Origin of the sequence: Streptomyces sp. NRRL F-2664, assembly GCF_000719345.1 — a bacterium.
GTDB lineage: Bacteria > Actinomycetota > Actinomycetes > Streptomycetales > Streptomycetaceae > Streptomyces.
In genome coordinates, this window is the sequence record NZ_JOFX01000015.1 from 1 (window position 1) to 57,671 (window position 57,671).

General features: G+C 72.4%; 46 protein-coding genes (1 of these 46 running past the window's edge). 13 read left to right on the plus strand and 33 right to left on the minus strand.

From position 1 onward, the window contains the following. Positions 1–420 precede the first annotated feature (420 nt). From IF89_RS0115620 to thyX, 3 genes are all read right to left on the minus strand, one after another. The gene (locus tag IF89_RS0115620; RefSeq protein ID WP_030767274.1) at positions 421–2,106 is read right to left on the minus strand and encodes a ribonuclease J; all 1,686 of its coding nucleotides are present in this window, start codon (positions 2,104–2,106) and stop codon (positions 421–423) included. A 122-nt stretch (positions 2,107–2,228) separates the two neighbouring features. Continuing rightward, positions 2,229–3,128 carry a 4-hydroxy-tetrahydrodipicolinate synthase gene (gene dapA / locus IF89_RS0115625; RefSeq protein ID WP_030767277.1) on the minus strand — a complete coding sequence of 300 codons (900 nt, stop codon included), beginning with the start codon at positions 3,126–3,128 and terminating at the stop codon, positions 2,229–2,231. 200 nt (positions 3,129–3,328) lie between these two features. Next, positions 3,329–4,069, minus strand: a complete 741-nt coding sequence (gene thyX / locus IF89_RS0115630; RefSeq protein ID WP_030767281.1) for an FAD-dependent thymidylate synthase — start codon at positions 4,067–4,069, stop codon at positions 3,329–3,331. A 224-nt stretch (positions 4,070–4,293) separates the two neighbouring features. On the opposite strand from thyX, the gene IF89_RS0115635 reads away from it, so the two are divergent. Next, positions 4,294–4,533, plus strand: coding sequence for a hypothetical protein (locus tag IF89_RS0115635; RefSeq protein WP_030767284.1), 240 nt, complete (start codon positions 4,294–4,296; stop codon positions 4,531–4,533). A 48-nt stretch (positions 4,534–4,581) separates the two neighbouring features. After that, positions 4,582–5,151 carry a PH domain-containing protein gene (locus IF89_RS0115640; protein ID WP_030767286.1) on the plus strand — a complete coding sequence of 190 codons (570 nt, stop codon included), beginning with the start codon at positions 4,582–4,584 and terminating at the stop codon, positions 5,149–5,151. Positions 5,152–5,201: 50 nt separating this feature from the next. Here IF89_RS0115640 and IF89_RS0115645 read toward each other — a convergent pair whose 3' ends face one another. The 6 genes from IF89_RS0115645 to eccD all read right to left on the minus strand — a co-directional run bounded on the left by IF89_RS0115645 (position 5,202) and on the right by eccD (position 12,342). Further along, complete coding sequence (locus IF89_RS0115645) at positions 5,202–5,654, minus strand: hypothetical protein (RefSeq protein WP_030767288.1); 453 nt, start codon at positions 5,652–5,654, stop codon at positions 5,202–5,204. Positions 5,655–5,669: 15 nt separating this feature from the next. After that, complete coding sequence (gene dapB / locus IF89_RS0115650) at positions 5,670–6,422, minus strand: 4-hydroxy-tetrahydrodipicolinate reductase (protein ID WP_030767291.1); 753 nt, start codon at positions 6,420–6,422, stop codon at positions 5,670–5,672. Between the two features lie 26 nt (positions 6,423–6,448). Next, positions 6,449–7,828 carry a M16 family metallopeptidase gene (locus IF89_RS0115655; protein ID WP_030767294.1) on the minus strand — a complete coding sequence of 460 codons (1,380 nt, stop codon included), beginning with the start codon at positions 7,826–7,828 and terminating at the stop codon, positions 6,449–6,451. Further along, entirely contained in the window at positions 7,825–10,047 is a 2,223-nt protein-coding gene (locus IF89_RS0115660; protein WP_030767296.1) for a polyribonucleotide nucleotidyltransferase, read from the minus strand. Before IF89_RS0115660 ends, IF89_RS0115655 begins: the two co-directional genes overlap by 4 nt. 307 nt (positions 10,048–10,354) lie before the next feature. Further along, on the minus strand, positions 10,355–10,642 hold the full coding sequence (gene rpsO / locus IF89_RS0115665) for a 30S ribosomal protein S15 (protein WP_007266917.1): 288 nt from the start codon (positions 10,640–10,642) through the stop codon (positions 10,355–10,357). Positions 10,643–10,824: 182 nt separating this feature from the next. Next, positions 10,825–12,342, minus strand: coding sequence for a type VII secretion integral membrane protein EccD (eccD, locus tag IF89_RS0115670; protein WP_030767299.1), 1,518 nt, complete (start codon positions 12,340–12,342; stop codon positions 10,825–10,827). 196 nt (positions 12,343–12,538) lie between these two features. Here eccD and IF89_RS0115675 point away from each other — a divergent pair, with 196 nt between their 5' ends. Then, on the plus strand, positions 12,539–16,498 hold the full coding sequence (locus IF89_RS0115675; RefSeq protein ID WP_030767302.1) for a type VII secretion protein EccC: 3,960 nt from the start codon (positions 12,539–12,541) through the stop codon (positions 16,496–16,498). An 85-nt stretch (positions 16,499–16,583) separates the two neighbouring features. Further along, on the plus strand, positions 16,584–16,829 hold the full coding sequence (locus tag IF89_RS0115680) for a DUF397 domain-containing protein (RefSeq protein ID WP_030767305.1): 246 nt from the start codon (positions 16,584–16,586) through the stop codon (positions 16,827–16,829). 150 nt (positions 16,830–16,979) lie between these two features. Here the strand turns inward: IF89_RS0115680 and IF89_RS0115685 are convergent, their stop codons facing one another. From IF89_RS0115685 to eccB, 4 genes are all read right to left on the minus strand, one after another. Beyond that, positions 16,980–17,285, minus strand: a complete 306-nt coding sequence (locus tag IF89_RS0115685; protein WP_030767308.1) for a WXG100 family type VII secretion target — start codon at positions 17,283–17,285, stop codon at positions 16,980–16,982. Between the two features lie 45 nt (positions 17,286–17,330). After that, positions 17,331–17,678: a WXG100 family type VII secretion target gene (locus IF89_RS0115690; RefSeq protein ID WP_030767311.1), complete on the minus strand. Its 348-nt coding sequence runs from the start codon at positions 17,676–17,678 to the stop codon at positions 17,331–17,333. Positions 17,679–17,891: 213 nt separating this feature from the next. Next, positions 17,892–19,151, minus strand: a complete 1,260-nt coding sequence (mycP, locus tag IF89_RS0115695; protein WP_030767314.1) for a type VII secretion-associated serine protease mycosin — start codon at positions 19,149–19,151, stop codon at positions 17,892–17,894. 11 nt (positions 19,152–19,162) lie between these two features. Further along, complete coding sequence (gene eccB, locus IF89_RS0115700) at positions 19,163–20,740, minus strand: type VII secretion protein EccB (RefSeq protein ID WP_030767316.1); 1,578 nt, start codon at positions 20,738–20,740, stop codon at positions 19,163–19,165. Between the two features lie 258 nt (positions 20,741–20,998). Between eccB and eccE the strand changes: the two genes are divergently transcribed. From eccE to IF89_RS47650, 3 genes are all read left to right on the plus strand, one after another. Continuing rightward, on the plus strand, positions 20,999–22,273 hold the full coding sequence (gene eccE, locus IF89_RS0115705; RefSeq protein WP_107047287.1) for a type VII secretion protein EccE: 1,275 nt from the start codon (positions 20,999–21,001) through the stop codon (positions 22,271–22,273). After that, on the plus strand, positions 22,270–22,968 hold the full coding sequence (locus IF89_RS0115710; protein ID WP_030767323.1) for a hypothetical protein: 699 nt from the start codon (positions 22,270–22,272) through the stop codon (positions 22,966–22,968). Before eccE ends, IF89_RS0115710 begins: the two co-directional genes overlap by 4 nt. Before the next feature lie 124 nt (positions 22,969–23,092). Continuing rightward, entirely contained in the window at positions 23,093–25,459 is a 2,367-nt protein-coding gene (locus IF89_RS47650) for an SCO5717 family growth-regulating ATPase (RefSeq protein WP_030767326.1), read from the plus strand. Between the two features lie 105 nt (positions 25,460–25,564). Here the strand turns inward: IF89_RS47650 and IF89_RS0115720 are convergent, their stop codons facing one another. From IF89_RS0115720 to rimP, 8 genes are all read right to left on the minus strand, one after another. Continuing rightward, complete coding sequence (locus IF89_RS0115720; protein WP_030767328.1) at positions 25,565–26,521, minus strand: bifunctional riboflavin kinase/FAD synthetase; 957 nt, start codon at positions 26,519–26,521, stop codon at positions 25,565–25,567. Between the two features lie 1,388 nt (positions 26,522–27,909). Next, positions 27,910–28,818, minus strand: a complete 909-nt coding sequence (gene truB, locus IF89_RS0115725) for a tRNA pseudouridine(55) synthase TruB (protein WP_030767331.1) — start codon at positions 28,816–28,818, stop codon at positions 27,910–27,912. Then, positions 28,815–29,276, minus strand: coding sequence for a 30S ribosome-binding factor RbfA (rbfA, locus tag IF89_RS0115730; RefSeq protein WP_030767334.1), 462 nt, complete (start codon positions 29,274–29,276; stop codon positions 28,815–28,817). The genes truB and rbfA overlap by 4 nt, the downstream gene beginning before the upstream one ends. A gap of 36 nt (positions 29,277–29,312) precedes the next feature. Further along, on the minus strand, positions 29,313–29,606 hold the full coding sequence (locus IF89_RS0115735; RefSeq protein ID WP_030011580.1) for a DUF503 domain-containing protein: 294 nt from the start codon (positions 29,604–29,606) through the stop codon (positions 29,313–29,315). Positions 29,607–29,792: 186 nt separating this feature from the next. Next, a complete protein-coding gene (infB, locus tag IF89_RS0115740; protein ID WP_030767337.1) occupies positions 29,793–32,885 on the minus strand; it encodes a translation initiation factor IF-2 in 3,093 nt (1,030 codons plus the stop codon). Positions 32,886–33,034: 149 nt separating this feature from the next. Then, a complete protein-coding gene (locus tag IF89_RS0115745) occupies positions 33,035–33,322 on the minus strand; it encodes a YlxR family protein (RefSeq protein WP_078628327.1) in 288 nt (95 codons plus the stop codon). A 147-nt stretch (positions 33,323–33,469) separates the two neighbouring features. Beyond that, on the minus strand, positions 33,470–34,480 hold the full coding sequence (nusA, locus tag IF89_RS0115750; protein ID WP_030767342.1) for a transcription termination factor NusA: 1,011 nt from the start codon (positions 34,478–34,480) through the stop codon (positions 33,470–33,472). A gap of 2 nt (positions 34,481–34,482) precedes the next feature. Beyond that, entirely contained in the window at positions 34,483–34,995 is a 513-nt protein-coding gene (gene rimP / locus IF89_RS0115755) for a ribosome maturation factor RimP (RefSeq protein ID WP_030767346.1), read from the minus strand. A 156-nt stretch (positions 34,996–35,151) separates the two neighbouring features. Between rimP and IF89_RS0115760 the strand changes: the two genes are divergently transcribed. The 4 genes from IF89_RS0115760 (at position 35,152) to IF89_RS0115775 (ending at position 38,145) form a co-directional block, all read left to right on the plus strand. Further along, positions 35,152–35,697: a hypothetical protein gene (locus IF89_RS0115760; RefSeq protein WP_030767351.1), complete on the plus strand. Its 546-nt coding sequence runs from the start codon at positions 35,152–35,154 to the stop codon at positions 35,695–35,697. Continuing rightward, positions 35,694–36,137, plus strand: coding sequence for a ferritin-like domain-containing protein (locus IF89_RS0115765; RefSeq protein ID WP_030767354.1), 444 nt, complete (start codon positions 35,694–35,696; stop codon positions 36,135–36,137). Before IF89_RS0115760 ends, IF89_RS0115765 begins: the two co-directional genes overlap by 4 nt. A 31-nt stretch (positions 36,138–36,168) precedes the next feature. Continuing rightward, on the plus strand, positions 36,169–37,071 hold the full coding sequence (locus IF89_RS0115770) for an aminoglycoside phosphotransferase family protein (protein WP_030767357.1): 903 nt from the start codon (positions 36,169–36,171) through the stop codon (positions 37,069–37,071). A gap of 75 nt (positions 37,072–37,146) precedes the next feature. Beyond that, positions 37,147–38,145, plus strand: a complete 999-nt coding sequence (locus tag IF89_RS0115775; protein WP_030767360.1) for a slipin family protein — start codon at positions 37,147–37,149, stop codon at positions 38,143–38,145. Positions 38,146–38,256: 111 nt separating this feature from the next. On the opposite strand, the gene IF89_RS0115780 is transcribed toward IF89_RS0115775, so the two are convergent. The 11 genes from IF89_RS0115780 to IF89_RS0115830 all read right to left on the minus strand — a co-directional run bounded on the left by IF89_RS0115780 (position 38,257) and on the right by IF89_RS0115830 (position 54,542). Then, positions 38,257–39,969: a proline--tRNA ligase gene (locus IF89_RS0115780; RefSeq protein WP_030767362.1), complete on the minus strand. Its 1,713-nt coding sequence runs from the start codon at positions 39,967–39,969 to the stop codon at positions 38,257–38,259. A 43-nt stretch (positions 39,970–40,012) separates the two neighbouring features. Beyond that, positions 40,013–40,555, minus strand: coding sequence for a GNAT family N-acetyltransferase (locus IF89_RS0115785; RefSeq protein ID WP_030767364.1), 543 nt, complete (start codon positions 40,553–40,555; stop codon positions 40,013–40,015). A 62-nt stretch (positions 40,556–40,617) separates the two neighbouring features. Beyond that, on the minus strand, positions 40,618–41,463 hold the full coding sequence (locus tag IF89_RS0115790) for a GNAT family N-acetyltransferase (protein ID WP_030767367.1): 846 nt from the start codon (positions 41,461–41,463) through the stop codon (positions 40,618–40,620). A 147-nt stretch (positions 41,464–41,610) separates the two neighbouring features. Further along, on the minus strand, positions 41,611–42,768 hold the full coding sequence (ispG, locus tag IF89_RS0115795) for a flavodoxin-dependent (E)-4-hydroxy-3-methylbut-2-enyl-diphosphate synthase (protein ID WP_030767370.1): 1,158 nt from the start codon (positions 42,766–42,768) through the stop codon (positions 41,611–41,613). Positions 42,769–42,944: 176 nt separating this feature from the next. Next, positions 42,945–44,246, minus strand: coding sequence for a M50 family metallopeptidase (locus tag IF89_RS0115800; protein ID WP_030767373.1), 1,302 nt, complete (start codon positions 44,244–44,246; stop codon positions 42,945–42,947). After that, positions 44,243–45,496, minus strand: a complete 1,254-nt coding sequence (gene dxr, locus IF89_RS0115805) for a 1-deoxy-D-xylulose-5-phosphate reductoisomerase (RefSeq protein ID WP_030767376.1) — start codon at positions 45,494–45,496, stop codon at positions 44,243–44,245. The genes IF89_RS0115800 and dxr overlap by 4 nt, the downstream gene beginning before the upstream one ends. Positions 45,497–45,517: 21 nt before the next feature. Further along, the gene (locus IF89_RS0115810) at positions 45,518–46,846 is read right to left on the minus strand and encodes a hypothetical protein (RefSeq protein WP_030767379.1); all 1,329 of its coding nucleotides are present in this window, start codon (positions 46,844–46,846) and stop codon (positions 45,518–45,520) included. Positions 46,847–46,941: 95 nt separating this feature from the next. Continuing rightward, entirely contained in the window at positions 46,942–48,900 is a 1,959-nt protein-coding gene (locus IF89_RS0115815; protein ID WP_030767383.1) for an acyl-CoA dehydrogenase family protein, read from the minus strand. Positions 48,901–49,120: 220 nt separating this feature from the next. Next, positions 49,121–50,566, minus strand: coding sequence for an aldehyde dehydrogenase family protein (locus tag IF89_RS0115820; RefSeq protein ID WP_030767385.1), 1,446 nt, complete (start codon positions 50,564–50,566; stop codon positions 49,121–49,123). Between the two features lie 153 nt (positions 50,567–50,719). After that, on the minus strand, positions 50,720–52,300 hold the full coding sequence (locus tag IF89_RS0115825) for a PucR family transcriptional regulator (protein WP_030767388.1): 1,581 nt from the start codon (positions 52,298–52,300) through the stop codon (positions 50,720–50,722). Positions 52,301–52,415: 115 nt separating this feature from the next. After that, a complete protein-coding gene (locus tag IF89_RS0115830; protein WP_030767390.1) occupies positions 52,416–54,542 on the minus strand; it encodes a hypothetical protein in 2,127 nt (708 codons plus the stop codon). 214 nt (positions 54,543–54,756) lie between these two features. Here IF89_RS0115830 and gabT point away from each other — a divergent pair, with 214 nt between their 5' ends. Together gabT and IF89_RS0115840 are read left to right on the plus strand one after the other, a co-directional pair. Further along, positions 54,757–56,103, plus strand: coding sequence for a 4-aminobutyrate--2-oxoglutarate transaminase (gene gabT / locus IF89_RS0115835; RefSeq protein WP_030767394.1), 1,347 nt, complete (start codon positions 54,757–54,759; stop codon positions 56,101–56,103). Positions 56,104–56,401: 298 nt separating this feature from the next. Continuing rightward, the gene (locus tag IF89_RS0115840) at positions 56,402–57,055 is read left to right on the plus strand and encodes a phosphatase PAP2 family protein (RefSeq protein ID WP_324605338.1); all 654 of its coding nucleotides are present in this window, start codon (positions 56,402–56,404) and stop codon (positions 57,053–57,055) included. Here IF89_RS0115840 and IF89_RS0115845 read toward each other — a convergent pair. Next, a protein-coding gene (locus tag IF89_RS0115845) for a chitinase (protein WP_078628328.1) crosses the window boundary here: on the minus strand, positions 57,015–57,671 show its 3' portion. 1,098 nt of this gene lie beyond the right edge of the window; 657 of the gene's 1,755 nt are visible here — the last part of the coding sequence; the start codon falls outside the window, past its right edge; the stop codon is at positions 57,015–57,017. The two genes, IF89_RS0115840 and IF89_RS0115845, sit on opposite strands and share 41 nt — an antisense overlap.

Here is a 57,671-nt window from a genome sequence, read left to right on the forward strand (position 1 = left end):
AGTTCTCAAGGAACGGACGCTTCCTTCGTACTCACCCTCTCGGGCTTTCCTCCGGGCTTCGTTCTGCTGTCCTGCGTTTCCGACTCTATCAGACTCTTTAGGGCCCGATTTCCTCGGTGCTTTCCAGGTTCTCGCTTTCGCGATTCCCTTTCCGGCGATTCCAACCGTACCAGACCATTTCCGCGCCGCTATCGACTCGGATTTGCATTCTGTGGCCGTTGGAGGGCCTTTCCCTTTCGGGCGGACCAGACTTTATCAGGTATCCCCGAGTCTGTTTGCCACCCGCCCGCACGGCTCGGCCCGGACACACGTGTGTGCCGGACGTTCTTGCGGGGTGGAGACGACAACGTACTGGAGCGGGGCCCCCGGATGCAAATCCGGTTGCCCCGCTCCGGTGACGGCGCTACGCGAGGGTCTGCATCAGACCTCGACGACGACCGGGAGGATCATCGGACGGCGGCGGTAGCTGTCCGAGACCCACTTGCCCATCGTGCGGCGGATGAGCTGCTGGATCTGGTGCGGCTCGGCGACGCCGTCGGCCGCGGCGCGGGCGATGGCCTCCTCGATCTTGGTGATGACCGCACCGAAGGCTCCGTCGTCGATGCCGGAACCGCGCGCCTGGATGTTCGGGCCGCTCACCACCTTGCCGGTGGTGCTGTCCACGACGACATAGACCGAGATGATGCCCTCGTCGCCGAGGATCCGGCGGTCCTTGAGCGAGGACTCCGTGACGTCGCCGACCGAGAGGCCGTCCACGTACACGTAGCCGGCCTGGACCTTGCCGGAGATGCGGGCCTTTCCGTCGACCAGGTCGACGACCACGCCGTCCTCGGCGATGACGATCCGGTCCTTGGGGACGCCCGTCAGGGCGCCCAGCTCGGCGTTGGCGCGCAGGTGCCGCCATTCGCCGTGGACCGGCATCAGGTTCCGGGGCTTGCAGATGTTGTAGAAGTACAGCAGCTCGCCGGCCGAGGCGTGGCCGGAGACGTGCACCTTGGCGTTGCCCTTGTGCACGACGTTGGCGCCCCAGCGGGTCAGGCCGTTGATCACGCGGTAGACCGCGTTCTCGTTGCCCGGGATCAGGGACGACGCCAGGATCACGGTGTCGCCGGGGACGATCCGGATCTGGTGGTCGCGGTTCGCCATGCGGGACAGGGCCGCCATCGGCTCGCCCTGGGAGCCGGTGCAGACCAGCACGACCTCCTCGGGCGGCAGGTCGTCGAGCGTCTTGACGTCCACGACGAGCCCGGCCGGGACGCGGAGGTAGCCCAGGTCGCGGGCGATGCCCATGTTGCGGACCATCGAACGTCCGACGAAGGCGACCCGGCGGCCGTACTCGTGGGCGGCGTCGAGGATCTGCTGGATGCGGTGCACGTGGCTGGCGAAGCTGGCCACGATGATCCGGTGGTGGGCGTTGGCGAAGACGTTCCGCAGGACCGAGGAGATCTCGCGCTCCGGCGGGACGAAGCCCGGGACCTCGGCGTTCGTCGAGTCCGACAGCAGGAGGTCGATGCCCTCCTCGCTGAGGCGCGCGAAGGCGTGCAGGTCCGTGAGGCGCCGGTCCAGCGGCAGCTGGTCCATCTTGAAGTCGCCGGTGGCGACGACCAGGCCGGCTCCGGTGCGGATCGCCACGGCCAGCGCGTCCGGGATGGAGTGGTTGACCGCGATGAACTCGCAGTCGAACGGGCCGAGGGCCTCGCGCTCGCCCTCCTTCACCTCGAGGGTGTAGGGGCGGATGCGGTGCTCCTGGAGCTTGGCCTCGATGAGGGCCAGCGTCAGCTTGGATCCGATCAGCGGGATGTCCGGCTTCTCCCGCAGGAGGTACGGGACGGCCCCGATGTGGTCCTCGTGGCCGTGCGTGAGGACGATGCCCTCGATGTCGTCGAGACGGTCCCGGATGGACGAGAAGTCCGGCAGGATCAGGTCGACGCCCGGCTGCTCCTCCTCGGGGAAGAGGACGCCGCAGTCGACGATCAGGAGGCGGCCGTCGTACTCGAAGACGGTCATGTTGCGGCCGATCTCGCCGAGGCCACCCAGGGGGGTGACTCTGAGGCCGCCCTTGGGCAGCTTCGGCGGCGGACCGAGTTCCGGATGCGGATGGCTCAAAAGTGTCTCCTCACCACGCACGCCACGTACCCGGAAGGCACGTGGCGCGCATGTCATTCGTGCACTTGCTGTGTCTGCTCTGTATTTGTTCGGTCGTGCTTATTGAGTTGTGAAGTCCGTTGTCAGAGCTGTACCCCGCCCGCGGCAAGATCGATCTTGAGCTGGGCCGTCTCTTCGTCGGTCAGTTCGATCAGCGGGAGCCGCAGCGGGCCGGCGGGCAGGCCCTGCAGGTGGAGTGCTGCCTTGGTGGTCATCACGCCCTGCGTGCGGAACATGCCGGTGTACACGGGCAGCAGCTTCTGGTGGATCTCGGCGGCCTTCTGGACGTCCCCGGCGAGGTGGGCGTCCAGCATGGCGCGCAGGTCGGGGCTGACCACGTGGCCGACGACGGAGACGAAGCCGACGGCGCCGACCGACAGGAGCGGCAGGTTCAGCATGTCGTCACCGGAGTACCAGGCCAGGCCGCTGCGCGCGATGGCCCAGCCGGCTCGGCCGAGGTCGCCCTTGGCGTCCTTGTTGGCGACGATGCGGGGGTGCTCCGCCAGCCGGACCAGGGTTTCGGTCTCGATGGGGACACCGCTGCGGCCGGGGATGTCGTAGAGCATGACCGGCAGCCCGGTGGCGTCGGCGATGGCCGTGAAGTGCCGGTAGAGGCCCTCCTGCGGCGGCTTGCTGTAGTACGGGGTGACGGCGAGCAGGCCGTGCGCGCCGGTGCGCTCGGCCTGGCGCGCGAGCTCCAGGGTGTGCCGGGTGTCGTTGGTGCCGATGCCGGCGACCACGTGGGCGCGGTCTCCGACCGCTTCGAGGACGGCTCGTACGAGGTCGTTTTTCTCCGCGTCGGTGGTGGTCGGCGACTCACCGGTGGTGCCGTTGACGATCAGGCCGTCGTTGCCTGCGTCCACCAGGTGGACGGCGAGCTGCTGCGCGCCATCGAGGTCGAGTGCGCCATCCGCCGTAAACGGCGTGATCATGGCGGTGAGGACCCGCCCGAAGGGGGTCTGCGGAGTCGAGATCGGAGCCATGGGTAACACGCTACTCGCTGCCATGCTCGCCGTGTCCCCTCGGGGGACGTCAACCGTGTGTTGGACGCCGGCACTGCCTGCTCGGGGGTTCAAGCAGTGCCGGGTCCGTTTGATCAGCCTAGATGAACTTTCCGAAACGCCGCAATACGGACACTTCGGACTTGACTCAGTACATCTGTACGCCAGGGGTGTAACGGCCCTTACGGGGCAACGCGACCGTTGGCGTTGTACGCCGCGTACGTCAGCGGCATGAGCTTCGCCCAGTGCTGCTCCATCTTCTCGCCGACCATCTCGATCTCCCGCTGCGGGAAGGAGGGCACGGTCGCGAGCTCGTGCTGGGTGCGCAGGCCCAGAAAGTGCATGAGCGAGCGGGCGTTGCAGGTGGCGTACATCGAGGAGAAGAGACCGACCGGCAGGACCGAACGGGCCACCTCGCGGGCCACTCCCGCGGCGAGCATCTCCTGGTAGGCCTCGTAGGCCTGCACGTACGAGTCCTCCATGACGCGGGCGGTCAGCTCCTGCTGGGCCGCAGTGCCCTCGACGAACACGTACTTGCCGGGGCGGCCCTCCTGGACGAGCTTGCGTTCGGCGTCGGGAACGTAGAAGACCGGTTCGAGCTCCCTGTAGCGGCCCGACTCCTCGTTGTAGGACCAGCCCACCCTGTGGCGCATGAACTCCCGGAAGACGAAGATCGGGGCACTGATGAAGAAGGTCATCGAGTTGTGCTCGAAGGGGCTGCCGTGGCGGTCCCGCATCAGGTAGTTGATCAACCCCTTGGAGCGCTCAGGGTCCTTCTGGAGCTCGTCCAGGGACTGCTCACCGGCCGTGGAGACGCGGGCCGCCCACAACACGTCGGAGTCGGCGGCGGAGTGCTTGACCAGCTCCACCGATACGTCGCTGCGGAAACTGGGTTTCAGATCTGAAGCGGCGGTCTCGCTCACCGGGGGTCCTTCCACACGTGCGTCCTGGGGCGCGCCCACTCTACGGCGCGCCCCGCCGGTCCCCGTGCAGGCCCACCTGCCGCCCGGGGGTGCGCACGGCGGTGGCACAGCTGACGCACAGCCACGAATTCCGAGCAATGTCCGTAATTGCGGCACCGATTGGACGGCCCGTTCGTCCTACGGAGAAGAACCCACCCCCATCGAGCCCGAGGAGAATCCCTCTCATGTTTCGCCGGCGCGAACCCGTCCCGTTCGCCTTCGTCGCCGAGGCCGACCGTTTCCGCAGCAATGTCACCCCTCCGCCGCGCGAGCGGCTGGGCCGGGCCCAGTTGGCCGCCCGTAGCCTGGTCGGACTGAGCGTGGTCGCGGGGCTGGCCGGGTCGCTGCTCTTCGGCATACCGGCGCTGCAGCCGAACACGTCACCGGAGAAGTCGCAGCAGTCCACTGCCTCCGAGGGACGGTAGCCTCACGGGCACAGCCCTACCGAACGTGCATGTGAGTGAGGTCCAGCCGTGCCCCTGCCCTTCCTGACGGCCGACGGCGTCTCCGATGCGGATGACGTCGGCGACGAGGTCCTGGCCCATGCCGACGACGACCACGACCGCTGGCGGCGGCCCTACCGGCCCGGCCCCTGGCGCGTGGCCATCGCCGCACTGCTGCTCCTCCTGTCCGCCTTCATGCTCCTGGCCACCATGATCGTCGCCTTCGCCGGCGGGGGCTGGGCCGGAGCGGGCTCGTGCCTGGCCGCCGCCCTCGCCGTCCTGGCCTCGGCGCTGCAGATGCTGCGCGTCGGCGTATGGGTCAGCCGTACGGGCCTGCGCCGGGTCGGATTCTTCGTGACCCGCACGATCCCGTGGAACGAGGTCACCGGGCTCCGTACGGTGCAGCAGCCGGTGCGCTGGCTCGGGCTGCCGCGGACCGTGCAGGGGCAGGCGCTCACGGTGTCCGCCCGGGGCGTCGAGGAGCCGCCGGTGCTGCTGACCGACCACAACGCCGATTTCCTGTCGCGGGCCGAGGCCTTCGACCGGGCCTCCGACGCGGTCGAGGCATGGGCGGAGGAGTACCGGGCCGTGCCCGCCTGACACCCGGTTCCCGGGGTACGACGGGACGCGCCGCGGGACGCCCGTACAGGTCAGGCCTGTACGGGCTTCTTGTCGTGCAGGGCGATCGCCCGCTGCATGGCCTTGCGCGCCCGCGGGGTGTCCCGGGCGTCGTGGTAGGCGACGGCGAGCCGGAACCAGGTGCGCCAGTCCCCCGGCGCGTCCTCGGTCTCGGCCCTGCGGCGTGCGAAGACCTCGTCGGCCGAGTCGCGCAGGATGCGGCCGTACTGGTCGCGCTCCAGCTCGTCCACAGGCAGGCCGCCCTCCGCCTCCAGCTCACCGGCGAGCTGGTGGGCCCTGGTCACGAACTGCGTGTTCTTCCACAGGAACCAGATGCCGATGAGAGGCAGGATCAGCACGGCCACCCCGAAGGTGACGGTGAGCCAGGTGCCCTGCCGGATCAGCAGCAGGCCCCGGCTGCCGACCAGGACGAAGTAGACGACCAGGACGGCGGCCGTGATGAGGTACGTGATCTTCGCGCGCATCGTGAATCAGTCCGGTCAGCCCAGGTCGAGGAAGTTTTCCAGGCCGAAGGTGAGGCCCGGGGCCTGCGCCACGCGGCGCACGCCGAGCAGGATGCCCGGCATGAAGCTGCTGTGGTGCAGGGAGTCGTGACGGATGGTCAGGGTTTCGCCCTCGCCGCCGAGGAGGACCTCCTGGTGCGCGAGCAGGCCGCGCAGGCGGACGGCGTGGACGGGTACCCCGTCGACGTCCGCGCCGCGGGCGCCGTCGAGCGCGGTGGCCGTGGCGTCGGGCTGCGCGCCGAGGCCGGCCCCGGCGCGCGCGGCGGCGATGAGCTGGGCGGTACGGGTCGCGGTGCCGGAGGGCGCGTCGACCTTGTTGGGGTGGTGCAGCTCGACGACCTCGACGGACTCGAAGTAGCGGGCGGCCTGGGCGGCGAACTTCATGGTGAGGACGGCGCCGATGGAGAAGTTCGGCGCGATGAGCACACCGGTCTTCGGGGAGGCCGCGAGCCAGGTGTCCAGCTGGGCGAGGCGGTCCTCGGTCCAGCCGGTGGTGCCGACCACCCCGTGGATGCCGTGGCGGACGAGGAACTCCAGGTTCTCCATCACCGAGGCGGGGGTGGTCAGCTCGACCGCGACCTGGGCGCCGGCCTCGGCCAGCGTCTCCAGCTTGTCGCCGCGGCCGAGCGCCGCGACCAGCTCCATGTCCTCCGCGGCCTCGACGGCCTTGACCGCCTCCGAGCCGATACGGCCCTGGGCGCCGAGGACTGCCACGCGCAGCTTGCTCATGTTGCTTCCTAACTTGCCGTACGGAACTAGGCGACCACTTCGTCGAGGCGGGCGGCCTGCTTCTCCTTGAGCGGGCCGATCACCGCGAGCGAGGGGCGCTGGGCCAGTACATCCTGTGCGACCGAGCGGACGTCGTCCGGGGTGACCGCGGCGATCTGGGCCAGCATGTCGTCGACCGACATCTGGTCGCCCCAGCACAGCTCGCTCTTGCCGATGCGGTTCATGAGCGCCCCGGTGTCCTCCAGGCCGAGGACGGTGGAGCCGGAGAGCTGGCCGACGGCCCGCTTGATCTCGTCGTCGGCGAGCCCGTCGGCGGCGACCTTGTCGAGCTCGTCGCGGCAGATCCGCAGGACGTCGTGGACCTGGCTGGGCCGGCATCCCGCGTACACGCCGAAGAGGCCGGTGTCGGCGAAGCCGGAGGTGTACGAGTACACGCTGTAGGCGAGGCCGCGCTTCTCGCGGACCTCCTGGAAGAGGCGCGAGGACATGCCGCCGCCGAGGGCGGTGTTCAGCACGCCGAGCGCCCAGCGGCGCTCGTCGGTGCGGGCCAGGCCGGGCATCCCGAGAACCACGTGGGCCTGCTCGGTCCTGCGGCTCACCAGGTCGACGCGGCCGGAGGTGCGGATGCGCTTGGTGCCGGTGCGCGGGCCGATCGGTTCGGCGTCGGTGCGGGTGAGGGCGCCGGCCTTCTCGAAGGCGGCGCGGACCTGGCGTACGACCTTGTTGTGGTCGACGTTGCCGGCGGCGGCCACGACCAGGTGGGTGGGGTCGTAGTGCTTCTTGTAGAAGCGGCGGATCCGGTCGGCTCCGAGGGCGTTGATGGTGTCGACGGTGCCGAGGACGGGGCGGCCCAGCGGGGTGTCCCCGTACATGGTCTGGGCGAACAGGTCGTGGACCATGTCGCCCGGGTCGTCCTCGGTCATCGCGATCTCTTCGAGGATCACGCCGCGCTCGGCGTCGACGTCCTCCTCGCGGATCAGCGAGCCGGTGAGCATGTCGCAGACCACGTCGATGGCGAGCGGCAGGTCGGTGTCGAGCACGCGGGCGTAGTAGCACGTGTACTCCTTCGCCGTGAAGGCGTTCATCTCCCCGCCGACCGCGTCGATGGCGGAGGAGATGTCGAGGGCGGTGCGCCGGTGCGTGCCCTTGAAGAGGAGGTGCTCCAGGTAGTGCGTGGCACCGTTCAGCGCGGGCGTCTCGTCGCGGGAGCCGACGTGCGCCCAGATGCCGAAAGTGGCGGAGCGGACGGAGGGCAGCGTCTCGGTGACGACGCGCAGTCCGCCGGGCAGGACGGTGCGGCGGACGGTGCCGACGCCGTTGCGGCCCTTGAGCAGGGTTTGGGTACGGGCGACGGCCCGCCCCTCCGAAGAGGGGCGGGCCGTCACACGGGAACTACGCGACGTCACTTGTCGGAGTCGTCCTTGTCCGCATCGGCGTCGGCGGTCTCGCCCTCGATCACGGGGACCAGGGAGAGCTTGCCGCGCTGGTCGATCTCGGCGATCTCGACCTGCACCTTGGTGCCGACCGCGAGCACGTCCTCGACGTTCTCCACGCGCTTGCCACCGGCGAGCTTGCGGATCTGCGAGATGTGCAGCAGGCCGTCCTTGCCGGGCATGAGGGAGACGAAGGCACCGAAGGTGGTGGTCTTGACGACCGTACCCAGGTAGCGCTCGCCGACCTCCGGCATGGTCGGGTTGGCGATCGAGTTGATCGTCGCGCGGGCCGCCTCGGCGGCCGGGCCGTCGGCGGCACCGATGTAGATGGTGCCGTCGTCCTCGATCGTGATCTCGGCGCCGGTGTCCTCCTGGATCTGGTTGATCATCTTGCCCTTGGGGCCGATGACCTCACCGATCTTGTCCACCGGGATCTTGACGGTGATGATCCGCGGGGCGAACGGGGACATCGCGTCCGGCGTGTCGATCGCTTCCATCATCACGTCGAGGATGTGGAGGCGGGCGTCGCGGGCCTGCTTGAGGGCGGCGGCCAGGACGGAGGCCGGGATGCCGTCGAGCTTGGTGTCCAGCTGGAGCGCGGTGACGAACTCCTTGGTGCCGGCGACCTTGAAGTCCATGTCGCCGAAGGCGTCCTCCGCACCGAGGATGTCGGTGAGGGCGACGTAGTGCGTCTTGCCGTCGATCTCCTGGGAGATCAGGCCCATGGCGATACCGGCGACGGGGGCCTTGAGGGGCACACCGGCGTTCAGCAGCGACATGGTGGAGGCGCAGACCGAGCCCATGGACGTCGAACCGTTGGAGCCGAGGGCCTCGGACACCTGGCGGATCGCGTAGGGGAACTCCTCGCGGGTCGGCAGGACCGGCACGATCGCGCGCTCGGCGAGCGCGCCGTGGCCGATCTCGCGGCGCTTCGGGGAACCGACGCGGCCGGTCTCGCCGACGGAGTACGGCGGGAAGTTGTAGTTGTGCATGTAGCGCTTGCGGGTCACCGGGGAGAGGGTGTCCAGCTGCTGCTCCATGCGGAGCATGTTGAGGGTGGTGACGCCCAGGATCTGGGTCTCGCCACGCTCGAACAGCGCCGAGCCGTGCACGCGCGGGATGGCCTCGACCTCGGCGGCGAGGGTACGGATGTCCGTGAGCCCGCGGCCGTCGATGCGGACCTTGTCCTTGATGACGCGCTCGCGGACCAGAGCCTTGGTCAGGCTGCGGTAGGCGGCGGAGATCTCCTTCTCGCGGCCCTCGAAGGCCGGGAGGAGCTTCTCGGCGGCGATCTCCTTGACGCGGTCCAGCTCGGCCTCGCGGTCCTGCTTGCCCGCGATGGTCAGCGCCTGGGAGAGCTCGCCCTTGACCGCGGCCGCGAGGGCCTCGTACACGTCGTCCTGGTAGTCCAGGAAGACCGGGAACTCGCCCTCGGGCTTCGCGGCCTTGGCGGCCAGGTCGGCCTGCGCCTTGCAGAGGACCTTGATGAACGGCTTCGCGGCGTCCAGACCGGCGGCGACGACCTCCTCGGTCGGGGCCTCGGCGCCACCCTTGACCAGGGCGATGGTCTTCTCGGTGGCCTCGGCCTCGACCATCATGATCGCGACGTCGCCGTCCTCCAGGACGCGGCCCGCGACGACCATGTCGAAGACGGCGTCCTCGAGCTCGGTGTGCGTCGGGAAGGCCACCCACTGGCCGCGGATCAGCGCGACGCGGACGCCGCCGATCGGGCCGGAGAAGGGCAGGCCGGCGAGCTGGGTGGACGCGGACGCGGCGTTGATCGCGATGACGTCGTACAGGTGGTCCGGGTTGAGCGCCATGATGGTGGCGACGACCTGGATCTCGTTGCGCAGGCCCTTCTTGAAGGACGGGCGCAGCGGGCGGTCGATGAGGCGGCAGGTGAGGATCGCGTCCTCGGAGGGCCGGCCCTCACGGCGGAAGAAGGAGCCGGGGATCTTGCCGGCCGCGTACTGCCGCTCCTCGACGTCCACCGTCAGGGGGAAGAAGTCGAGCTGGTCCTTGGGCTTCTTCGACGCGGTGGTGGCGGACAGCACCATCGTGTCGTCGTCCAGGTAGGCAACGGCGGAGCCGGCGGCCTGGCGGGCCAGGCGGCCCGTCTCGAAGCGGATGGTGCGGGTGCCGAAGGAGCCGTTGTCGATGACGGCCTCGGCGTAGTGGGTCTCGTTCTCCACTAGCGTTTTCTCCATTTTCGTCGTCTCCGTCCGCCGCCCGTGTGGCGGAGAACGGTTGCGGAGAAGCGCTCCTGGCGTGCTGGCCGGTCTTCGATCGAAGCACCCGGTTCGTTGCCCGTGCGGGGCATTCCGGGTGCCACTACCGAGGACCGGCGGCGTGGGAGGGCGCTCCTCCTCTTCAGTTGTGCACGTCTCGTCGTCGGACGTACACGTGCGTCCGTTCCAGACTACAAAGGGACCGGTCCGTACCGCACGTACAGCAAAGGGAGCGGCCCCCGGATGTGGGAACCGCTCCCTTCACGGCGTCTTACTTGGCGCCGGCCGCACCGCGGCGGATGCCGAGGCGCTCGACCAGCGTACGGAAGCGCTGGATGTCCTTCTTGGCCAGGTACTGCAGCAGGCGGCGGCGCTGGCCGACCAGGATCAGCAGACCACGACGGGAGTGGTGGTCGTGCTTGTGGGTCTTGAGGTGCTCGGTCAGGTCCGAGATGCGGCGGGACAGCATCGCGACCTGGACCTCGGGAGAGCCGGTGTCGCCCTCCTTGGCACCGAATTCGGCGATGATCTGCTTCTTGGTAGCGGCGTCAAGCGGCACGCTTACTCCTCGTTCAGGTCTTCTTGGCCACCGAGTGCCCCAGGTCTGAGTCTCTGGGGAGCTTCCGTTACTCGGGAGGCGGGGTCCGCTGAGCGCAGTCCACAGACCCCTTCGCAGGGATCCGGGGGACGCGTACACAAACGGCCGTCACACAGCGTACCAGGCTGCCGCTCCGCCCCGTCTCAGCTGGTGAGAGCGCGGGCCCGGGCGTACACGTCGAGCACGGCCAGGGTCAGGGGCACCAGGCTGAGCAGGACCGCCGCCTCGGTGAGGTCGAGCAGCCTTCCCCAGAAGGGTGACAGGCCCTTGCGGGGGATGACAAGCGCAATTCCGGCGAGGAGGGCGGCGCCGGCGGCGACGGCGGCGGTGAGCCAGATCGTACGGATGTCCAGGCCGCTGCGGTCCTGGTCGTGGAGCAGGGCGTCGAGGAGGGCCTGCGGCGGGTGGAGGGAGATGCCGAGGATCAGCAGTGCGACGGCTGCGAGGCCTGCGGCCAGGGCGCACACCACCTGGGAGGTGTAGCGGAAGAGGCGGGCGCGCAGCAGCATGGCGAGGCCGGTGGCCAGGGCCAGGAGGCGGCCCCAGGTGCTGTCGGAGAAACCGAGGACGGCGGCTGCGCCCACGGCGACGGCGGCGCAGCCGGCGACCAGGCCGAGCAGCATCTCGTGGCCGCGGCGGGCCTGGGCGGCGATCGCCTCGGCGTCGAGCGGGATGCCCGGCTCGTTCTGCTCGGCGCCGGACGGGTCTCCGTAGGGCTCGGTCTCGTAGCGGTCCGGGCTCACCGCATGGTCGACGTATTCGTCGGCTGCGCTCTGCGGGGCGGCGTAGCCGATGGGCAGCCGCGCGAAGCGGGCGGAGAGTCCGGGGAGGAAGGCGACGAGGCCGATGGCGACGGGTGCGCAGACGGCGGCGGTGGAGGTGGCGGAGGCCTCGGCGGCGATCGCGGCGAAGGTGGCGAGGGTGCCGGTGGCGGCGACGAAGGTGGCCGCGACGAAGGGGGCGTCGCCGCTGGGGGTGAGGGCGACGAGGGCGACCGAGGCGACCAGGGCGCAGACGCAGCCCAGCAGGAACTGGAGCCGTCCGGGGCCCTGGCCGACGGCGGGGCCGATGATCCCCGACCCGGCGATCATCAGGTGCGGGAGGGCTCCGAGGCCCAGGGCCACGGCGGAGAGGCGGTCCCGGTAGACGCGGGCGCGGACCCCGGCGACGGCGGTGAGCAGGACGCCGACGGCGCCGGCGATGATCCCGGGCAGGCCGTGCATGTCGTGGCGGACGGGGTCGGCGTACCAGAGGACGAAGCCCAGCATGACCAGGAGCACCGCGCAGCCGGCCAGGCCCGCGCCGCGCAGCATGTCGTCGCTCCAGCGGTGCCGGTCGCGCACGACGGCGGAGGCGACCGCGTCGGAGACGTCGTCGAAGACGGCCGGCGGCAGGGACTCGGCGAAGGGGCGCAGGCTCAGCACCTCGCCGTCGAGGACCTGCTGGGCGGCGAGGGTGCGGGCTCCGTCGAGGACGGTCCCGGACCGGCGTACGAGGTGGAAGCCGGTCGGGGCGCCGACGGGCTGGGTCTGGCCGGTGAGGCGCAGCAGCTCGGGGTAGACGTCGGCGACGGCGATGTCCTCGGGAAGGGCGACGTCGATACGGCTGTCGGGGGCCACGACGGTGACCCTGCAGAAACCCGTCGTCCCGGCCGTACTCACCTGCGTGACCCCCTTGGTTGGTGTCCGCGCCCGTGCTCGATTCGCGGATGCGCATGCTGCGCGCGACACCCTACCGGGCGTATGAGCGACAGTCGGCAAGTAGGATCACCGTCGCGTGGGGGATACCCCCTGCGCGCCCGGGACTTGGGGGCGCCGGTTGCGACGTCCCGTCCGTTTTCGAGGGATTGATGCTCCGGTGAGCCAGATCGTCGTCAAACGCCCGCCGCGGTCCCTGCCGCCCGAGGTTCCCTCGGAGGAGCTGCGGCTGGAGGCTCCTCCCGAACTTCCGCGCGGGCAGCAGGAGGGCATGCTGATGCAGCTCCTGCCGATGCTCGGCATGGGCTCGTCCGTCGTCTTCTTCTTCATGCCGGGCGCAGCCCCCTTCATGCGCATCATGGGTGTGCTGATGCTGGCGTCGACGGTGGCCATGGTCGTGGCGCAGCTGGTGCGCCACCGGCGCGGTACGCAGGGGCAAATGGCCGACGTGCGCCGGGACTACCTCAAATACCTCGCCCAGACGCGCCGTCAGGTGCGCCGGACGGCGCGGGCCCAGCGCGATGCGCAGCTCTATCTGCATCCCGCGCCGGAGCAGTTGTGGTCGGTGGTGGCGGACGGTTCGCGGCTGTGGGAGCGGCGGGTCGGCGACCCGGACTTCGGGCAGGCCCGGCTGGGGCTGGGCGTACAGCGTCTGGCCACCCCGCTGGTGGCGCCGGAGACGGCGCCGGTGGACGAGCTGGAGCCGCTGACGGCGGGCGCGATGCAGCGCTTCCTGAAGGTGCACTCCTCGCTGGACGGGCTGCCGATGGCGGTGTCGATGCGCGCCTTCTACCACGTGGCGGTGTCCGGGGAGCCGGAGTCGGCGCGGGGTGCGGCGCGGGCGCTGGTCGCGCAGTTGGCGACGCTGCACTCCCCCGAGGACCTGATGGTGGCCGTGGTGGCCTCGCCGGGGGCGGTGCCCTCGTGGGACTGGACGAAGTGGCTGCCGCACACGCAGCTGCCGGGGCAGGTCGACGGGGCCGGTACGAAGCGGCTGTTCGGCGACGACCTCGCCGAGCTGGAGGGGATGCTGGCCTCCCGGCTGGAGGGGCGGCCGCGGTTCAGCCGTGACGTCTCCCCGGTGTTGGACCAGCCGCACCTGGTGGTCGTGCTGGACGGCGGGATGGTGCCCCCGGACTCGGTGTTCGCGGCGGCCGAGGGCCTGCAGGGCGTGACCATCGTCGAGGTGGTCGCGGGTGAGCTGGACGAGCCGCGCGGTGGTCTGTCGGTCGTGGTGCGGCCGGGCCGGCTGCGTCTGGAGTCGGGCGGCGGGGTCGCGTACGAGGGTGTGCCGGACACCCTGTCGCTGCCCGCGGCGGAGGCCCTGGCCCGGCAGCTGGCGCCGCTGCGCACGGGCGGCGGGGACGACGACGAGCCGCTGCTGGCGAACCTGGACTTCACGGACCTGCTGAACCTGGGCGACGCGGCCGCGGTGGACGTGGCGCGGACCTGGCGGCCGCGGTCGGCCGGGGAGCGGCTGCGGGTGCCGATCGGCGTCGGCGAGGACGGGGCGCCGGTCATGCTGGACCTGAAGGAGGCCGCGCAGGAGGGCATGGGCCCGCACGGCCTGTGCGTGGGTGCGACCGGTTCCGGCAAGTCGGAGCTGCTGCGCACGCTGGTGCTGGGTCTGGCGGTGACGCACACCTCGGAGACGTTGAACTTCGTGCTCGCCGACTTCAAGGGCGGCGCGACCTTCACGGGCATGGGCCAGATGCCGCACGTCGCGGCCGTCATCACCAACCTCGCGGACGACCTCACGCTCGTGGACCGCATGGGCGACTCCATCCGCGGCGAGCTGCAGCGCCGCCAGGAGCTGCTGCGTGCGGCGGGCAACTACGCGAACATCCACGACTACGAGAAGGCCCGGGCGGCGGGTGCCCCGCTGGAGCCGCTGGCGTCGCTCGTCCTGGTCATCGACGAGTTCAGCGAGCTGCTGACCGCGAAGCCCGACTTCATCGACATGTTCATCCAGATCGGCCGCATCGGCCGGTCGCTGGGGGTGCACCTGCTGCTCGCCTCGCAGCGGCTGGAGGAGGGCAAGCTGCGCGGCCTCGACACCTACCTGTCGTACCGGATCGGTCTGCGGACCTTCTCGGCGGCGGAGTCGCGGACGGCGATCGGTGTGCCGGACGCCTACCACCTGCCGTCGGTCCCCGGTTCGGGCTACCTGAAGTTCGGTACGGACGAGATGGTGCGCTTCAAGGCGGCGTACGTGTCGGGCACCTACCGCTCGGGCGGGCCGGACCTGTCGGTGGGGCAGTTCCCGGTGGAGCGGCGCCCGGCGCTGTTCACGGCGGCGCCGGTGCCGGTGGTGTACGCGGCCCCGGACCCGGCGTACCTGGCGGCGCGGTCGTCGCGGGAGGACGACGCGCTCGCGGACACCGTGCTGGACGTGATCGTGAGCCGGCTGGAGGGGCAGGGCGTGCCGGCGCACCAGGTGTGGCTGCCACCGCTGGACCAGGCCCCGCCGCTGGACCAGCTGCTCCCGGCGCTGGCGCCGAGCGCGGAGCGCGGACTGCACGCGGAGGGCTACACGCGGCCCGGCGGGCTGGTCGTACCGCTCGGCCTCATCGACAAGCCGTTCGAGCAGCGTCGTGAGGTGCTGTACCGGGACTTCTCGGGGGCGGCGGGCCACATGATGGTGGTCGGCGGTCCCCAGTCGGGCAAGTCGACGCTGATGCGGACGCTGGTGTCCTCGTTCGCGCTCACGCACACCCCGCGCGAGGTGCAGTTCTACGGGCTGGACTTCGGCGGCGGCAGCCTGTCGGCGATCGCCGACCTGCCGCACGTGGGCGGTGTCGCCTCGCGCCTGGACCCGGAGCGGGTGCGGCGCACGGTCGCGGAGGTGGGGGGCATCCTCAACCGCCGCGAGGAGTTCTTCCGCGCCCACAACATCGACTCCATCGGCACCTACCGGCGCCGGCGGGCGGCGGGGGATCTGCCGCACGAGCCGTGGGGCGACGTGTTCCTGATCGTCGACGGCTGGGGCAACTTCCGGGGCGAGTACGAGGTCTTGGAGCAGGTCGTCACGGACATCGCCGCGCGGGGTCTGGGCTACGGCATCCACGTGGTGATCACCGCGGGCCGGTACATGGAGGTCCGGGCGGCGCTGAAGGACCAGATGCTGAGCCGGCTGGAGCTGCGGCTCGGCGACACCATGGACTCGGAGTTCGACCGCAAGGTCGCCGCGAACGTCCCCACGGGGATGCCGGGCCGCGGCCAGGTGGCGGAGAAGCTGCACTTCCTGGGCGCGCTGCCGCGGATCGACGGCTCGCACGAGGCCGGTGACCTGTCGGAGGCGACGGGGGCCTTCGTGGAGGCGGTCCGACAGAACTGGTCGGGGCCGGCGGCGCCGGGCGTCCGGCTGCTGCCGCGGCTGCTGCACGCCGACCAGCTGCCCAAGGGCGGGGAGTTCCCCCGGCGCGGTATCGCGATCGGCATCGACGAGACCGATCTGGAGCCGGTGTTCGTCGACTTCGAGACCGATCCCTTCCTGCTGGTCTTCGGTGAGAGCGAGTCGGGCAAGACGAACCTGCTGCGGCTGATCGCCAAGCAGATCGCCGAGCGGTACACGCCGGACCAGGCGCGGCTGGTCGTGGGCGACTACCGGCGTACGCTCCTGGGGGCGCTGCCGGAGGAGCACCTGCTGGAGTACGCGCCGATGGCGAGCTCCCTGCAGATGCACATGGAGGCGCTGGGCGGGGTGTTCTCGCGGCGGCAGCAGCCGCCGGCGGACGTCACTCCGCAGCAGCTGCGCGACCGCAGCTGGTGGACGGGTCCGGACGTGTTCATCATCATCGACGACTTCGACCTGGTGGCGACGAGCCAGGGCAATCCGCTGGCCCCGCTGGTGGAGTACCTGCCCTTCGCCCGTGACACGGGAGTCCGCTTCATCATCGCGCGCAGTTCGGCGGGTGCCTCCCGGTCGATGTACGAGGCGTTCATGCAGCGGATCAAGGAGCTGGGCGCACAGGGCGTGGTCCTGTCCGGTGATCCGGCGGAGGGCGATCTGGTCGGTACTGTCCGGCCGCGGCCGATGCCGCCGGGCCGGGGCTACTTCGTCTCGCGCCGGCGGGGCACGTCGCTGGTCCAGCTCGGCCGGATGCCGGGCGGTGTGTGAGCCGGCGCCGGGAAAACCGTCCCGGCCGGCGGCGCAGCCCCGATAATCGGCGGGGAAGACCGCACCACCGAGGGAGAGGCCGCCCATGGGCACCCAGCAGGAGAAGGACGAGCTGTACGCGCTCGACATCAGCGGTGTGGAGTGGGAGGGGCCGCCGGGCACCAGCCCGGACGAGGAGCGGGTGGAGATCGCGCGGCTCCCCGACGGGGCGGTGGCGATGCGGTCCTCCCTGGACCGGGAGACCGTGCTGCGGTACACGGCCGCCGAGTGGGAGGCCTTCGTGCTGGGGGCCCGGGACGGCGAGTTCGACCTGGACCGCCACCAGCCGTAGGGCGTGTCTTCGGGATCGAGCCGGGCCCCGCTCCCTGGCATGATCCGAAAGACACGCCCCAAGGGGCGCGCAGGACGCCGAAGGGGCGCGCCCGTGACGGGTGCGCCCCTTCGGCGTGCTCGGCCCCGGGGACCGGGTCCCCGGCCGGGCTCAGTAGGCCTCGGTGAAGAGGGTCGAGGCCCGCTTGTCGGTGGCCCGGTAGTCGTCCTTGCCGCGCTCGATGAGCTTGGCGACCTTCTCCAGCTCGGCGTGCATGGTGTCGGCCTTGGCCTTGTACTTCTTCTGGAGGGTGACGTACTCGCGGTGCGCCTCACCGTCCCAGGTGTCCGTGACGACCTTCACGGCCTGCTCCATCTCGGCCAGGTCCTTGAGGATGTTCCCGGAGACGATCCGGATGCGGTCCGCCATCTGCTGAACGGTCTCGTACCGGACCCGGGTCCCGTCGTTCGCCGTCATGTTCTTCTCCTTGTCGCTGCGGCCGAATGGGAAGGGGAGCGTTGCTCAGATGCCGTCGAGGCCCGAGCGGGGGCCGGAGGCGGACGCCGGCTGGACGGCGTTCTTGAACGCGGCCCGGACTTCCTCGTCCTGGGCGTTGCTGAGGTTCTTGGTCTGCGCCACGGCGTTGTGCAGGACGCCGAGGAGCCGGCGGATCTCGTCGTGGCTGTCGTTGAGCGTCGTCTGGGCCGTGATGAAGCCGGAGGCGCCCACACCGGTCCACCCGGCACTCACGGTGGCGATGATGTCGGCCAGCTCGCGGGCCTGCTTGGAGACGGCGGTTCCCGTCTCCTGGATCTTGTTCTTCGCCTGGACGACCGGATCGTCCGCAAGTCCGAAGGTGTTCGTGCTCATCGAAGCTCCTCACTTCTCAATTCGCCGGCAGAACCGGCGGATTGCGCAGCGGGGCGGGCGTGCCTGGCGCGGATGTGTGCCACGCGCTCCGGGCCGTCCCCCTCCGCTTCACGCGATCCCCCGATCACACTCGTGAAGCCTGGTGCCACTCTAGTCAGTTCGTGGCACAGTCCCAACACCGGTGGGCGGCTTGCGTGGACGAACCGTGACTGTTCACTGCAAACGACGGCCGCGGCTGCGGGCATCCCGGACGACCGTGGCCGTACCCGCGATGACGGCGATCAGGACGGCACCGATGCCGAGAGCGTACGTGCCGTAGCGCTCCTGTCGTTCCTGGGCGGTCTCGGTCAACTGCAGGGGCGCCGCCTGCGGTGCCGTCGCCGGGGGCGGGCCCGGATCCGGTACGGGGGCCTTGGGGGCCTGCTGGTCCTGGGTGAGGGCACGCACCGGGTCGACGACTCCCCAACCGACGTAGTCGTCACGTCCCTTGACGGTGCGTTCGGCGGTGTTCTGGATCTGCCAGACGATCTGCTGCGCGGACCAGTCGGCGTGCTCGGCGCGCAGCAGGGCCGCGACGCCGGCGACGTAGGGCGCGGAGAAGCTGGTGCCGTTGTCGATGCACTGGCCGAAGCCGGGGACGGTGGAGACCATGTCCACACCGGGCGCCGCCACACCGATGAAGTCGCCGGGCTGGGAGAAGGCGGCGCGTTCGTTGTTGCGGTCCGAGGCGCCGACCGCGAGGACGCCGGGAAAGGCGGCCGGGTAGGTCTTGCGCTTCTGGCCGCTCATGCCGTCGTTGCCCGCGGAGGCCACGACCACGATGTCGGCGGCGACGGCCTTCTGGACGGACTTGCCGAGCTCGGAGTCCGCGGACAGCGGGACGTCGGTGTCCTGCGAGATGTTGATGACCTGGGCACCCTTGGCCACCGCGTGGTCGATGGCCTGGCTCAGGGACAGAGCGTTGCCCTTACCCTGCCCGTCGTTCTGCCGGATGGGGATGATCGTGGCGTCCGGGGCCAGGCCGACGAAGCCGGTGCCCGCCTGGGGGCGGGCCGCGATCAGCCCGGCGACCTTGGTGCCGTGGCCGACGGTGTCGGTGGTGCCGTCGCCGCCCTTGGGGTCGACGAAGTCCTTGCCGGCGGCGACGTCGAGGGCTCCGCTGAGCTGCGGGTTCGCCCGGTCCACGCCGGTGTCGATGACGGCCACCCGGACGCTCGCGCCCTTCTTGTCCTTGCCCTTGGTCTGCGCCCACAGCTCGTCGAGCAGAAGCCGCTGGAGGGCCCAGGGGCGGTCCTCGATCTGCTTCTTCATGGGGAAGGTGCACTCGCCCGCACCGTCGAGGTGCACGGTGTACGGGGGGTGCGGCGCGCCGGCGGGGCCTGCCGCGGCGGCACCCCCGCCGGCGGTCAGGACGAGGGCGGAGGCGGCGACGAGGAGTGCGCGCCGGGGCGCTCGGTACGGGGAGGTCGGCATCGGCGGCTTCCTCACGAACCCTGGGGCTGACGGGCGGAGTTGGTGTCCAGCCGGGGCCCCTTGGAGAGGAACTCCGACCAGGCGATGGGCACCATGGCCGGGGTGACCCCTCCGTAGCCCAGCCTGACCTGCGCCTGGCTGGCCTCGGGGCGGCCGTCCCCACCCGTCTTGGCCTGGTCCGGAGCGCCGATCCCGGACTGCGCGCTGTCGCTGTCGCCGTTGGCCTGCACGGCGTACCGCAGACCGGTGTCGGTGACCAGGAAGAGGGAGCCGCCGGCCGTCGTCTGCTTGCCCTGGACCTGTGTGTAGAGCAGGCCCGAGCCCGGGGTGACGTAGGCGCTGGTACCGCTGGCGGTGATGTCGACGGGGTAGCCGGTGCCGGCCCACGTGCTCAGCGTCTGGTTGCCCTGCCCGTCGACCGAGCGCAGGACGTTGCAGATGGTGTCGCGGTTGTTCGCGCCGCTCGCGCCGGTGCCGGCCGGCGGCGTCGTCCGGTTGATCCGCTCGGTCTTCTTCTGCGGCCACCTGACGTCGCCGGCGAACGGGGCGGCGTCGGGTTCGAGTGACTGGAGGTCGACCTCGCGGGCCTTGCCGTGCATGTTGAGGCCGTCGGTGGCGGGCGCGGAGATCAGCAGCCAGGCGACGAAGTCGGAGACGGGTGCGACCTTGCCCGGCAGGACCACGTAGTGCTGGGTTCCGGAGCCGGTCTGGGCTTTGAGCACCATGCCGACCTTGTTGTCGCCGGTGGCCAGGCCCTTGACGTCGGCGTTGGCCCCGGCCTTCCCGGGGAGGGGTGGGAAGGACAGGTCGTCGCCGGAGTTGAGGGTTCCCAGCCACTCGGGTCCGACCTGCTGGGGGGTGGCTCCGGTGCCGACCAGGGCGTTGGTCATCGTCCCGGCGGCCGGAGTGCCTTCGGGGAACTTGTACTTGGTGCCGGTCGCGTCGACCAGGTAGCGCTCCTTGCCCGGCCCGGTGCTCTCCACGTACAGCGACTGCGTGTCGGTGAGCCGGCGGGCGTCGTCGGTCACGGATGCGTCGCGGTCCGCGAGGACGAAGGTGGCGCTCTGCACGCCGCGGCCGTTGCCGCCCGGCTGCTGGCAGACGGCCCAGCGCTTGGGCTTGCCCGCCTCGGCCTTGGAGGGGAGCCGGTCGGGTGCGTACGGGATGCCGATGATGGGGCCGCGCGGCGGCCTGCCCGCGTCGAGGACCTTGTCCTCGACCTGCACGACCTTGAACTTCTGCGGGTCCAGCAGGAGTCGGGCGGAGGCCAGGTTCAACACCGGGTGCAGGCGCGTCTGGTTCTTGCCGCCCACCTTCGTCGTGAGGACCACGTAGCGGGTCGTGGAGTCCTTGCCGACGATCACCCTCGTCCCGGGCTCGTCCCAGCCCTTGGGGGCGGTGGGCTTGAACATGCCCCAGGCGCCGAACCCGGCCAGCACGAGGGCTCCGACGATCACCCCGGGCAGCACCGCGCGCAACGGGCGCGGGGCGCCCTCCTCGGTACCCGTGGCGGAGGGCTGGAGGAACGCGGCCACCGTCCGCCGCTTCGCAAAGGTGTACGCGTTGAGCTCATCACGTCGTGATGCCATGACCGTCTGCTTCTCCCCGCACGGCCCGGCCGGTGAGTACGGTCCCCGGGCCTCGATAGTCGGACCGGGCACCTACTATGCCTCTTGACGGACGGTATGCAGGGGCCGGGTAGGGTGAGGCAGCCGCTCAGCGCCTTCCACACCGGGGTAATCAGGGCTTGTTGGGGTGGATTGGGGAGGTTCCGGGGTCCCGCGACGGGTGTCGCGCAGCGCCGGAACTCATGGGGTCCGACCCGGGAGAGGGGAAGTGCGCGAGTGATGGCCACGGCGACGGAGCCGCAGACCGGCACGCCCGCAGCCGCACGCGGCGGGGTGACGCCGCATCCGAGGTCGAGTCCCGGCCGCTTCGGCCCGTTCCGACTGCAACAACTCGTACTGCTCCAGGTCGCGGCGGCCGGACTGCTCGTCGCGTGGGTGGTCGAGCCGCTGCTCCTGGTCCCCGCGGGCGCCCTCGCGCTCGTCCTGGTGGTGCTCGCGGTCGTACGCCGCCACCAGCGGTCCCTGCCCGAGTGGATCGCGAGCGCGCTCGCCCTGCGCGCCCGGCGCCGGCGGGCCGCGTCCTTCACCGTGCCCGCGGGTACGGAACCGGGCCTCGCACCGCTGGTCGAGGCCGATCCGGCTCTGCGCACCCTGACGTTCGGCGACCGCGACCGGCGCCCCGTCGGGATGGTCGGCGACGGCACCTTCCTGACCGTGGTGGTCCAGGTGGACACGGACGTCACCGCGCTGCGGCCCGACCGGGCGGCGCGCCCGCTGCCGCTGGGTGCCGTCCGGGACGTCCTGGAAGTGGACGGCATCCGGCTGGAGTCAGCGCAGGTGGTGCAGCACACCCAGCCGGCTCCGGCCCCGCACCTGCCGGCCCGGTCGATGGCCACCCTCAACTACGCGCCGCTGCAAGCCCGTACGGGCACGCCCGCGGTGCGGCTGACCTGGATCGCGCTGAAACTGGATCCGGAGCTGTGCCCCGAGGCGGTCACCGCCCGCGGCGGCGGACTGGCGGGTGCGCAGCGGTGCGTGGTGCGTGCGGCGGACCAGTTGGCCAGCCGGCTGGCCGGAGCCGGCTTTCGGGCCACGGTGCTGACCGAGCAGGAGCTGACGGCGGCCCTGGCCACCTCCTCGTGCGCCAACCCGATGGCGATCACCCAGGCCGGCCGGTCGGCCGGCACGGGGCGGCGTACGCAGGAGACCCCACGGACGTGGCGCTGCGACGACCGCCGGCACACGACGTACTGGATAGGCCGATGGCCACAGCTGGGCGGCCCCGGGGCGGCGGCGCTGCCGCAGTTCGTGGCGCTGCTGACCTCCCTGCCGACGCTCGCCACGACGTTCAGCCTGACCATGGCCCCGGCGGAGCGGCAGGGCGTGACCCTGACCGGACACGTACGGGTGACGGGGCGCAGTGACGAGGAACTGGTGGCGGCGCGCAGGGAGTTGGAGAGGACGGCGCGGGGAGTGAAGACCGGGCTGGTCCGGCTCGACCGCGAGCAGGTGCCGGGGCTGCTGGCTTCGCTGCCGCTGGGAGGGGCGCGATGAGGGGTGGTTTCGGGCTGGTCGGCCCGCGGCGGGAGCGGCACCTGGTGCCCGCGGCGGACCTGGACGCGCTGGCGGTGCCCGTCGGGGACGACGGGGTCGTCATCGGCGTCGACGCCGAGGGACGGCCGGCGGTGCTCGGCATCAACAGGCCGACCCCGTACGAGGTGACCCTCATCGGCGGCCTGTGGACGGCGCAGGTGCTGGCGCTGCGCGTGGCGGCCACCGGCGCCCGGGTCGCGGTCGAGACCGGGCGCGGGCAGGTGTGGGCCGGGCTGGCCCGGGCGGCGGGCGGCGGGCAGCAGTGCGTGACCCTGCACGAGGTGGGGCGGATCCCGCCGCAGGGCGCTTCAGCGGGCAGCCCGGTGCTGGTGGTCCGCGACTGCGGCATGCGGCCGCCGCGCGGCCGTGTGGTGGCCGGGCCGTGGCAGTCGGTGCTGACCCTGCTGCCGTACCTGAGCCCCACGGCGCCGCGCCTGCTCCAGCAGTCGTCGCTGGTCGGCGTGCAGCGGGTGTCCCCGGACGAGGCGGAGCAGATCGGCCGCCTGATGCGGCTGCCGCGCCAGGCCGTGGCCTCGCTGCCGACCCTGGGGGACGGGGTGACCCTGTGGTGCACCCCGCGGGACCGGCAGTTCGTGATGACCCAGGGGACCGAGACGGAGACCGGCCTGCTGGGGGCGCCGCGCCGCATCGACTGACCCCCGCCGCGTCCCGCCCCGCGGAGCGGGACGCGGCGGACAGGGGCGACGCGCCCCGATTAGGCTGGACGTCGGCGCGGCGTGGGCGGGCGCCGGAGCAGTGTTCGACAGACCAGGAGGACCAGTGAGCGGCGATCGGAACGAGAGGCGCGGCGGGACGTGGGACGTCCCGACGGACGATCAGTCCGACGCGGAGCCCGAGATGACGGGCGAGTTCACCATCGACTACACACCGCCGGCCTGGTACACCCAGAGCGCGCCTCCGGCGCCGGCCGCGCAGGTGCCCGGGCTGCCCGAGGGGAGCGGCTTCGAGCCGCACCGCCCGTCGGACCTGGAGTCGCCCTCGACGATGCGGATCGCCCCGCCGGCGCCGCGGACCCCGTCCGACGGTGCGGGCACGGCTGCGCCGTTCCCGCTCACGTCCGACACCGCTGCCGCAGCGGCCGCGGCTCCGACCTCTCCAGTTCCGGCGCCGACTGACGGACAGCCGTACCCGGCTGCGCCTGCGGCACCGGCTCCGGCTGATGCGACGCCGCCCGCGGCCACCGAGCCGATCACGGCCCCCGACCTGCCGTACGCAGCCGCAGCACCGACCCCGGCTCCGGCTCCGGTCCCGGCTCCGGCTGATGCGGCACCGCCCGCGACCCCCGACCCGATCACGGCCCCCGACCTGCCGTACGCAGCCGCAGCACCGACCCCGGCTCCGGTCCCGGCTCCGGCTGACGGACAGCCGTACGCGGCTGCGCCTGCGGCACCGGCTCCGGCCGAGTCCGCCGCGGCGGCGCCGGTCCAGGCTCCCGAGCCGCCGTACTCCGCTCCGGCGCCGGCCCCCGGGCCCGGAGCCGCGCCCGCCGACGCGACCCCTCCGGCTCCTGAAGCCGCTCCGGAGCCGGCCGATGCCGTGCCCGCGCCGTTCGCGGACGTGCCGCCGGCCACGGAGCCGCTCCCCGCCACTCCCCCGGCCGAGGCCGACGCCGCCACCGGCGGATGGGCGGGTCCGCGGCCCACCCCCGCCGAGGGGACCCCCGTACCGCCCCCCGCCGGGGAGAGCCCGTTCGGGGCGCCGCCCGGTGAACTGCCGCCGTTGCCGCCCGCGTTCGCGAACCAGGGCTACGGCTTCCCGCCGCCGGCGCCCGCGCCCGCCCCGCAGCAGCCCCAGCCCCCGCAGCAACCGGAGCCGCAGCCCCAGCCGCAGTACGACCCGCGCGCCGCCGGCCAGTGGGGCGCGGGCCCCGGTCAGCAGCCGCCGCAGCCGCAGCCCCAGCCGCACGACCCGCGGTACGCGGCCCCGCCCACCGGCGGCGGCGCGCCGCTCGGCTACACGGCCGCCGTCGAGCTGTCCTCGGACCGGCTGCTGCGCAACAAGCAGAAGCCCAAGAGCAACAACAACGGCGCGGGCGGCGGCCTCTTCCGCTTCGGCGGCAAGGCGGCCGAAGCGGAGCGCCGGCGCAAGCTGGAGCTGATCCGCACCCCGGTGATGTCCTGCTACCGGATCGCCGTCATCAGCCTCAAGGGCGGCGTCGGCAAGACGACGACCACCACCGCCCTCGGCGCGACCCTCGCCACCGAACGCCAGGACAAGATCCTGGCCATCGACGCGAACCCGGACGCGGGTACGCTCGGCCGCCGCGTCCGGCGCGAGACCGGCGCGACGATCCGGGACCTCGTGCAGGCGATCCCGTACCTGAACTCCTACATGGACATCCGCCGCTTCACCTCGCAGGCGCCCTCCGGTCTGGAGATCATCGCCAACGACGTGGACCCGGCGGTCTCCACGACCTTCAACGACGAGGACTACCGCCGCGTCATCGAGACGCTGGGCCGCCAGTACCCGATCATCCTCACCGACTCTGGCACCGGACTGCTGTACTCGGCCATGCGCGGCGTCCTGGACCTCGCCGATCAGCTGATCATCATCTCGACCCCGTCCGTGGACGGCGCCAGCAGCGCCAGCACCACCCTCGACTGGCTCTCCGCCCACGGCTACGCGGACCTCGTCTCCCGGTCCCTCACCGTCATCTCGGGGGTCCGCGAGACCGCCAAGATGATCAAGATCGAGGACATCGTGCAGCACTTCGAGACCCGCTGCCGCGGTGTCGTCGTGGTGCCCTTCGACGAACACCTGGCTGCCGGCGCCGAGGTGGACCTCGACATGATGCGCCCCAAGACCCGCGAGGCGTACTTCAACCTCTCGGCCCTCGTCGCCGAGGACTTCCTGCGGGCCCAGCAGCAGGCTCCGCAGAACCACTGGGGAGCACCGCAGCAGCCCCACCAGCCCCACCCCCAGCAGCCGCCGCAGCACCACCAGCAGCCGCAGCCGCAGCCGGGACCGTACGGCCAGCCGCAGGGGCAGCCCCCGTACCAGCAGCCGCCGCAGCAGCCGGGCCCCTACGGCCAGCCCTATCCCCAGCCGGGCCAGCCCTGGCAGCAGCCCCCGGCCGCCCCGCCGCAGCAGCCCCAGCAGCCGCCGCGCGATCCGCGGCTCGGCTGACGGCCACACCGAGCACGACGGGCGAGGGCCCGTACCACCCCGGGGTTCCGATCGGATCGGCAGCCGGCGGCGGTACGGGCCCTCGCCCGTCCGTGCGCGTGCGCGTCAGCGCTTGGCGTCGTAGGCGTCGGTCAGCACGCGCGCCCGCTTCACGTCGTCCGCGATCGCCTCCAGCAGCCCGTCCAGCGACTCGAACTTCGCCATCCCGCGCACGTAGGCGAGGAAGTCGACGGCCACGTGCTTGCCGTACAGGTCCAGCCCGACCCGGTCGATCGCGTACGCCTCCACCGTGCGCTCGGTCGCGTCGAACTGCACGTTCGTCCCCACCGAGATCGCCGCCGGCATCCGCTCGCCGTCCGCCGTCAGCCAGCCGGCGTAGACCCCGTCCGCGGGGATCGCGGTGTGGGGGGCCGTCTCGACGTTCGCCGTCGGGTAGCCGAGTTCGCGCCCGCGCTGCGCTCCGCGGACCACCACGCCCTCGACGCGGTGCGGGCGGCCCAGTACCTCGGCGGCCCCGTCCATGTCGCCCTCGGCGACCAGTCGGCGCGCCAGCGTGGAGGAGAACGGGACGCCGCCGCCCGCCGTGCCGCGCTCCACCAGGTCCACGACCTCGACCTGGTAGTCGTACGTGGAGCCCAGCTCGCGCAGGAAGTCGACGTTGCCGGCGGCTCGGTGGCCGAAGCGGAAGTTCGGGCCCTCGATGACGGCCCGGGCGTGCAGCTTGTCGACGAGCACCTTCACGATGAAGTCGGCCGGGGACAGCTGCGAGAACTCGGCGGTGAAGGGCAGGATGAGCAGCGCGTCCACGCCGAGGCCGGCCATCAGCTCGGCGCGCCGGTCGTGGGGGGCCAGGATCGGCGGGTGGCTGCCGGGGCGCACGACCTCGCTCGGGTGCGGGTCGAAGGTGACGACCACGGACGGGACGCCGAGCGCGCGGGCCGTGGCCACCGCCCGGCCGATGATCAGCTGATGTCCCCGGTGCACGCCGTCGTAGGAGCCGATGGTGACGACGCTGCGTCCCCAGTCCTGGGGGATGTCCTCCAAGCCACGCCAGCGCTGCACTGTGACCGCTCCTCGCCCGAACCCGGTTGGTCCTTGAACTGATTGCCGATTGCAGGTCTAAGACTGCCATGCCGGGGGCCACTGCCACGCATCGGCGTCCGAGCCGGGCGGGGCCCGCCGGGTCGCCGGCGCGCCGAGCCGCCGCGGATCGTCACGCCACATCCGCGGCCGCCCTGCTGAGGGGCTCCACCGTCCGCCGGACGCTCGGTCCCGGCCGGCGCCGTGGCCGGCGCGGCCGACTGCGCCTGTCGGCGGGCGACCGGCGTCCCTGAGGCCGGCCGGGCGCGGGCCGACGCCCGCTGCGGCGCAGCAGCTCCCGTGGCCCTGACCTCCGCCGTGCGCGGTGGCCCCGGCGAGACCGCCCCGGGAACGCCTCCCCCACCCGCGAGTCGCTCCCCTCACGCAGCGGTACGCAGGGCTCCGAGGCCACTGCCGGGCACGTGGCCCGCACCGCGGCGGGGCGCGCTCCGCAGCGGGCCCAGCACCAGCGGGCGCCGCGGCCACCTCGGCTTCAGCGGCCGACGGACAAGCGCGGTGGCACGCGGGACGTCGGCGGTTGCCGCGGAAGGCGCCTGCACGAGCCCACCCGCGCGCCGAGCCGGCAGTGGTCCCCGTCGCGGCGTGCGTGCCGGGCGTCGTCGAACACCGCGTCCTGGTCGGGCAGTACGGGCAGGGCCGCGGCGGGCGGCCGGGAGACGACGTCGAAACGGGCGCAGCGGCGCGGGCGTCGAGCAGGTAGCGGTCACGGCAAGCAGCACGGCCAAGGCGCGACCGTACAAGGGCAGCGCGAGCCCCACCCGGGCGGCAGCGCGGACGTGCGGGGCGGCGGGACCGCGGGCGGCGGCCCCGACCCGGCGCCTCCCGCGGGAGGGTGCCCACCAGCCACGAGGCCGTGGACGGCCCGACCCGGAGGGTGCCGCGTGCTCCGGGCGGCCGGTGTGAGGGCCATGCCGGCCGGGCGCGGTCCCTCGGGGGGGGCGCGCAAGGGAGGAGCCTGCCGGCCGGCGTGTCCACGGTGCCTGCGGCGGAACCGGCTCATGGCACAGACGGACGCGACCCGCCCGCCGGCGCCGGCACACCTGCGGCGCCCGCTCCGCGACACCGCCACGCGGGCGGGGCACGCCGTGGCGGGCTCGGCCGGTGCTCCTGCGGTGCTGCTCGTACGCAATGCCCGCTCCCCGCACCGCCCGGTGCCCACCCCATCGGGCACGCGAAGCTCGGCACGCCGGGCACACGCGGCAAACGCGCCCCCTTACGCTCCCTCCATTCACTCCGAGCGCCTGCTCGGACGGGTGAATAGCGGCGTCCGGATGGATAGAGACCTACCCGAGGGGGGTCGTGGAGCGGTGAGCGGCACGGCAGGTGCGCTCACCGCTCCACGTCAACGATCAGACGAAGACCGCGAGGGACTTCGCCTTCCCGTTCTTGCTCTCGACGAGCCCGAGCAGGCGGCCCTGCGGCCCGAAGACCGCGACCGTGCGCCCGTCGCCGTACTCCTCCGGCATGTCGATCCGTACGCCGTTGGCGAGCAGCGAGGCCCGCCGGCCGTCCAGGTCCCAGCGAGGGAAGGCCGCTGCGGCCGCCTCGCCGATCGGCATGACGGTCAGCTCCTCCTGGAGCTGGTCCAGGGTCCGGGCGCGGTCCAGCTTGTAAGGGCCCACCCGCGTGCGGCGCAGCGCCGTCAGGTGTCCGCCGACGCCGAGGTCGGCGCCCAGGTCGCGGGCGAGGGCGCGGATGTAGGTGCCGCTGGAGCAGACGACGGAGACGACGAGGTCGACGACCTCGGTGCCGTCCTCGGCCACGGCCTGCCGCATGTCGTACACCTGGAAGGAGGAGATCGTGACCGGCCGGGCCGGGATCTCGAAGTCCTCGCCGTCCCGGGCGCGCTTGTAGGAGCGCACGCCCTTGATCTTGATGGCGCTGACCTTGGACGGGACCTGCAAGATCTCGCCCGTCAGCTTGGCGACGCCCGCGTCGACGGCTTCCCGGGTGACCCCGGTGGCGTCCGTGGACGAGGTGATCTCGCCCTCGGCGTCGTCCGTCAGGGAGTTCTGGCCCAGCCGGATCGTGCCGAGGTACTCCTTCTCGGTGAGCGCGAGGTGGCCGAGGAGCTTGGTGGCCTTCTCCACGCCGAGGACCAGCACCCCCGTCGCCATCGGGTCGAGGGTGCCGGCGTGGCCGACGCGGCGGGTCCTGGCGATCCCGCGCATCTTGGCGACCACGTCGTGCGAAGTGAAGCCGGACGGCTTGTCGACGATGACAAGGCCGTCCGGAGTCTTCCCTGCGTCGGTGCTCATTCCGCGGCTGCGTCCTCGTCGGAGTCGTCGGCGTCCTCACCGGGCTTCTTGTACGGGTCGGCGTCGCCGGCGTACTGGGCACCGGAGGAGACCTCGCGCACCTGGGCGTCGGAGGCACGGGCCTTGTCGAGGAGGTCCTCGATGGTTTTGGCCGTCTCCGGGAGGGCGTCGGCGACGAAGGTGAGGGTGGGGGTGAACTTGGTCCCCGCCGCCCGGCCGACCGCGGAGCGCAGGACGCCCTTGGCGCTCTCCAGGCCGGCTGCCGCACTGGCGCGGTCCTCGTCGTCGCCGTAGACCGTGTAGAAGACCGTGGCCTCCCGCAGGTCGCCGGTGACCCGGGTGTCCGTGATGGTCACGTGCGTCCCGAGGCGGGGGTCCTTGACACCGCGCTGCAGCTTCTCCGCCACCACCTCCCGGATGAGGTCCGCCAGCTTCTTCGCCCGCGCATTGTCGGCCACTGGTCCGTCTCCTTCTTCTTGCAGACAAGCTATAAGTCAGTCTTCATCACCGTGGAGGCGCCGTCGTACGGACAGCAGCTCCACTTCCGGACGTGCCGCGACCAGCCGCTCGCAGCGGTCCAGTACGTCCGAGAGGAACCCCGCGTCCCCACTCACCAGCGCGACCCCTAGGCGGGCCCTGCGGTGCAGATCCTGGTCGCCCACCTCGGCCGCGCTCACGGAGAACTTGCGCTGGAGCTCGGCGACGATGGGCCGGACGACGGAGCGTTTCTCCTTCAGCGAGTGGACGTCGCCGAGGAGCAGGTCGAAGGACAGAGTCCCCACGTACATGCAGTTGCCGGATATCCCGCCGGTGCGGGTTCGGTGGCCGGCCGGGCCGTCGCCCGGCCGGGTCACCCGGCGCTCGCGCGGCCGGGTCACCAGAACCGTACACGCAACGGCCGGGGCCGATCGACGGATATTCCGCCGACCGGCCCCGGGGTCACGCGTTACGACACGGTGCGAACCGCCTCGCGCTTACGCGCGGGGCTTCTCGCGCATCTCGTACGTCGCGATGACGTCGTCGATCTTGATGTCGTTGAAGGAACCGAGGTTGATACCACCCTCGAAGCCCTCGCGGATCTCGGTGACGTCGTCCTTGAAGCGGCGCAGACCGGAGATGGTGAGGTTCTCCGCGATGACCTTGCCATCGCGCAGCAGGCGCGCCTTGGTGTTGCGCTTGACCTCGCCGGACCGGATGAGGACACCGGCGATGTTGCCCAGCTTGGACGAGCGGAAGATCTCGCGGACCTCCGCCGTACCGAGCTCGACCTCTTCGTACTCCGGCTTGAGGAGACCCTTCAGGGCCGCCTCGATCTCCTCGATGGCCTGGTAGATCACCGAGTAGTACCGGACGTCGACGCCCTCGCGGTCCGCCATCTGCGCGGCGCGGCCGGCAGCACGGACGTTGTAGCCGATGACGATGGCGTCGGAGCCCATCGCCAGGGCGATGTCGGACTCGGTGACCGCACCCACACCGCGGTGCAGGACGCGGATGTCGACCTCTTCACCGACGTCGAGCTGGAGCAGCGAGGACTCCAGGGCCTCGACCGCACCGGACGCGTCGCCCTTGATGATGAGGTTGAGTTCCTGGACCAGACCGGCCTTGAGCACGGAGTCGAGGTCCTCGAGGGACACGCGACGGACGCGCTTGGCGAAGTTGGCGTTGCGCTCGCGCGCAGCACGCTTCTCGGCGATCTGGCGGGCGGTGCGGTCCTCGTCGACGACGAGGAAGTTGTCGCCGGCGCCGGGGACGTTGGTGAGACCCAGGACCAGGACGGGGGTCGACGGACCCGCTTCCTCGACGTTGTTGCCCTTGTCGTCGAGCATGGCGCGCACGCGGCCGTAGGCGTCGCCCACGACCATCGTGTCGCCGACGCGGAGGGTACCGCGCTGGACGAGGACGGTGGCGACGGCACCGCGGCCGCGGTCGAGGTGGGACTCGATCGCAATACCCTGAGCGTCCTGCTCCGGGTTGGCGCGCAGGTCGAGCGAGGCGTCGGCGGTGAGGACGACGGCCTCCAGCAGGGAGTCGATGTGCAGACCCTGCTTGGCGGAGATGTCCACGAACATCGTGTCGCCGCCGTACTCCTCGGCGACCAGACCGAACTCGGTGAGCTGACCGCGCACCTTGGTCGGGTCCGCACCCTCGACGTCGATCTTGTTGACCGCGACGACGATTGGGACGCCGGCGGCCTTGGCGTGGTTGAGCGCCTCGATCGTCTGCGGCATGACGCCGTCGTTGGCCGCGACCACGAGGATCGCGATGTCGGTCGACTTCGCACCGCGGGCACGCATGGCGGTGAACGCCTCGTGACCCGGGGTGTCGATGAAGGTGATGCGACGCTCTTCGTCGTTGACCTCGGTGGAGACCTGGTACGCACCGATGTGCTGCGTGATGCCGCCGGCCTCGCCCGCGACGACGTTCGTCTTGCGGATGGCGTCGAGCAGTCGGGTCTTACCGTGGTCGACGTGACCCATGACGGTCACGACCGGCGGACGCGGCAGCAGGTACTCCTCGCCGCCCTCGTCCTCGCCGAACTCGATGTCGAAGGTCTCGAGGAGCTCGCGGTCCTCCTCCTCCGGGCTGACGATCTGAACCTGGTAGTTCATCTCGCCCGCGAGGAGCTGGAGGGTCTCGTCGGAGACGGACTGCGTGGCAGTGACCATCTCGCCGAGGTTCATCATCACCGCGACCAGCGACGCCGGGTTGGCGTTGATCTTCTCGGCGAAGTCGGTGAGGGACGCACCGCGCGACAGGCGAACGGTCTCGCCGTTGCCGCGGGGCAGCATCACGCCGCCGACGGACGGGGCCTGCATGGCCTCGTACTCCTGGCGCCTCTGGCGCTTCGACTTGCGGCCGCGACGGGCCGGACCGCCGGGACGGCCGAAGGCACCCTGCGTACCGCCACGGGCACCGGGACCGCCGGGACGCCCACCGAAGCCGGGACGACCGCCGCCACCGGCGCCGGCCGGGCCGCCGCCGAAGCCGCCGCCACCCGGACGGGGACCGCCGAAGCCGCCACCACCGGCCGGACGCGAGCCCGGACCGGCCGGACGGCCGGCGAAGCCGCCGCCGCCGGGACGACCGGCGCCACCGGGACGGGGACCGCCCGCACCGGGACCACGGCCACCGGGGCCGCCGCCGGGACGGGGACCGGGACCGCCGGCAGCGGGACGCTGCGGCATCATGCCCGGGTTCGGACGGTTGCCGCCCGGGGCCGGACGCGGAGCGCCGCCCTGCGGACGGGGCATGCCGCCCGGGGTCGGGCGGGCGCCGCCGGGGCCCTGCGGGCGCGGAGCGCCGCCGGGACCACCCTGCGGACGGGGAGCACCCTGGCCGCCGGCGCCGGGGGCGCCGGGACGCGGGGCGCCGGCCGGACGGGGCGCCTGCGGGCGCGCCATGCCGGTGGAGCCGCCGGAGGTGAACGGGTTGTTGCCCGGACGGGGACCGGCCGGACGGGCGCCCTGCGGGCGCGGAGCCGGAGCACCGGGGGTGCCGGCGGGACGGCCCGGGGCGCCGGGGGTGGCGCCGGTCGGACGCGGGGCGCCGGGACGGGCACCGCCCTGACCGGGAGCCGCCGGACGCTGCTGCGTCGGACGCGGGCCGGGGGCCGCGGCGGGGCGCGCCGGGGCGGCCGGAGCCGCCGGGGGCGCGGAGAACTCGGTCGCCACGGGCGCCGCCGGAGCGGGCTTCGGGGCGGGAGCCTTCGGGCCGGGACGCGGGCCGGGGGCGGCCGGCGTCACGGGTGCTGCGGACGGGGCCTCGGCGGCGGCCGGCTTGGGGGCCGGTGCGCCGGGCTTCGGGGCAGCAGGACGTGCCGCAGCGGCCGGGGACGGCGCTGCGGGCTTGGCGGGCGCGGCCTTGCGGGGCGCGCCGGGCTTTGCAGCGGACTTGCCGGCGTTGCCGCCGGGCCCCTGCAGTGCGTCAGTCAACTTGCGTACAACCGGCGCCTCGATCGTCGAGGACGCCGAACGGACGAATTCACCGAGTTCTTGGAGCTTGGCCATGACGACCTTGCTCTCCACCCCGAACTCCTTGGCGAGTTCGTATACCCGGACCTTAGCCACTTCGCTCCTTTGAGGTCCGGGTTACGCCGGACCGTCGCTACTTCATGGGCGTACTCATCGCGTACTCATCGAGTGCTCATCGCAATCTCGACCTACTTCCAACTCGCGAGGTACCTGACCGCACGGGGTATCCGTGCCGTACTACTTCCTTACGCTGTGGTCCCGGATGTCCCGGCCACGGCATTGCGCAGGTTCGCCGTGTCGAGCGCTCCGGCGGACCTGAGGGCCCGGGGGAACGCTCGGCGGCGGACCGCCTGGTCGAGGCAGACCACGGCGGGGTGCACGTACGCACCCCGGCCGGGCAGCGTACCGCGATGATCGGGGACGCATTCGTCCTCGATCGCCACGATCCGCAGCAGATCGCTCTTCGCCGCTCGCTCCCGACACCCCACACAGGTGCGTTCGGGGCGTGCGCGGGCTTGCGTCCGGCCAGACACGCCTAAGTCTACCTCCCCGTACCGACCTCTCCCCCGACGAGTGCCGGAGGAAAAATCGAACGGCTGTTGTGTTGTCTTGATCCGCTGCCCTCGGCAGCGGCCGTACGAACCCTGTCTACCGTCCGGGAAGCCCCGTCCGGTACCGGTTTATTCCCCGTCCCGGTCCCGGTCCGCGTCCGGCGAGGTCTCGGTGTCCGGGCGGATGTCGATGCGCCATCCGGTGAGCCGTGCGGCGAGGCGGGCGTTCTGCCCCTCCTTGCCGATGGCCAGGGACAGCTGGTAGTCCGGCACCGTCACCCGGGCCGAACGGGAGTCCCAGTCGACGACCTCGACCTTGCTCACCCGGGCGGGTGACAGCGCGTTCGCGACCATCTCCGCCGGGTCGTCCGACCAGTCGACGATGTCGATCTTCTCACCGTGCAGCTCGGCCATCACGTTGCGCACCCGGCTGCCCATCGGGCCGATGCAGGCGCCCTTGGGGTTCAGGCCCGAACGGGTGGATCGAACGGCGATCTTGGTGCGGTGACCGGCCTCGCGGGCGATCGCCGAGATCTCGACGCTGCCGTCGGCGATCTCCGGGACCTCCAGCGAGAAGAGCTTCTTCACCAGGTTCGGGTGGGTGCGCGAGAGGGTCACGGACGGGCCGCGGACACCCTTCGCCACGCGCACGACGTACGCCTTCAGGCGCAGCCCGTGCGGGTACTCCTCGCCGGGGACCTGCTCCTGCACCGGCAGGATGGCCTCCAGCTTGCCGATGTCGACGAGGACGTTCTTGGGGTCCTTGCCCTGCTGCACGACGCCGGTGATGACGTCGCCCTCCCGGCCGGCGAACTCGCCGAAGGTCAGGTCGTCCTCGGCGTCGCGCAGACGCTGGAGGATCACCTGCTTGGCGGTCGTCGCGGCGATCCGGCCGAAGTCCGACGGCGTGTCGTCGAACTCCTTGGGCTCCTGGCCCTCTTCGAGATCCCTCGGGTCTTCCGTCGCCCACACGACCACGTGACCGTTGGTGCGGTCCAGCACGACGCGGGCGCGGCGGTAGCTCCCCTCGGTGCGGTGGTACGCGATGAGGAGGGCCGACTCGATCGCCTCGACGAGCAGGTCGAAGGAGATCTCCTTCTCCCGGACCAGACCCCGCAGGGCACTCATGTCGATGTCCACGGCTACGCCTCCTCTTCCTTCTTGTCCTTGCGGTTGAACTCGATCTCGACACGCGCTTTCACGATGTCGGTGAACGCGATGCGGCGGGCGGTGGCCTTGCGGCCCTTCACGCCCGGTACTTCGAGGTCCATGCCCTCGTCGTCGACGTCGAGGATGCGGGCGACCAGTTCCCCGGCACCCTTGCCGTCCTCGGCGGACAGCTGGAACTTCACGAGACGGCCGATGGCCCGTACGTAGTGGCGGTGCTCGGTCAGCGGGCGGTCGGCGCCCGGGGAGCTCACTTCGAGGACGTACTCGTCCTCGCCCATCACGTCGGAGTCGTCGAGCTTGTCGGAGACCTCACGGCTCAGCTCGGCACATGCGTCCAGCTCCACGCCCTCGTCGGAGTCCACGATGATCCGCAGCATCCGGCGCTTGCCCGCCCGGGACAGTTCGATCTCTTCGAGGTCCAGGCCCTTGGCGGCGACGAGCGGCTCCAGCAGCCCGCGCAGCCTGTCGCTCTGGGTGGTGCTCATCCGGGTGACTCCTCGGCCGCGTGTGCTGTTGTGGTTTCCGTCGTGTGTCAGGTCAAAGGGTATCCGGTGTCAGGGGGTGTTGCCGTCCGCCCTGTGAGCAGGGCCCCGGGTACCGTGATCACACCCTGCCCCGCCCCACACCCCGAGGACGACGCCGTGCCCTGGACTCCGCCTCCGAGACCCTCGCGCAGGAGCCTGCTCGCCGGTGCCGCCGGCGCGGCCGGTGCCGTGCTGCTGACCGGGTGCACCGACGACCGCTCGGCGGGTGCCGACCCGACGATTTCCGTCGAACGGCGGATGCGGGAAGCGGCCGTTCGTGACAGTGCGCGGCTGCTGGAACGTTACGACGCCACCGCCGCCGCCCATCCGGACCTGGCGGCGCGGCTCGGCCCGCTGCGCGCCGCCGTCGCCGCGCACGCGGCCGCCCTGTCCCCCTCCGCCGCGTCCGGCGCGCCGTCCCCGGCGGGGTCGCCGTCCGGCGGTACGGGGGCGGCCGCGCCCGCGGCGAGCGGTGAGCCGGTGCCGGCGAAGGCGGCCGAGGCCCTCACCGCGCTCGCCGACGCCGAGCGGAGCCTGTCCGAGGCCCGGACCATCGACCTGGCCGGCGCGCCGGGCGAGCTGGCCCGGATGCTGGCCTCTCTGGCCGCCTGCGGCGCCGTGCACGTCTACCTGCTGACCTCGACGCCCGGAGCCACGCCGTGAAGCCCGAACCCTCTCCCGCCGGCCGGGCCCTTGAGGCCGCGCAGGCGGCCCTCGCCGCCGAGCACGCGGCCGCGTACGGCTACGGGGTGATCGGCGCGCGCACCCCCGGCGCCCGCGCCGCCGAGGCCCGGGAGGCGTACGGCAGCCATCTGGCCCGGCGCGACGCCCTGGTCCGGACCGTGCGGGAGCTGGGCGGCGCGCCCCGCTCCTCGGAGGCGGCGTACGCCCTGCCGTTCGAGGTGCGCACCGCCGCCGACGCCGAGCGGCTGGCCGCGGTGATCGAGGAGCGGGTGGCCGGGGCGTACTCGGACCTGGTGCGGGCGGCAGAGGGCCCGCTGCGCCGCGAGGCGGCCGACGCGCTGAGCGCCGCGGCCGTGCGCGCGGCACGCTGGCGCGGGGGCGGCGTAGCCTTCCCTGGGCTCACCGAACGCGCACAGTGAGCCCTCACCAGCTGAAAGGGACCACGCACGCATGGCTTTCGAACCGCCGCAGCGGCTCGTACGGGCGCTCGGCGAGATGCCGGTGACGGCGCAGGACACGGACTGGCTGGGGCAGTTGGCCGGGCTGACCGAGGCCGCGCTCACCCGGCGGGGCGTACGGGCCCAGCGGGTGCAGGCCCCCGGTGGCCGCAGCAGTCTGGTGGTCCTCGTCACCTACGCGGACGGCACCCCTGCGGCCCTGAAGCTGGCACCGCCGCTCGCCCGGCCCGACCGGGAGCTGGCCGCGCTGGCGCACTGGGGCGGTTTCGGCGCCGTACGGGTCCTCGACACGCGGCACCACGAGGACGACGGGGCCCTGCTGCTGGAACGGCTGCATCCGGAGGTGTCGCTGCGGTCCCTGCCGGATGCCAAGGCCCTGTTGGAGGCCAGTGGCACGCTGCGCCGGCTGTGGGTGGCGCCGCCCGCCGGGCACGGGTGGGAGACGGTGGCGGAGCGCACCGCGGCCCAGTCCGCCGCGCTGCGGGCCGCTCCGGCGGAGGTGCGGGCGCTGGCCGACGCGGCCCTGGCGGCGCGTGAGGAGCTGGTGGCGGCGGCGCCGGAGGAGCTGCTGCTGCACGGGAACTTCCGGCAGGGCAAGGTGCTGGCCGGCGAGCGGGCGCCGTGGCTGACGGTGGGCCCCGACCCGCTGGTCGGCGAGCGGGCGTACGACCTGGCGCGTCTGGTCCGGGACCGGCTGGAGGACCAGGTCGCCTCCTCGGCGGGGGCGGCGGGCGCCCGGCGCCGGGTGAACAAGCTGGCCGACGCGCTGGAGGTGGACCGGGAGCGGCTGCGGGGCTGGACCCTGTTCCGGGCGGTGGAGTCGGGCAACCGCGCCCTGTCCGCCGGCCGCCGGCGCGACGCCGAACTGCTCCTGGAGTTCGCGGCCTGGCTGTAGCGGCCTGGTCTGATCGACCGGACGCGGAGTGGGGCATACCGTAGGAAAGAAGGGTATGTCCGGCAGGGGGCCGCCATGGTCGAGGAACTGCTGACAGCGGTGGTCGCCGCGGGTGTGGGCGCCGCGGTCTACATGGGCGCCGCGGCGCGCGTGGTGAAGCAGTACGAGCGGGGCCTGGTCTTCCGCTTCGGTCGGCTCCGGGAGGAGATACGCCCGCCCGGCTTCACGGTGATCGTTCCCGTGATCGACCGGCTCCGCAAGGTGAACATGCAGATCGTGACGCTGCCGGTGCCCGCGCAGGAGGGCATCACCCGGGACAACGTGACGGTGCGCGTGGACGCGGTCGTGTACTTCAAGGTGGTCGACCCGGCGAGCGCGGTCGTGGCGGTGGAGGACTACCGCTTCGCCGTTTCGCAGATGGCGCAGACCTCCCTGCGGTCGATCATCGGCAAGTCCGACCTGGACGACCTGCTCTCCAACCGGGAGATGCTCAACCAGGGCCTGGAACTGATGATCGACAGTCCTGCGGTGGGCTGGGGGGTGCAGATCGACCGGGTCGAGATCAAGGACGTGTCGCTGCCGGAGACGATGAAGCGGTCGATGGCACGACAGGCGGAGGCGGACCGCGAGCGCCGGGCCCGGGTGATCAACGCGGACGCGGAGCTCCAGGCCTCGCACAAGCTCGCCGAGGCGGCGGAGGTCATGTCGGAGCAGCCCTCGGCGCTGCAACTGCGCCTGCTGCACACGATCGTGGCGGTCGCCGCCGAGAAGAACTCCACGCTGGTGCTGCCGTTCCCGGTGGAGCTGCTGCGTTTCCTCGAACGCGCGGCTCCTCCGCCTGCGGCGGCCGCCGCGCGGAAGGAACCGGCCTCGGCCGGCCCGGCTTCCGAAGGCCCCGGGCCGGTCGAGGTCGCCGGTGCGGCGGACGCGGCCGCGGTGGACCGCAGGAAAGCGGACGCGGCCGCGGTGGACCGCGGGACGGCGGACGCCGCGGCGACCGTCGAGCGGGCCGCGCAGGAGCGGACGCTCGGGGCCGCCGAGCCGCCGCCGTTCCCGGGAGAGTCCCCGCCGTAGCCGCCGGGCGCCGCCCCGGCCCTGCACCCCGGCTCGGTCGGAGCCGTATCCCTGCGGCGTGCCCACACGCCGGCGAGGCCGGATGCATTCGGCGGGGCGGGAGGAGCGGGGTCAGGAGGCGGGAGCGGCTGCGTGCAGGCGGGCGAGGGCCTCGGTCAGGGGGAGTTCCTCGCGGGTGCCCGTGGCGCGGTTCTGGAGTTCGACGACCTCGTCGGCCGAGCGGCGGCCCGCCACCAGGATCCAGGGCACGCCGATCAGTTCCGCGTCCGTGAGCTTCACGCCCGGCGAGAGGCCCGGGCGGTCGTCCAGCAGGACCCGCAGCCCCGAGGCCGCAAGGGCCGTCGCCGCCTGCTCGGCCAGCGCCAGGGGCACCGCCTTGCCCGCCGCGACCACGTGGACGTCGGCCGGGGCCACCGCGGCCGGCCAGCACAGGCCGCGCTCGTCCGCCGTCTGCTCGGCCAGGGCCGCGACCGCGCGGGAGACGCCGATGCCGTAGGAGCCCATCGTGACCCGTACCGGCTTGCCCCCGCGGCCCAGGACGTCCAACCCGAAGGCGTCCGCGTACTTGCGGCCGAGCTGGAAGATGTGCCCGATCTCGATCGCGCGGTCGAGCTTCAGCCCCGCCCCGCAGGAGGGGCAGGGGTCGCCCGGCTCCACGACCACGACGTCGAGGTACTGGTCGACTTCGAAGTCGCGGCCGCAGACGACGTTGCGGGCGTGCGTGTCGGCCTTGTTGGCGCCGGTCACCCAGGCGGTGCCCGGCGCGACCCGAGGGTCGGCCAGGTAGCGGACCTTCCCCAGGCTCTGCGGCCCCACGTAGCCCCGCACCAGGTCGGGCCGGCCCGTGAAGTCCTCGGCCGTGACGAGTTCGACGACCGCGGGGGCCAGGTGCTCTGCGAGCTTGCCGAGGTCCACCTCGCGGTCGCCGGGCACGCCCACGGCGGTGATCTCGCCGTCGACCTTCACGAGGAGGTTCTTCAGCGTCGCCGAGGCCGGCACGCCCAGCTGCGCGGCGAGCGTCTCGATCGTCGGGGTGTCGGGGGTGTCCACCTCCTCCAGGGCCGGGTGCTCCTCGGACACGGGGGTCGCTGCGAAGGTGACGGCCTCGGTGTTCGCCGCGTAGTCGCAGGAGGGGCAGTCCACGAAGGTGTCCTCGCCGGCCTCGGCCGGGGCCAGGAACTCCTCGGACGCCGAGCCGCCCATCGCGCCCGACACCGCGGACACGATGCGGTGGTCCAGGCCCAGTCGCTCGAAGATGCGGACGTACGCCTCGCGGTGGAGCCGGTAGGACTCCTCCAGCCCCTCGTCGGAGACGTCGAAGGAGTACGAGTCCTTCATCTGGAACTCGCGTCCGCGCAGCACGCCCGACCGGGGGCGGGCCTCGTCCCGGTACTTGGTCTGGATCTGGTACAGCATGACCGGCAGGTCCTTGTACGAGGTGCACTGGTCCTTCACCACCAGGGTGAAGATCTCCTCGTGGGTGGGACCGAGCAGGTAGTCGGCGCCCTTGCGGTCGCGGAGGCGGAACAGCAGGTCGCCGTATTCCGACCAGCGTCCGCTGACCTCGTACGGCTCCTTCGGCAGCAGGGCCGGCAGCAGTACCTCCTGGGCGCCGATGGCGTCCATCTCCTCGCGCACGACGCGGCTGACGTTGTCCAGGACCCGCTTGCCGAGCGGCAGCCACGTCCAGACGCCGGCCGAGCTGCGCCGGACGTAGCCGGCTCGGACCAGGAGCCGGTGGCTGAGGGTCTCGGCGTCGGCCGGGTCCTCGCGGAGGGTCTTGGCCATGAGGCGGGACATGCGCTGTACCTGGTGTGTGGACATGCCCGGGAGGTTACCGGTGCCCCCGCGGCCCCAGGAAACCGATTCAGGGCCTGGTCAGCGGCAGTGGGGCGCCCATGACGGCGTACGGGAGGCTCGCGCTGGGGAAGTGGACCCGGCGGGCGAGGTCGACGTAGCCGAGGGCCCGGTAGAGCCCGCGTGCGGGACTCTCGGTGTCGATGGCGGAGAGGATCGAGCGGGGTTCGGCGGCGCTGTCGGTGAGGGTGGTGATCAGGGCGCGGCCGATGCCGTGGCCCTGGAAGCCGGGGTGGACGTGCAGTTCGGTGATGACGAAGGAGCCGTCGAGCCAGTCCTCGTGCCCGCCGGCGCGCAGGTAGGGCTCGACGACGGTGGACCACCAGTGCGTGCGGTCGTTGGGCATGCCGTAGACGAAGCCGGTGAGCGCGCCGTCCTCGGCGAAGGCACCGAGGGCGCGGGCGCCCTTGCAGGTCATGTGGCGCTGGACGATGTAGCGCCGGATGCCGACCTCCTCCTCGCTGAGGCCGAAGGCGACGGCCTGCACGCGCAGGGCCTCGTCCACGCGGGCGGCGAGGTCGAGCGGGCCGATACGGACTCCGGAAGGCAGCATGCGGTGACCTTACTTCGCGGTAAGGGTGTGCCGGAATGCCGCCGCCCCGCTCTGCGGGCGGTTCAGAACAGCACGCTCATGAACGCGCCGACCTCACGGAAGCCGACCCGGTGGTATGCGGCGCGCGCCGCGGTGTTGAAGTCGTTCACGTAGAGGCTGACCACGGGGGCCACGTCGCGCAGCGCGTACGCGACGACGGCGGCCATCCCGGTCTCGGAGTGGCCGCGGCCGCGGTACTCGGGGGCCACCCAGACGCCCTGGATCTGGCAGGCGCGGGAGGTGGCGGCGCCGATCTCGGCCTTGAAGACGATCTTGCCGTCCTCGACGCGGGCGAAGGAGCGGCCGCCTGCGACGAGTTCGGCGACGCGGGCCTGGTAGAGCAGTCCGCCGTCTCCGGCCATCGGCGAGACGCCGACCTCCTCGGTGAACATGGCGACGCAGGCGGGCATGATCAGGTCCATCTCGTCCTTGCGGATCCGGCGGACCCGGGGGTCCGCCTCGACCGTGGTCGACGGACGGTCGATGACCATGAGGGGTTGGTGGGCGCGGACCTCGCGGGCGGGTCCCCAGCTGGGCTCCAGCAGCTGCCACAGCTGCCGGGTGGGGCCGGCGGGGCCGACGATGGAGGAGCAGCGGCGGCCGGTGCGGCGGGCCCGGTCGGCGAAGGCGCGTACGGCGTCGGGCTCGGCGCAGACGGGTACGAGGTTGGCTCCGGCGTAGCAGAGGGAGCGGAGCTCGCCGTCGGCGTACCAGCCCCACATCTCGCCACCCAGGCGCCAGGGGTCGAGTCCGGCGACCTGGACCCGGGAGGTGACGAAGGCGTTCTCGACCGGCTCGCGTCCGAGGATGTCGAGCGCGGCGTCGAGATCACTGGGTTCAAGGACCCGGGTGGTGGTCTGCGTCAACACTGGGGCCTCACCGTACAAGTCTGCTGATCTCCGCACTGTACCCGGCGGGGCCGGGCGATGCCGCGTCCAGAGGTCACGAAAAGGCCCCGGCCCCGCTCCCGAGCTGCGGGAACGGGGCCGGGGCCGGATGCGGGCGGGCGGCCTGGATCAGACGCCGATGGCGACGGTCGGCTCGCCGCTGGCGACGCCGTCGGCCTCCATCTGGGCGGCGATCTTCATGGCCTCTTCGATGAGGGTCTCGACGATCTTCGACTCGGGGACGGTCTTGATGACCTCGCCCTTCACGAAGATCTGGCCCTTGCCGTTGCCGGAGGCGACGCCGAGGTCGGCCTCGCGGGCCTCGCCGGGGCCGTTGACGACGCAGCCCATGACGGCGACGCGCAGCGGGACCTCCATGCCCTCCAGGCCGGCGGTCACCTCCTCGGCCAGCTTGTAGACGTCGACCTGGGCGCGGCCGCAGGAGGGGCAGGAGACGATCTCCAGGCGGCGCGGCTTGAGGTTCAGCGACTCCAGGATCTGGATGCCGACCTTGACCTCCTCCGCCGGCGGGGCGGAGAGGGAGACGCGGATGGTGTCGCCGATGCCCTCGGAGAGCAGTGCACCGAAGGCGACGGCGGACTTGATGGTGCCCTGGAAGGCGGGGCCGGCCTCGGTGACGCCCAGGTGCAGGGGGTAGTCGCAGGCGGCGGCGAGCTGGCGGTAGGCGTTGACCATGACGACCGGGTCGTTGTGCTTGACCGAGATCTTGATGTCGCTGAAGCCGTGCTCCTCGAAGAGGGAGGCCTCCCACAGCGCGGACTCGACGAGAGCCTCGGGGGTGGCCTTGCCGTACTTCTTCAGCAGGCGGGCGTCCAGGGAGCCGGCGTTGACGCCGATGCGGATCGGGGTGCCCGCGTCGTTCGCGGCCTTCGCGATCTCCTTGACCTTGTCGTCGAACTGCTTGATGTTGCCCGGGTTGACGCGGACGGCGGCGCAGCCGGCGTCGATCGCGGCGAACACGTACTTCGGCTGGAAGTGGATGTCGGCGATGACCGGGATCTGCGACTTCTTGGCGATCACGGCGAGCGCGTCGGCGTCGTCCTGGGTCGGGCAGGCGACGCGGACGATGTTGCAGCCGGAGGCGGTCAGCTCGGCGATCTGCTGGAGCGTGGCGCCGATGTCGGAGGTGCGGGTCGTGGTCATCGACTGCACCGAGATGGGTGCGTCGCCGCCGACGGCCACGGAACCGACCTGGATCTTGCGGCTGACCCTGCGGTCGGCAAGCTTCGTCGGCACGGACGGCATTCCGAGAGAGATGGCAGTCATCTGCTGTGCAACCCCAAGGTGTGGATCAAGGTCCCGAGATCGGCGGGCTCCAGGCTTCGAGATTACGCCAACGACGGCACGCCCCGTGCATCCGAGGGGGCGCACCACCCGAACGTAGGGAGCCGGGCACGATGCGTGCCCGGCTCCCGTCGGTGTGCGGTGGCCCGCCCGGCGGGCTAGGTGATCTTGATCGGGTTGACCACGTCCGCGACCATCACCAGCAGGGTGAAGCAGATGAACAGGCCCGCGACCACGTACGCGACCGGCATCAGCTTCGCCACGTCGAACGGGCCGGGGTCGGGGCGGCGGAAGATCCGTGCCACCCCGCGCCGGAGCGACTCCCACAGGGCGCCCGCGATGTGGCCGCCGTCGAGCGGGAGCAGCGGCAGCATGTTGAAGAGGAACAGCGAGAGGTTGAAGCCGGCCAGCAGGTTCAGGAAGAACACCAGCTGGTGCTGGGCGGGGATGTCGAGGGTGAAGATCTCACCGCTGACCCGGGCCGCGCCCACGACTCCCATGGGGCTGTCCTGCTTGCGCTCGGCGCCGTTGAAGGCCGCGTTCCACAGGTCCGGGACCTTCGACGGCAGGGCGACCAGCGACTGCACGCCGGCCTCCATCATCTCGCCCATGCGCTCGGCGGACTGGCCGAAGGACTGCGGTACGTAGCCGGAGGCGGGTGCGAAGCCGAGGAAGCCCGCGGTGACGTACTCGTCCTTGACGTACTTGCCGCTGCCGTCGGTCTTGGCGACCTTGTTCTCGATCAGGTTCGCCGTGAGGTCGAGGCGCTCGCCGGCCCGGACCACGGTGATGGTGGCGGGTCCGACGGTGGCGCGGATGTCCTTCTGCAGGGCGGACCAGTCGTCGACCGGGCGGCCGTCGAAGGCGACGATCTTGTCACCGGCCTTCAGGCCCGCGGCCTTGGCGGGCGCGGCGGGGTCGCCGGGCAGGCACTTGTCCCGCTTCTCGCTCTGCTGGATCACGCAGTCGGAGACGGTGGCGACCGAGGTGGTCTGGGTGTTCAGCCCGAAGGTCATCAGGGTCGTGAGGAAGATCGCCACGGCCAGGATCAGGTTCATGAACGGGCCGGCGAACATCACGATCACGCGCTTCCACGGCTTGCGCGTGTAGAAGAGCCGGGTCTCGTCGCCGGGCCGGAGCTCCTCGTACGCCGCCGAGCGCGCGTCCTCGATCATCGACCGGAACGGCGAGGTGGACCGGGCGGCGACCTTGCCGTCCTCACCGGGCGGGAACATCCCGATCATCCGGATGTAGCCGCCCATGGGGATGGCCTTGATCCCGTACTCGGTCTCGCCCTTCGTCCGCGACCAGAGGGTCGGGCCGAAGCCCACCATGTACTGCGGGACGCGGATGCCGAACAGCTTGGCCGTGGAGAGGTGCCCCAGCTCGTGCCACGCGATGGAGACCAGCAGGCCGACCGCGAAGATCACGATTCCGAGCACCGTCATCAGAAGTGTCATGCGCGCGCCTCCGCGGCGGCCCGAGCCGCCATCTCCCGCGCCCGGGCCCTGGCCCAGGCCTCTGCTTCGAGGACGTCCTGGACGGTCAGGGAGGTTCCCGACTCCGGCGTCCCGTGCTCATCGACCACGGCAGAGACCGTATCCATGATTGCTGTGAACGGCAGCCGACCGGCCAGGAACGCCTCCACGCACTCCTCGTTCGCCGCGTTGAACACGGCCGGGGCGGTGCCCCCGAGTGCTCCCACGTGCCGGGCGATCCCGACGGCGGGGAACGCCTCGGTGTCCAGCGGGAAGAACTCCCAGGTGGATGCCTTGGTCCAGTCGAAGGCGGGGGCCGCGTCCGGGATCCGTCCGGGCCAGCCGAGGCCGACCGCGATGGGCCCGCGCATGTCCGGCGGGGTGGCCTGGGCGAGGGTGGAGCCGTCGGTGAACTCCACCATCGAGTGCACGTACGACTGGGGGTGGACCACGACCTCGATCTGCTCGAACGGGATGTCGTAGAGCAGGTGGGCCTCGATGACCTCCAGTCCCTTGTTGACCAGGGTCGCCGAGTTGACGGTGATGACGGGGCCCATGGCCCAGGTGGGGTGGGCGAGCGCGTCCTGGACGGTGACCTGTGCGAGTTCGGCGCGGGTGCGGCCGCGGAAGGGGCCGCCGGAGGCGGTCACCACGAGCTTGCGCACGTCGGCGCGGGTGCCGGCGGCCAGCGCCTGGAAGAGCGCGGCGTGCTCGGAGTCCACGGGGATGATCTGGCCGGGCGCGGCGAGTGCCTTGACCAGCGGGCCGCCGACGATCAGCGACTCCTTGTTGGCCAGGGCGAGGGTGCGGCCGGCCCCCAGGGCGGCGAGGGTCGGCGCGAGGCCGATGGATCCGGTGATGCCGTTGAGCACGGTGTGGCACGCGGATGCGGCGAGCTCGGTCGCGGCGTCCGGCCCGGCCAGGATCTCGGGCAGCGCCTCGCCCGGACCGTACTGGGCGCTCAGCGCCTCTTTCAGGGCCGGTACGACGTCCTCGCGGGCGACGGCCACCTTCTCCACGCGCAGCAGCCGGGCCTGCTCGGCCAGCAGTGCCACCCGGCCGCCGGCGGCGGACAGCGCGGTCACCCGGAACCGGTCCGGGTTGCGCAGGGCCAGGTCGATGGCCTGGGTGCCGATGGAGCCGGTGGACCCGAGGATGACGATGTCCCGGCGGCCGGCCGCGGGGTCGAAGAGGAGGTGCGGGTCGGCGAGGGGGGCTGGACGGTCGCTCATGCCCCCCATTGTTGCGGCAAGTCAGGGGCGGCCCGACACGGAGCCCCCTTCCGTGACCCGCAGGAGCAGGTGCGGGAGCGTTCCGGCGAAGTCGGGGAGGGTGCGGGCGGTGCGCCACCACGCGTCCGGGTCCTCCCCCAGGGCCGCGGTGAGCAGCCGGTACGCCTCGGCGTGGGCGGCGAGGACGGCGCCCGCGTGGTCGTGCCGGTCCGGGTGGTCCACGTCGCCGAGCCAGTGGTCCTCGTCGAGGGCCCAGCACGCGGGCAGCTTGTGCCGGACGACGTCCACGCCGGTGAGCAGGCCGCGGTCGAGGCAGTCGCGCACCCAGCGGATGTCCTCCTCGACGCTTTCCATGGGCACGGCGAGGCTCGCGAGGGCCAGTTCCCGCTCCACGCCGCCGGTGGGCTCGGAGGCGGTGGGGGCCAGGTGGCGCACGGCCCGGGCCAGGTCGGGGTCCGGCTGCTGCGCGCCGTCCGGTGCGGGCAGGATCCCGCCGACGACGCCGGCGACCAGTTCGGGCAGCGGGCCCGGACGGCCGGGGGCGTGCCGCAGCAGCTCCGCCCACAGTCGCGGGTCGTCGCCCAGCGGGCGCAGGGCGCGCAGCACGGCGGTCTGCATGCCGGCCTGTTCGGGCAGGGTCCAGCGCAGGGAGCGGCGGGCGGGGAGGTGGCCGAGGACCAGCGTGCGGTGGGCGGGGGCGACGTGTGCGACGAGTTCCTCGTGCGTGAGCCGGCCCATCCGTACGGCGCGGACGGCGGGCCGGTGCCAGGAGCGCTCCTGCGCCGCGGCCGGAGCGGCGGCGAGCAGACCGGTGGCGGTCTCCATGGGCAGGTCGGCGACGAGCAGCAGGGCCTCGACGGAGCCGGCCGGCAGGGGCCGGCGGGAGTGCTCGGCGAGCAGGTGCTCCGGATCGAGTACGTGGGGCAGCGCCAGGATGTCGAGGGGGACCCGGGGTCCGCGCCTGCCGTGCCGGCGCAGCAGGACGGTCAGCTCCGCCGGGGTGAGGGGCTGCGCCTCGGGGTCGCGGCCGAGTTCGGCGCGGAGCACGGGCAGGAGTCCGGCCGGTGTGCGGCGGCGGGCGTAGCGGGCGGGCCCGGGCAGGCCGGGCAGGGGCCGGCCCACGACGCGGGGGTTGCGGGCGATGCGGCCGCGGTCCGCCGGGCCTGCGTGGCGCAGCAGCAGGGTGACGGTCGAGGCCGCCAGCCACTCGTCGCGGCAGAGGTACTTCAGGGTCGCCGGATCGAGCCGGCCGGTCAGGTCGACGACGACGTGGTCCGGTGCGTGGCGCAGCAGGTGCGCCACGCACCAGGCCAGCCGTCGACTGGTGCGGTCCTGCTCGGCCGTCGGCATCGTTCGTCCGCCTCGCGCTGTGCTCGTACGCGTGCCGGTTCCGCACGCGTTCTCCATCCTCGTACGTCTGTCCGACGTGCGGAGATGATCGCAGGTCAGCGGATGGGGCGGTGCACGTTCTTCCGGTTCGAGGCGCCGGGGGCGGCGTCGGCGATCCAGGGGCCGTCGCCGGAGGGGTCGAGGACGCCCTCCTCCAGCCAGGCGTAGGTCCCCGACAGGACCCCGGCGACCACCTTGCGGTCGAGGTCGTCGGTGTTGGACCAGAGCCGGCCGAAGAGCTCCTCGACGCGCAGCCGGGACTGTTCGCAGAAGGCGTCGGCCAGCTGGTACGCCTCGCGGCCGTGCTCGCCGGAGGCGCGCAGGTGCTCGGCGCGGACGCAGGCCGCGCTCATCGCGAAGAGCTCGGCGCCGATGTCGACGATCCGGCCGAGGAAGCCCTGCTTGGTCTCCATGCGGCCCTGCCAGCGGGACATCGCGTAGAAGGTGGACCGGGCGAGTTTGCGGGCGCTGCGTTCCACATGGCGCAGGTGGGTGGAGAGGTCGGGGTGGCCCGGGGGGTGGAAGGCCCGGTAGGTGCCGGGCACGTGGCCGGGACCGGTGGCGAGCTTGGGCAGCCAGCGGGCGTAGAAGCCGGCGGCGCGGGCGCCCGCCCTCGCCTTGTCGCCCAGCGCCTTCTCGGGGTCGATGAGGTCGCCGGCCACGGAGAGGTGGGCGTCCACGGCCTCGCGGGCGATCAGCAGGTGCATGATCTCGGTGGAGCCCTCGAAGATCCGGTTGATGCGCAGGTCGCGGAGCATCTGCTCGGCGGGGACGGCGCGCTCGCCGCGGGCGGCCAGGGACTCGGCGGTCTCGAAGCCCCGCCCGCCGCGGATCTGCACCAGTTCGTCGGCCATCAGACAGGCCATCTCGGAGCCGTAGAGCTTGGCGAGGGCGGCTTCGATGCGGATGTCGTTGCGGTCCTCGTCGGCCATCTGGGAGGCGAGGTCGACGACGGCTTCGAGGGCGAAGGTGGTGGCGGCGATGAAGGAGATCTTGGCTCCTACCGCCTCGTGCCGGGCGACCGGCCGACCCCACTGCTCACGTACGCCGGACCACTCGCGGGCGATCTTCAGGCACCACTTGCCGGCGCCGACGCACATGGCGGGCAGGGAGAGCCGGCCGGTGTTGAGCGTGGTGAGGGCGATCTTGAGGCCGGCGCCCTCGGCGCCGATGCGCTGGTCGGCGGGGACCCGCACCTGGTGGAAGCGGGTGACGCCGTTCTCCAGGCCGCGCAGGCCCATGAAGGCGTTGCGGTGCTCCACGGTGATGCCGGGCGAGTCGGCCTCGACGACGAAGGCGGTGATCCCGCCGCGGTGGTTCTCCGACTTCGGCACCCGGGCCATGACCACGAGCAGGTCCGCGACGACCCCGTTGGTGGTCCACAGCTTCACGCCGTCGAGGACGTAGGCGTCGTCGCCGTCGGGGACGGCGGTGGTGGCCAGGCGTGCCGGGTCGGAGCCCACGTCCGGCTCGGTGAGCAGGAAGGCGCTGATGGCGGAGGTCGCGCAGCGCGGGAGGTAGGTGTCCTTCTGCGCCTGTGTGCCGAACATCTTCAGCGGCTGGGGCACGCCGATCGACTGGTGCGCGGAGAGCAGGGCACCGATGGCCGGGCTGACCGAGCCGACGAGGGCGAGCGCCTTGTTGTAGTAGACCTGCGTGAGGCCGAGGCCCCCGTACTTGGGGTCGATCTTCATGCCGAGGGCGCCGAGTTCCTTGAGGCCGCGCACGGTCTCGTCGGGGATCTTCGCCTCGCGCTCGATGAGGGCGCCGTCGATGCGCGTCTCGCAGAACTCGCGCAGCCGGGCGAGGAAGGCCTCGCCCCGTCTGACGTCCTCGTCGGCGGGGAGCGGATGGGGATGGATCAGGTCGAGCCTGAACCGTCCCAGGAACAGCTCCTTGGCGAAACTGGGTTTGCGCCAGTCCTGCTCCCGGGCCGCTTCCGCGACCTGTCGTGCCTCGCGCTCGGTCACCTTGGGCTGTGTGCCGGTGGGCGGTACGGGCTGTGTTGCGGACATGCGGGGACTCACCTCGCCGCCGGAGTCGGTGTCCCGGCCTACTGGCCGGTGCTACCTGTGAGTCGTACCCCGCCCGGCTCCGCGGGAAAAGCCGGGGCGGACCAGTCGGGTCAATCGCCGCGCCACGGCGCCGGACCGGCCCGGCACGGGCCGGGAGAAGGGGGACGGCCGGAGCCCCCGCACAGTAGGCTCCGGCCGTCGGCTCTGTGGCCGTACGAGATCAGATGTCGAGGCCCGTCAGGACCAGGACCCGCTCGTACGTGTAGTCGTCCATCGCGTAGCGGACGCCCTCGCGGCCCACCCCGGACTGCTTGACGCCGCCGTACGGCATCTGGTCGGCGCGGTAGGACGGCGCGTCGCCGATGATCACGCCGCCGACCTCCAGCTCCCGGTGGGCGCGGAACGCGGTCTGGACGTTGCGGGTGAAGACGCCCGCCTGCAGGCCGAACTTGGAGTCGTTCACCGCGGCGAAGGCCTCGTCGGTGTTCTCGACCCGCAGCAGGGTCAAGACCGGGCCGAAGACCTCCTCGGTGGCCAGCTTGACGCCGTCCGGCACGTTGGCGAGGACCGTGGGCTCGAACGAGGCGCCGTCGCGCTTGCCGCCGGTGAGCAGCTTGGCGCCGGCGGAGACGGCCTCCTCGACCCAGGACTCGACGCGCTGGGCGGCGGCCTCGGAGACGAGCGGGCCGACGTCGGTGGCGTCGTCGGTCGGGTCGCCGGTGACCTGGGCCTGGACCTTCGCGACGACCTTCTCGACGAGGCGGTCGTAGACGGAGGCGTCGGCGATCACGCGCTGCACGGAGATGCAGGACTGGCCGGCCTGGTAGTTCGAGAAGGTCGCGATGCGGGTCGCGGCCCAGTCGAGGTCGGCCTCGGAGGACCAGTCGTCCAGCACCACGGCCGCGGCGTTGCCGCCGAGCTCCAGCGTGCAGTGCTTGTGGGGCACCGACTGCTGGATGGCGTAGCCGACGGTGTCGGAGCCGGTGAAGGAGATGACGGGCAGGCGCTCGTCCTTGACCAGGGCGGGCATCTTGTCGTTCGCGACCGGCAGGACCGACCAGGAGCCGGCCGGGAGGTCGGTCTCGGCGAGCAGCTCACCCAGGATCAGGCCGGACAGCGGCGTGGCCGGGGCCGGCTTGAGGATGATCGGCGCGCCGACGGCGATGGCCGGGGCCACCTTGTGGGCGCACAGGTTCAGCGGGAAGTTGAACGGCGCGATGCCGAGGACCGGGCCCTTGACGAAGCGGCGGGTCAGCGCCAGCCGGCCGACGCCGCCGGCGTCGGTGTCGAGGCGCTGGGCCTCGCCGCCGTTGAAGCGACGGGCCTCCTCCGCGGCGAAGCGGAACACGGACACCGCACGGCCGACCTCACCGCGGGCCCACTTGACGGGCTTGCCGTTCTCGGCGGAGATCAGCCGGGCGATCTCCTCGGTGCGCTCCACGAGCCGCTTGGACACGTGGTCCAGGGCGGCGGCCCGTACGTGGGCGGGGGTCGCGGAGAACTCCGCCGTCACGGCGTACGCCGCGGCCACGGCCTCTTCGACCTGCTCGTCGGTGGGCACGCTGACGGCGCCGACCAGGCGGCCGTCCCACGGGGAGTGGACGTCGAAGCTGTCCTCGCCGATGGCCTGGCGGCCGGCGAGCCAGAAGGCGTGGGTGGAAGTCATGCGAATCCCGGCCCTTCGAAAGTGTGCGGTGGGTCCTGACCCCTCCACCGTAGGACTCCCCGGGGGATTCGGCGTTTGTCCGGGGTGTAGTACGCGCCGTCGGGCTCGCGCCGGTTTGTCACTGTCGCGGGTGGGCCGGGCGGCCCGACACCCTCAGCCCGGGCTGGAGGTGGCCTTGAGGGCGAGCCACAGCTCCATGCGGACGTCGGGGTCCTCCAGGGAGCGGCCCAGGATCTCCTCGACCCGCTTCATCCGGTAGCGCAGCGTGTGCCGGTGCACCCCGAGGTCGGCGGCGGCCGCGTCCCACTGCCCGTGGCGGGAGAGCCAGGCCTGGAGGGAGGCGACCAGGTCGCCGCGGCCGGTCGCGTCGTGTTCGCGCAGGGCGCGCAGGGTGCCGTCGGCGAAGGCCCGTACGGCGTCGTCGGCCAGCAGCGGCAGGACCGAGCCCGCCGCCATGTCCTCGTGCTCCACCATCGGCCGACCGCGCCGGCGCGCCACGGCGAGCGCCTGGTCGGCCTGTTTCAGGGCCGCCGCGACACCGCCGGGACCGGCGGGTGCGGACAGCCCGACCACCAGTTCGTCGGGCTCCGCGCCGGCGGCGTCCCGGCTGCGGCGGGCCTCCAGGGCCTCCGCATGGGCGGTGCAGGCCTGTACGGCCGAGCCGGTGTCGGAGGCGAGGACCACGAGCCGCCCCGGCTCCGGGACGACCAGCAGCGCCTCGCCGGTGCGGGCGGCCGCCGATTCCACGGTGTCCGCGAGCAGCGCGAGTCCCTCCGGCTGCGCCGTCCCCGCCAGGGCCGGCTCGGCGACGATCAGCCGGAACGGCGCGTCCAGCAGCGACCCGTACAGGTCGCCGGCCACGGCCCGGGCGTGGTCCGGCTCGCCCGCCAGCAGCATCCGCAGCACCGCCGCCCCCAGCCGGGACTCGGCGTCGTGCAGCGAGCGGGACCGCTCGGTGGTGAGCGTCAGCAGCGCGACCGCCGAGTGCACGGCGTAGCGCTCCGCGGTGCCCAGCGGGGCCCCGGTGCCGACGGCGAGCGCCCCCCGCGCCCGCCGGCCGGTGCCCAGGGACTGCAGCTCGACCCGGTCCTCGGCGCCCCCGACCACGGCGCTCGCGGGTGCCGGCCGCTCGCGCAGCCGCTCCACGTCGGGTGTCAGCCGGGCGGCGCGGCGCGCGGCCCACTCCGGAGCGGCGGCCACCACCGCGCCGGAGGTGTCGTAGAGCGCCGCCCAGCCGTGCACGTGCGCCGCGAGCCTCGCCAGCAGTTCTGCGGGGCCGTCGGCGGAGAGCGCGGCACGCGTCAGTTCCCGCTGGGCCTCGAAACCGGCCGTCACGGCCCGGTACTGGTCCGCCGCGAGCGCCGCGGACACGGCCTTGCTGATCGCCAGGAAGGGCGTGCGGCGGGGCACCTCCAGCAGCGGCATGTCCTCACTGCGCGCGGCGTCGACCAGGGCGTCGGGGACCGCCTCGTAGTTGACGCCGATCGCGAAGCCGATACCGACCACTCCGGCCGCGGCGAGGCGGCGCACGTAGCGGCGCATCTCCTCCGGGTCCTCCGCGTCCAGCTTCATCGCGGTGATCAGGAGCAGTTCCCCACCCTCCATGTAAGGGACGGGGTCGGCCAGCTCGCTGACGTGCGCCCAGCGCACCGGGGTGTCCAGACGGCTCTCCCCCGCCCTGACGCTGAGTTTGAGCGCCGAGTGCTGGACGAGTGAGGCGAGGGTCAGCGGCATCGGTTACCAGGGGCCTTAGGGGGAGGGGAGTGGTGGAGGAGCCGCCGACGCTTTTCGCCGTGTCGTACGAACGACTCCCCTCGATTCTGCCACCCCGTACGGGTCGGGGTGGGGGTCAGGCCGTTCCGGCCAGGCGGACCAGCAGCGGAGCCGCCCGCTCCCCGCCCACCGAGGTCAGTGACAGCACCGCGTGCCCCGGGGGTACGTCGTGCGCCAGGTCCGAGGCGGACCAGCGCTCCCGCTCCACCTGGCGCACGGTGACCGCGTCCGTCGTGACCGCCTTGCCCGTGACGAGCTTGCGGAAGGCGTGGATCGCCCGGGTCAGCGGCTGGTCGGCGAAGACAGTCCGGTGGGTGACGTCGCGGGCCTCCACCCACTCGGTCCCCCAGGCCTCCGCGAAGCGTTTGCCGTCCCAGGTGGTGACCCCGGCGAAAGCCATCCGGCAGCCGACCGCCCCGAGCAGGGGGGTGCGCAGCGCCTCCGGTACGTCGTCCAGCGTGCGCAGGGTCAGCAGGACGCCCGCGTGCGCCGAGCGCAGCCGCTGGACGCCGCGCACGGTCTGCGGGGTCAGGGTGTGCGAGGCGTCGTCGAAGGCCAGGAAGGCGAAGAGGGAGCGGTCGGTGCGGGCGGCCGCGGCGGCGTTGAACTGGGCGAGCAGCAGCCGGGCCAGCATCCGGGAGGCGTCGGCGTGTCCCCGCTCGGGGAGGTCCACGCGGACCCGGATCGGGTGCTCCAGGGCCCGCAGCGAGAACGGCCGGCCCTGCCCGGTGGTGTCGAAGAACCCGGCGAAGGCGGGCCGGTCCAGCAGCGCCACCCGGTCGGCGAGGGCCGGTCCGGGGTCGCCGTGCGCGCCGTGCTGGCGGGCGCGGGCGTCGAGCTCGCGCAGCATCGCGTGCTGCGGCGCCGTGCCGGCGGCGGTGCCGGTGGCGGCCGCGAGGTCGCGGCGCAGGGCGTCGAAAGCGGCCGGGACCTGGTCCAGCAGCTCGCGCAGCTCGGGCACGGCGGGGAAGCGGCCGTACGCCGCCCGGAACGGCCCCAGGAGCTGGGCGAGGGCGGTCGCCGCCCGCCGCACGTCGATCCCGGGGATGTCCCCGACGAAGGCCTCGGCGAGCAGGGTCGCCGCCTCGTCGGGGTCGGTGGCCCCGCCGTAGAGGTCGAGGTCGTAGACCGAGCCGGGGTCGCCGATGCGGACCACGACGTCGTAGGCGGCGTCCGGCCCGAGCTGCGCCCCGGCGGCGCCGACGGCGACGACGGCGGCCTGGCCGGCGAGCGCCTGGAGGGCGAGGGACTCGACGACTGGCCGTACCAGGCGCTGCGTCTTGCCGGCGCCGGACGGGCCGACGGCGAGCAGGGAGGTGCCGAGTACGCCGGGATCGAGGGCGAGGGAGGTGCCGCGGCGGGCGTACGGGTTGCGGACGCCGTCCGCGACGGTGCCGATGAGCACCTGCCGGGCCAGCAGGTCGTGCCGGGCGGCCCGCACGGGCAGGTCCCGGTCCCCGGAGGGGTGCACGCAGGCACCGGCGCCCTGGTCGCGGACGGAGTCGGCGAAGGCCCGCATGCGGGAGGGGTCGACGCGCACGGACTCCCAGGCCCGGCGGATGCGGGCGTAGTCCACGTCGTTCATCCGCCCGCCCCCGACCTCCCCCTCCAGCCGGTCGGCCACCTCCACCAGCCCGGCCCCCCGCACCTGCGGCCACCGCACGGGATCATCGGGCCCCCCCGCCTCGGGACGGGCCGGTTCGGCGGAGTGCAGCGGCCGCACGGCCCGGCTGCGCAGCAGGCGGCCCAGCAGCTCGGGCCAGCGGCCGAGTCGCCCGAAGCCGACGATCAGGAGGGCGGCGACGATGCCGTACCAGATGTACGAGGCCACGACGGAGGGGAAGGTCCCCGCCCAGGAGTCGGGCGTGAACATGTAGAGGGGCCACAGCCAGAAGCCGCCGAGGTAGCCGTTCCAGAGCAGGGACCAGAGCAGCAGCCCTGCCAGCAGTGCGATCAGGGCTCCGCTGACCAGCTGGCGGGTGGGGGTCGCCTCGGGCTCCTCGGCGGCCCGCGGCACGTGCCCGTAGGTCCAGACGCCCGGCCCGTCCGAGGACCGCGGTACGCGCAGCCAGTCCGCCAGGGTCGGTCCGGATGTGGGCGCGTGGGACGGCTTCGGCGGGAGCCCTGGCGTCGGCGCGGCGGCCGGTCCCGGGATGTGCCCGGCGCGGGTCGGGCGCGTCTCGTGCGTGCCGTCGGTGTCCATGAAACCCCTGCCCCCCTGACCGTGCCTGCGGTGCTGCGTCGCTCAATGTAGTGGTCGTGGGCGGCCGAGGGGGCGAATGACCAAGCTCTATGGCCGTCGCGGACAAGGACACGCTGAGATCACTACCGAACGGAGCATGCAGGACTCGCGCTCCCGGGCCTAGCCTGCGGACAAAGACACAAGTGCGTCCGAAAACACCCCCCAGGAGCCCTCTATGACCGCTGTCCCGCAGGAGCGCAAGATCGTCACCGCGATCCCCGGCCCCAAGTCGCAGGAGCTGCAGGCCCGCCGTCTGCAGACCGTGGCCGGCGGCGTGGGCTCCGTGCTGCCCGTCTTCACGGCCCGCGCGGGTGGCGGCATCATCGAGGACGTCGACGGCAACCAGCTGATCGACTTCGGCTCCGGCATCGCCGTGACCTCCGTCGGCGCGTCCGCCGAGGCCGTCGTGCGCCGCGCCTCCGCGCAGCTGGCCGACTTCACCCACACCTGCTTCATGGTCACCCCGTACGAGGGCTACGTCGAGGTCTGCGAAGCCCTCGCCGAGCTGACCCCGGGCGACCACGCCAAGAAGTCCGCGCTGTTCAACTCCGGCGCCGAGGCCGTCGAGAACGCCGTCAAGATCGCCCGTTCGTACACCAAGCGCCAGGCCGTCGTGGTCTTTGACCACGGCTACCACGGCCGCACCAACCTGACCATGGCGCTGACGGCGAAGAACATGCCGTACAAGCACGGCTTCGGTCCGTTCGCCCCCGAGGTCTACCGCGTCCCGGTCGCCTACGGCTACCGCTGGCCCACCGGCGCGGAGAACTGCGGCCCCGAGGCCGCCGCCCAGGCGATCGACCAGATCACCAAGCAGATCGGCGCCGAGAACGTCGCCGCGATCATCATCGAGCCGGTCCTCGGCGAGGGCGGCTTCATCGAGCCGGCCAAGGGCTTCCTCCCGGCGATCGTGCAGTTCGCCAACGACAACGGCATCGTCTTCGTCGCCGACGAGATCCAGTCCGGCTTCTGCCGCACCGGCCAGTGGTTCGCGTGTGAGGACGAGGGCATCGTCCCGGACCTGATCACCACCGCCAAGGGCATCGCGGGCGGTCTGCCGCTCGCCGCCGTGACCGGCCGCGCCGAGATCATGGACGCCGCCCACGCGGGCGGCCTGGGCGGCACCTACGGCGGCAACCCGGTGGCGTGCGCCGGTGCGCTCGGCTCCATCGAGACCATGAAGGAGCTCGACCTCAACGCCAAGGCGAAGAAGATCGAGTCCATCATGAAGGCCCGCCTGACGGCGATGCAGGAGAAGTACGAGATCATCGGCGACATCCGCGGCCGCGGCGCCATGATCGCGATCGAGCTGGTCAAGGACCCGGTCTCCAAGACCCCGTTCCCGGAGGCGGCCGGCGCGCTCGCCAAGGCCTGCCACGCCGAGGGCCTGCTCGTCCTCACCTGCGGCACCTACGGCAACGTGCTCCGCTTCCTCCCGCCGATCGTCATCGGCGAGCACCTGCTGAACGAGGGCCTGGACCTGATCGAGGCCGCGTTCGCGGCCATCGGCACGGAGATCTGAGCGGCGTCCGGTCCGACCGCCTGCTCGAACGACTAGAACGTCCGAGCGCAGCGCCCGCCCCTTACCGAGGGTAACGGGCGGGCGCTGTGAAGAAGGTGTGGGGGGCCGATGGCGGGAGCGGGTTCCTGCTGTCGGTCCCCCTCCCGCTGCCGTACGGTTTCTGCAGATGAGTGAAACAGCCCGCTCACGGGAAACCGGGGGCGATACCAGTACCGGGCTTCCCCAGCGCCGTACTGGGCCTGCGTTCGCGCACACTCCTCACCGATCGGACAGCCGGCCGCCCCAAACCCCCCGGGGCGTGCGGCAACCCGGTCCGGGCGGCCGTCCCGGAACCATCCCCCCTGTTCCGGGACGGCCGGCCACCCTTCTCGGCGCCTTCGCCGCCCCCGCGCTCTGCGCGCTCCTCTTCGCCCTGATCACCTGGCAGGTCCTGGTGCAGGGCCCCTTGCTGTCCTGGGACGCCCGGCTGAGCGGCGCGCTGGTGCGCACCCTCCCCGACGGCGTGACCGAGGGCCTGTCCGACCTCGGCAACATCCCGGTCGCGCTGCCCGTCCTGCTCCTCGCCGCCGGGTACGCCGCCCTGCGCGGCGACCGCCGCGGCGCCGTGACCGCGGTGGGGGCGATGGCCCTGGTGCCTGCGCTCGTCGTCCCGCTGAAGGAGTGGACCGCCCGGCCCGGCCCGCTGGAGCCGTGGGCCGCGGGCTACTTCCCCTCCGGGCACACCGCCACGGCCTTCGTGGCGTACACGGGCGCGGCCCTGCTGCTGCGGCCGCACTCCAGCCGGCGGTGGCCGGTGGCCGCCGCCCTCGTCCTCACGGGGGCGACGGCCGCCGGGCTGGTGCTGCGCGGGTTCCACTGGCCGCTGGACGTGCTGGCCAGCCTGCTGCTGTGCACGCCGCTGCTGCTGGGGGTCAGGCGGTCCTGCCGTAGTACGCGTCGAAGTTCCGGCTGAACTCCCCGCCCCCGAAGCGGTCCCAGTTGATCGACCAGGCCATCAGGCCGCGCAGGGCGGGCCAGGTGCCGTGGGTCCGGTACGTTCCGCAGTCGGTCCCCTTCGTCAGGCAGTTCAGGGCCTTGGCCACCTCGGCGGGCGTGGTGTGGCCGTTGCCCGCGTGCGTGGTGGCGGGCAGCCCGATCGCGACCTGGTCGGGACGCAGCGCGGGGAAGACCCGGGCGGTGTCGCCGGCCACCGGGAAGCCGGCGAGCAGCATGTCGGTCATGGCGATGTGGAAGTCGGCGCCGCCCATGGAGTGGTACTGGCCGTCGAGGCCCATGATCGGGCCGGAGTTGTAGTCCTGGACGTGGAGCAGGGTGAGGTCGTCGCGCAGGGCGTGGATGACCGGGAGGTACGCGCCGGCCCGCGGGTCCTGGCCGCCCCAGGGGCCGGATCCGTAGAACTGGTGGCCCAGCTGGACGAAGAAGGTCTCGGGCGCCATGGTCAGGACGAAGCCGGGGCCGTAGCGGGCCTTCAGGGACTTCACGGCGGAGACCAGGTGGGCGATGCCGGGGGTGGTGGGGTTGCGGAAGTCGGTGTCGCCGGCGGCCAGGGAGAGGGAGTGGCCCTCGAA

Excerpts from the sequence above, each read along its gene's own strand:
- gabT (WP_030767394.1), top strand. The coding sequence starts at position 54,757 with ATGACCGCTGTCCCGCAGGAGCGCAAGATCGTCACCGCGATCCCCGGC.
- IF89_RS0115735 (WP_030011580.1), bottom strand. The coding sequence starts at position 29,606 with ATGTACGTGGGGACTCTGTCCTTCGACCTGCTCCTCGGCGACGTCCAC.
- truB (WP_030767331.1), bottom strand. The coding sequence starts at position 28,818 with ATGAGCACCGACGCAGGGAAGACTCCGGACGGCCTTGTCATCGTCGAC.
- dxr (WP_030767376.1), bottom strand. The coding sequence starts at position 45,496 with ATGAGCGACCGTCCAGCCCCCCTCGCCGACCCGCACCTCCTCTTCGAC.
- dapB (WP_030767291.1), bottom strand. The coding sequence starts at position 6,422 with ATGAGCAAGCTGCGCGTGGCAGTCCTCGGCGCCCAGGGCCGTATCGGC.
- IF89_RS0115825 (WP_030767388.1), bottom strand. The coding sequence starts at position 52,300 with ATGCCGCTGACCCTCGCCTCACTCGTCCAGCACTCGGCGCTCAAACTC.
- IF89_RS0115635 (WP_030767284.1), top strand. The coding sequence starts at position 4,294 with ATGTTTCGCCGGCGCGAACCCGTCCCGTTCGCCTTCGTCGCCGAGGCC.
- IF89_RS0115710 (WP_030767323.1), top strand. The coding sequence starts at position 22,270 with ATGAGGGGTGGTTTCGGGCTGGTCGGCCCGCGGCGGGAGCGGCACCTG.
- IF89_RS0115645 (WP_030767288.1), bottom strand. The coding sequence starts at position 5,654 with ATGCGCGCGAAGATCACGTACCTCATCACGGCCGCCGTCCTGGTCGTC.
- IF89_RS0115685 (WP_030767308.1), bottom strand. The coding sequence starts at position 17,285 with ATGACGGCGAACGACGGGACCCGGGTCCGGTACGAGACCGTTCAGCAG.
- eccB (WP_030767316.1), bottom strand. The coding sequence starts at position 20,740 with ATGGCATCACGACGTGATGAGCTCAACGCGTACACCTTTGCGAAGCGG.
- dapA (WP_030767277.1), bottom strand. The coding sequence starts at position 3,128 with ATGGCTCCGATCTCGACTCCGCAGACCCCCTTCGGGCGGGTCCTCACC.
- IF89_RS0115770 (WP_030767357.1), top strand. The coding sequence starts at position 36,169 with ATGGCTTTCGAACCGCCGCAGCGGCTCGTACGGGCGCTCGGCGAGATG.
- IF89_RS0115830 (WP_030767390.1), bottom strand. The coding sequence starts at position 54,542 with ATGGACACCGACGGCACGCACGAGACGCGCCCGACCCGCGCCGGGCAC.
- IF89_RS0115690 (WP_030767311.1), bottom strand. The coding sequence starts at position 17,678 with ATGAGCACGAACACCTTCGGACTTGCGGACGATCCGGTCGTCCAGGCG.
- ispG (WP_030767370.1), bottom strand. The coding sequence starts at position 42,768 with ATGACTGCCATCTCTCTCGGAATGCCGTCCGTGCCGACGAAGCTTGCC.
- IF89_RS0115820 (WP_030767385.1), bottom strand. The coding sequence starts at position 50,566 with ATGACTTCCACCCACGCCTTCTGGCTCGCCGGCCGCCAGGCCATCGGC.
- IF89_RS0115800 (WP_030767373.1), bottom strand. The coding sequence starts at position 44,246 with ATGACACTTCTGATGACGGTGCTCGGAATCGTGATCTTCGCGGTCGGC.
- IF89_RS0115815 (WP_030767383.1), bottom strand. The coding sequence starts at position 48,900 with ATGTCCGCAACACAGCCCGTACCGCCCACCGGCACACAGCCCAAGGTG.
- IF89_RS0115780 (WP_030767362.1), bottom strand. The coding sequence starts at position 39,969 with ATGTCCACACACCAGGTACAGCGCATGTCCCGCCTCATGGCCAAGACC.
- IF89_RS0115680 (WP_030767305.1), top strand. The coding sequence starts at position 16,584 with ATGGGCACCCAGCAGGAGAAGGACGAGCTGTACGCGCTCGACATCAGC.
- rimP (WP_030767346.1), bottom strand. The coding sequence starts at position 34,995 with ATGAGCACCACCCAGAGCGACAGGCTGCGCGGGCTGCTGGAGCCGCTC.
- IF89_RS0115775 (WP_030767360.1), top strand. The coding sequence starts at position 37,147 with ATGGTCGAGGAACTGCTGACAGCGGTGGTCGCCGCGGGTGTGGGCGCC.
- IF89_RS0115810 (WP_030767379.1), bottom strand. The coding sequence starts at position 46,846 with ATGCCGACGGCCGAGCAGGACCGCACCAGTCGACGGCTGGCCTGGTGC.
- mycP (WP_030767314.1), bottom strand. The coding sequence starts at position 19,151 with ATGCCGACCTCCCCGTACCGAGCGCCCCGGCGCGCACTCCTCGTCGCC.
- IF89_RS0115785 (WP_030767364.1), bottom strand. The coding sequence starts at position 40,555 with ATGCTGCCTTCCGGAGTCCGTATCGGCCCGCTCGACCTCGCCGCCCGC.
- eccE (WP_107047287.1), top strand. The coding sequence starts at position 20,999 with ATGGCCACGGCGACGGAGCCGCAGACCGGCACGCCCGCAGCCGCACGC.